Source organism: Halomonas sp. AOP5-B2-8, from assembly GCF_052376475.1.
Classification (GTDB): domain Bacteria; phylum Pseudomonadota; class Gammaproteobacteria; order Pseudomonadales; family Halomonadaceae; genus Vreelandella; species Vreelandella casei.
The window spans coordinates 1-55890 of record NZ_JBQSVS010000005.1 but is presented as its reverse complement, the minus strand read 5'-3'; the positions used below and the strand labels follow the sequence as shown (position 1 = coordinate 55890).

At 52.9% G+C, this 55890-nt stretch carries 58 protein-coding genes; 22 read left to right on the top strand and 36 right to left on the bottom strand.

The annotated features are described in order from the left end of the window. Positions 1-63: 63 nt before the first annotated feature. Both ACT3RP_RS12835 and ACT3RP_RS12830 read left to right on the top strand, forming a co-directional pair. Positions 64-1146, top strand: coding sequence for a PA0069 family radical SAM protein (locus ACT3RP_RS12835; protein WP_441683839.1), 1083 nt, complete (start codon positions 64-66; stop codon positions 1144-1146). Between the two features lie 42 nt (positions 1147-1188). Further along, a complete protein-coding gene (locus ACT3RP_RS12830) occupies positions 1189-1488 on the top strand; it encodes a winged helix-turn-helix domain-containing protein (RefSeq protein WP_096279340.1) in 300 nt (99 codons plus the stop codon). Positions 1489-1497: 9 nt separating this feature from the next. Here ACT3RP_RS12830 and ACT3RP_RS12825 read toward each other — a convergent pair whose 3' ends face one another. The 7 genes from ACT3RP_RS12825 to ACT3RP_RS12795 all read right to left on the bottom strand — a co-directional run bounded on the left by ACT3RP_RS12825 (position 1498) and on the right by ACT3RP_RS12795 (position 7231). Next, positions 1498-2343, bottom strand: coding sequence for a DUF2797 domain-containing protein (locus ACT3RP_RS12825; protein ID WP_483393904.1), 846 nt, complete (start codon positions 2341-2343; stop codon positions 1498-1500). Continuing rightward, positions 2327-2611 carry a YeaC family protein gene (locus ACT3RP_RS12820; RefSeq protein WP_096279336.1) on the bottom strand — a complete coding sequence of 95 codons (285 nt, stop codon included), beginning with the start codon at positions 2609-2611 and terminating at the stop codon, positions 2327-2329. Before ACT3RP_RS12820 ends, ACT3RP_RS12825 begins: the two co-directional genes overlap by 17 nt. 10 nt (positions 2612-2621) lie before the next feature. Beyond that, positions 2622-3473 carry a rhomboid family intramembrane serine protease gene (locus ACT3RP_RS12815; protein ID WP_096279334.1) on the bottom strand — a complete coding sequence of 284 codons (852 nt, stop codon included), beginning with the start codon at positions 3471-3473 and terminating at the stop codon, positions 2622-2624. 242 nt (positions 3474-3715) lie between these two features. Continuing rightward, positions 3716-4732, bottom strand: a complete 1017-nt coding sequence (locus tag ACT3RP_RS12810) for a metallophosphoesterase (protein WP_096279331.1) — start codon at positions 4730-4732, stop codon at positions 3716-3718. A gap of 2 nt (positions 4733-4734) precedes the next feature. Continuing rightward, the gene (locus ACT3RP_RS12805) at positions 4735-5667 is read right to left on the bottom strand and encodes an NAD(+) kinase (RefSeq protein ID WP_225734493.1); all 933 of its coding nucleotides are present in this window, start codon (positions 5665-5667) and stop codon (positions 4735-4737) included. A gap of 81 nt (positions 5668-5748) precedes the next feature. After that, positions 5749-6621: a carboxylate/amino acid/amine transporter gene (locus ACT3RP_RS12800; RefSeq protein WP_483393903.1), complete on the bottom strand. Its 873-nt coding sequence runs from the start codon at positions 6619-6621 to the stop codon at positions 5749-5751. An 88-nt stretch (positions 6622-6709) separates the two neighbouring features. Next, positions 6710-7231 carry a YqaE/Pmp3 family membrane protein gene (locus ACT3RP_RS12795; protein WP_444625697.1) on the bottom strand — a complete coding sequence of 174 codons (522 nt, stop codon included), beginning with the start codon at positions 7229-7231 and terminating at the stop codon, positions 6710-6712. 294 nt (positions 7232-7525) lie between these two features. Between ACT3RP_RS12795 and ACT3RP_RS12790 the strand changes: the two genes are divergently transcribed. From ACT3RP_RS12790 to putP, 5 genes are all read left to right on the top strand, one after another. Then, a complete protein-coding gene (locus ACT3RP_RS12790) occupies positions 7526-7933 on the top strand; it encodes a CBS domain-containing protein (RefSeq protein WP_096282334.1) in 408 nt (135 codons plus the stop codon). Positions 7934-8209: 276 nt separating this feature from the next. Beyond that, the gene (locus ACT3RP_RS12785) at positions 8210-8569 is read left to right on the top strand and encodes a hypothetical protein (protein ID WP_096279325.1); all 360 of its coding nucleotides are present in this window, start codon (positions 8210-8212) and stop codon (positions 8567-8569) included. Positions 8570-8623: 54 nt separating this feature from the next. After that, complete coding sequence (locus ACT3RP_RS12780; protein ID WP_441683845.1) at positions 8624-9445, top strand: helix-turn-helix domain-containing protein; 822 nt, start codon at positions 8624-8626, stop codon at positions 9443-9445. Between the two features lie 162 nt (positions 9446-9607). After that, entirely contained in the window at positions 9608-12799 is a 3192-nt protein-coding gene (gene putA / locus ACT3RP_RS12775; protein ID WP_096279321.1) for a bifunctional proline dehydrogenase/L-glutamate gamma-semialdehyde dehydrogenase PutA, read from the top strand. Positions 12800-12870: 71 nt separating this feature from the next. Further along, positions 12871-14361 (top strand): sodium/proline symporter PutP, encoded by a 1491-nt coding sequence (gene putP, locus ACT3RP_RS12770; protein WP_096279319.1) that lies wholly within the window; start codon positions 12871-12873, stop codon positions 14359-14361. A gap of 95 nt (positions 14362-14456) precedes the next feature. Here putP and ACT3RP_RS12765 read toward each other — a convergent pair whose 3' ends face one another. Continuing rightward, the gene (locus tag ACT3RP_RS12765; RefSeq protein WP_096279317.1) at positions 14457-14789 is read right to left on the bottom strand and encodes a YqcC family protein; all 333 of its coding nucleotides are present in this window, start codon (positions 14787-14789) and stop codon (positions 14457-14459) included. A gap of 305 nt (positions 14790-15094) precedes the next feature. Between ACT3RP_RS12765 and ACT3RP_RS12760 the strand changes: the two genes are divergently transcribed. From ACT3RP_RS12760 to ACT3RP_RS12745, 4 genes are all read left to right on the top strand, one after another. After that, a complete protein-coding gene (locus ACT3RP_RS12760; RefSeq protein ID WP_441683850.1) occupies positions 15095-16132 on the top strand; it encodes a DUF3549 family protein in 1038 nt (345 codons plus the stop codon). A gap of 36 nt (positions 16133-16168) precedes the next feature. Then, a complete protein-coding gene (locus ACT3RP_RS12755; RefSeq protein ID WP_096279313.1) occupies positions 16169-16609 on the top strand; it encodes an ATP-dependent zinc protease family protein in 441 nt (146 codons plus the stop codon). A gap of 34 nt (positions 16610-16643) precedes the next feature. Next, positions 16644-17552, top strand: coding sequence for a 30S ribosomal protein S6--L-glutamate ligase (gene rimK, locus ACT3RP_RS12750; RefSeq protein WP_096279311.1), 909 nt, complete (start codon positions 16644-16646; stop codon positions 17550-17552). Between the two features lie 87 nt (positions 17553-17639). After that, positions 17640-18086 (top strand): hypothetical protein, encoded by a 447-nt coding sequence (locus ACT3RP_RS12745; RefSeq protein WP_096279309.1) that lies wholly within the window; start codon positions 17640-17642, stop codon positions 18084-18086. Here the strand turns inward: ACT3RP_RS12745 and ACT3RP_RS12740 are convergent. From ACT3RP_RS12740 to ACT3RP_RS12665, 16 genes are all read right to left on the bottom strand, one after another. Next, entirely contained in the window at positions 18083-18817 is a 735-nt protein-coding gene (locus tag ACT3RP_RS12740) for a SanA/YdcF family protein (RefSeq protein ID WP_096279307.1), read from the bottom strand. The two genes, ACT3RP_RS12745 and ACT3RP_RS12740, sit on opposite strands and share 4 nt — an antisense overlap. Before the next feature lie 18 nt (positions 18818-18835). Beyond that, on the bottom strand, positions 18836-19405 hold the full coding sequence (sufT, locus tag ACT3RP_RS12735) for a putative Fe-S cluster assembly protein SufT (protein WP_096279305.1): 570 nt from the start codon (positions 19403-19405) through the stop codon (positions 18836-18838). 22 nt (positions 19406-19427) lie between these two features. After that, on the bottom strand, positions 19428-20687 hold the full coding sequence (locus ACT3RP_RS12730; RefSeq protein ID WP_444672502.1) for a SufS family cysteine desulfurase: 1260 nt from the start codon (positions 20685-20687) through the stop codon (positions 19428-19430). A gap of 52 nt (positions 20688-20739) precedes the next feature. Next, on the bottom strand, positions 20740-22080 hold the full coding sequence (sufD, locus tag ACT3RP_RS12725) for a Fe-S cluster assembly protein SufD (protein WP_444625703.1): 1341 nt from the start codon (positions 22078-22080) through the stop codon (positions 20740-20742). Continuing rightward, complete coding sequence (sufC, locus tag ACT3RP_RS12720) at positions 22077-22826, bottom strand: Fe-S cluster assembly ATPase SufC (RefSeq protein ID WP_096279299.1); 750 nt, start codon at positions 22824-22826, stop codon at positions 22077-22079. The genes sufD and sufC overlap by 4 nt, the downstream gene beginning before the upstream one ends. Before the next feature lie 73 nt (positions 22827-22899). Beyond that, on the bottom strand, positions 22900-24342 hold the full coding sequence (gene sufB, locus ACT3RP_RS12715; protein WP_096279297.1) for a Fe-S cluster assembly protein SufB: 1443 nt from the start codon (positions 24340-24342) through the stop codon (positions 22900-22902). 72 nt (positions 24343-24414) lie between these two features. Continuing rightward, complete coding sequence (locus ACT3RP_RS12710) at positions 24415-24882, bottom strand: SUF system Fe-S cluster assembly regulator (RefSeq protein ID WP_096279295.1); 468 nt, start codon at positions 24880-24882, stop codon at positions 24415-24417. A gap of 333 nt (positions 24883-25215) precedes the next feature. After that, the gene (locus ACT3RP_RS12705) at positions 25216-25557 is read right to left on the bottom strand and encodes a zinc ribbon domain-containing protein YjdM (protein ID WP_096279293.1); all 342 of its coding nucleotides are present in this window, start codon (positions 25555-25557) and stop codon (positions 25216-25218) included. A gap of 113 nt (positions 25558-25670) precedes the next feature. Then, positions 25671-26147 carry a YbhB/YbcL family Raf kinase inhibitor-like protein gene (locus tag ACT3RP_RS12700; protein ID WP_096279291.1) on the bottom strand — a complete coding sequence of 159 codons (477 nt, stop codon included), beginning with the start codon at positions 26145-26147 and terminating at the stop codon, positions 25671-25673. Positions 26148-26183: 36 nt separating this feature from the next. Further along, entirely contained in the window at positions 26184-26747 is a 564-nt protein-coding gene (locus tag ACT3RP_RS12695; RefSeq protein ID WP_096279289.1) for a hypothetical protein, read from the bottom strand. Between the two features lie 23 nt (positions 26748-26770). Beyond that, a complete protein-coding gene (locus ACT3RP_RS12690; RefSeq protein WP_096279287.1) occupies positions 26771-27145 on the bottom strand; it encodes a thiol-disulfide oxidoreductase DCC family protein in 375 nt (124 codons plus the stop codon). A gap of 91 nt (positions 27146-27236) precedes the next feature. Then, on the bottom strand, positions 27237-28604 hold the full coding sequence (locus tag ACT3RP_RS12685; protein ID WP_483393902.1) for an arsenic transporter: 1368 nt from the start codon (positions 28602-28604) through the stop codon (positions 27237-27239). Next, the gene (gene arsH / locus ACT3RP_RS12680) at positions 28561-29289 is read right to left on the bottom strand and encodes an arsenical resistance protein ArsH (RefSeq protein ID WP_483393901.1); all 729 of its coding nucleotides are present in this window, start codon (positions 29287-29289) and stop codon (positions 28561-28563) included. The genes ACT3RP_RS12685 and arsH overlap by 44 nt, the downstream gene beginning before the upstream one ends. Then, the gene (gene arsC, locus ACT3RP_RS12675) at positions 29286-29699 is read right to left on the bottom strand and encodes an arsenate reductase (glutaredoxin) (protein WP_444625706.1); all 414 of its coding nucleotides are present in this window, start codon (positions 29697-29699) and stop codon (positions 29286-29288) included. The genes arsH and arsC overlap by 4 nt, the downstream gene beginning before the upstream one ends. A 6-nt stretch (positions 29700-29705) precedes the next feature. Beyond that, a complete protein-coding gene (locus tag ACT3RP_RS12670) occupies positions 29706-30056 on the bottom strand; it encodes an ArsR/SmtB family transcription factor (RefSeq protein WP_444625707.1) in 351 nt (116 codons plus the stop codon). 177 nt (positions 30057-30233) lie between these two features. After that, positions 30234-30425, bottom strand: coding sequence for a hypothetical protein (locus tag ACT3RP_RS12665; protein ID WP_444625708.1), 192 nt, complete (start codon positions 30423-30425; stop codon positions 30234-30236). Between the two features lie 264 nt (positions 30426-30689). On the opposite strand from ACT3RP_RS12665, the gene ACT3RP_RS12660 reads away from it, so the two are divergent. After that, entirely contained in the window at positions 30690-31778 is a 1089-nt protein-coding gene (locus tag ACT3RP_RS12660) for a histone deacetylase family protein (RefSeq protein ID WP_444625709.1), read from the top strand. Between the two features lie 100 nt (positions 31779-31878). Here ACT3RP_RS12660 and fadA read toward each other — a convergent pair whose 3' ends face one another. Both fadA and fadB read right to left on the bottom strand, forming a co-directional pair. Beyond that, positions 31879-33057, bottom strand: coding sequence for an acetyl-CoA C-acyltransferase FadA (gene fadA / locus ACT3RP_RS12655; protein ID WP_483393900.1), 1179 nt, complete (start codon positions 33055-33057; stop codon positions 31879-31881). A gap of 23 nt (positions 33058-33080) precedes the next feature. Next, positions 33081-35267 (bottom strand): fatty acid oxidation complex subunit alpha FadB, encoded by a 2187-nt coding sequence (gene fadB, locus ACT3RP_RS12650; protein WP_483393899.1) that lies wholly within the window; start codon positions 35265-35267, stop codon positions 33081-33083. A gap of 230 nt (positions 35268-35497) precedes the next feature. Here fadB and ACT3RP_RS12645 point away from each other — a divergent pair, with 230 nt between their 5' ends. Together ACT3RP_RS12645 and slyA are read left to right on the top strand one after the other, a co-directional pair. Then, complete coding sequence (locus ACT3RP_RS12645; protein ID WP_483393898.1) at positions 35498-36643, top strand: DUF5924 family protein; 1146 nt, start codon at positions 35498-35500, stop codon at positions 36641-36643. Positions 36644-36728: 85 nt separating this feature from the next. After that, the gene (gene slyA, locus ACT3RP_RS12640; protein ID WP_096279277.1) at positions 36729-37223 is read left to right on the top strand and encodes a transcriptional regulator SlyA; all 495 of its coding nucleotides are present in this window, start codon (positions 36729-36731) and stop codon (positions 37221-37223) included. 26 nt (positions 37224-37249) lie between these two features. Here the strand turns inward: slyA and ACT3RP_RS12635 are convergent, their stop codons facing one another. After that, on the bottom strand, positions 37250-37801 hold the full coding sequence (locus ACT3RP_RS12635; RefSeq protein ID WP_441683872.1) for a preprotein translocase subunit YajC: 552 nt from the start codon (positions 37799-37801) through the stop codon (positions 37250-37252). Positions 37802-37954: 153 nt separating this feature from the next. Between ACT3RP_RS12635 and ACT3RP_RS12630 the strand changes: the two genes are divergently transcribed. Next, entirely contained in the window at positions 37955-38407 is a 453-nt protein-coding gene (locus ACT3RP_RS12630) for a universal stress protein (protein WP_096279273.1), read from the top strand. 61 nt (positions 38408-38468) lie between these two features. Here the strand turns inward: ACT3RP_RS12630 and ACT3RP_RS12625 are convergent, their stop codons facing one another. Further along, the gene (locus ACT3RP_RS12625) at positions 38469-40385 is read right to left on the bottom strand and encodes an ATP-binding cassette domain-containing protein (RefSeq protein WP_096279271.1); all 1917 of its coding nucleotides are present in this window, start codon (positions 40383-40385) and stop codon (positions 38469-38471) included. A gap of 170 nt (positions 40386-40555) precedes the next feature. Here ACT3RP_RS12625 and ACT3RP_RS12620 point away from each other — a divergent pair, with 170 nt between their 5' ends. After that, a complete protein-coding gene (locus tag ACT3RP_RS12620) occupies positions 40556-41551 on the top strand; it encodes an AraC family transcriptional regulator (protein WP_483393897.1) in 996 nt (331 codons plus the stop codon). 25 nt (positions 41552-41576) lie between these two features. Here ACT3RP_RS12620 and ACT3RP_RS12615 read toward each other — a convergent pair whose 3' ends face one another. From ACT3RP_RS12615 to ACT3RP_RS12595, 5 genes are read right to left on the bottom strand one after another with little or no spacing between them, the layout of a single operon-like run. After that, on the bottom strand, positions 41577-43229 hold the full coding sequence (locus tag ACT3RP_RS12615) for a fatty acid--CoA ligase (protein ID WP_096279267.1): 1653 nt from the start codon (positions 43227-43229) through the stop codon (positions 41577-41579). Positions 43230-43269: 40 nt separating this feature from the next. After that, entirely contained in the window at positions 43270-44457 is a 1188-nt protein-coding gene (gene bktB, locus ACT3RP_RS12610; RefSeq protein WP_444672496.1) for a beta-ketothiolase BktB, read from the bottom strand. Positions 44458-44503: 46 nt separating this feature from the next. Then, positions 44504-45664 carry an acyl-CoA dehydrogenase family protein gene (locus ACT3RP_RS12605; protein ID WP_483393896.1) on the bottom strand — a complete coding sequence of 387 codons (1161 nt, stop codon included), beginning with the start codon at positions 45662-45664 and terminating at the stop codon, positions 44504-44506. Then, positions 45661-47214, bottom strand: coding sequence for a fatty acyl-CoA synthetase (locus tag ACT3RP_RS12600; protein ID WP_441683879.1), 1554 nt, complete (start codon positions 47212-47214; stop codon positions 45661-45663). Before ACT3RP_RS12600 ends, ACT3RP_RS12605 begins: the two co-directional genes overlap by 4 nt. 39 nt (positions 47215-47253) lie before the next feature. Then, positions 47254-48483 (bottom strand): ABC transporter substrate-binding protein, encoded by a 1230-nt coding sequence (locus ACT3RP_RS12595; RefSeq protein ID WP_441683881.1) that lies wholly within the window; start codon positions 48481-48483, stop codon positions 47254-47256. A 224-nt stretch (positions 48484-48707) separates the two neighbouring features. Between ACT3RP_RS12595 and ACT3RP_RS12590 the strand changes: the two genes are divergently transcribed. Together ACT3RP_RS12590 and ACT3RP_RS12585 are read left to right on the top strand one after the other, a co-directional pair. Continuing rightward, entirely contained in the window at positions 48708-49568 is an 861-nt protein-coding gene (locus ACT3RP_RS12590; protein ID WP_096282331.1) for a TatD family hydrolase, read from the top strand. Between the two features lie 4 nt (positions 49569-49572). Further along, positions 49573-50052 (top strand): hypothetical protein, encoded by a 480-nt coding sequence (locus ACT3RP_RS12585; protein WP_444672493.1) that lies wholly within the window; start codon positions 49573-49575, stop codon positions 50050-50052. Here ACT3RP_RS12585 and ACT3RP_RS12580 read toward each other — a convergent pair. Beyond that, positions 50049-50633 carry an elongation factor P hydroxylase gene (locus tag ACT3RP_RS12580; RefSeq protein WP_441683884.1) on the bottom strand — a complete coding sequence of 195 codons (585 nt, stop codon included), beginning with the start codon at positions 50631-50633 and terminating at the stop codon, positions 50049-50051. The two genes, ACT3RP_RS12585 and ACT3RP_RS12580, sit on opposite strands and share 4 nt — an antisense overlap. Positions 50634-50771: 138 nt before the next feature. Here ACT3RP_RS12580 and ACT3RP_RS12575 point away from each other — a divergent pair, with 138 nt between their 5' ends. The 3 genes from ACT3RP_RS12575 (at position 50772) to ACT3RP_RS12565 (ending at position 54016) form a co-directional block, all read left to right on the top strand. Next, the gene (locus tag ACT3RP_RS12575; RefSeq protein WP_444625713.1) at positions 50772-52190 is read left to right on the top strand and encodes an MATE family efflux transporter; all 1419 of its coding nucleotides are present in this window, start codon (positions 50772-50774) and stop codon (positions 52188-52190) included. A gap of 2 nt (positions 52191-52192) precedes the next feature. Continuing rightward, entirely contained in the window at positions 52193-53200 is a 1008-nt protein-coding gene (locus tag ACT3RP_RS12570; protein ID WP_441683888.1) for a DUF3080 family protein, read from the top strand. Positions 53201-53320: 120 nt separating this feature from the next. Next, the gene (locus tag ACT3RP_RS12565; protein WP_441683890.1) at positions 53321-54016 is read left to right on the top strand and encodes a hypothetical protein; all 696 of its coding nucleotides are present in this window, start codon (positions 53321-53323) and stop codon (positions 54014-54016) included. A 77-nt stretch (positions 54017-54093) separates the two neighbouring features. On the opposite strand, the gene tusA is transcribed toward ACT3RP_RS12565, so the two are convergent. After that, positions 54094-54348: a sulfurtransferase TusA gene (gene tusA, locus ACT3RP_RS12560; RefSeq protein ID WP_441683892.1), complete on the bottom strand. Its 255-nt coding sequence runs from the start codon at positions 54346-54348 to the stop codon at positions 54094-54096. A 29-nt stretch (positions 54349-54377) separates the two neighbouring features. Here tusA and ACT3RP_RS12555 point away from each other — a divergent pair, with 29 nt between their 5' ends. Then, positions 54378-54665 (top strand): antibiotic biosynthesis monooxygenase family protein, encoded by a 288-nt coding sequence (locus tag ACT3RP_RS12555; protein WP_096279229.1) that lies wholly within the window; start codon positions 54378-54380, stop codon positions 54663-54665. 19 nt (positions 54666-54684) lie between these two features. Here ACT3RP_RS12555 and rlmM read toward each other — a convergent pair whose 3' ends face one another. Continuing rightward, positions 54685-55752, bottom strand: coding sequence for a 23S rRNA (cytidine(2498)-2'-O)-methyltransferase RlmM (gene rlmM / locus ACT3RP_RS12550; RefSeq protein WP_444672479.1), 1068 nt, complete (start codon positions 55750-55752; stop codon positions 54685-54687). Positions 55753-55890 lie beyond the last annotated feature (138 nt).

Here is a 55890-nt window from a genome sequence, read left to right as displayed (position 1 = left end):
ATGGCTATTGATTTCTTTTCACTCCGCAACTACTGTATATAAAATCACTAAAGGGGTGAAAGCATGGCATCTCTTGGCCAGCCTTTCCAGCCAACTACCTACAAGGGCCGCGGCGCAACGTATGATCCGCACAATCGCTTCGCGCCAACCCAAAGCATTGCAGACGACGACGGCTGGTGGCGCGAGGAAACCTCCACGACCATTGCCACGGAAGTGCGGGAAGAAGTGAGCAAGAGTGCGCTGTCGTGGAATAAATCGCCGGACTTACCCTTTGATCGCTCGTTAAACCCTTATCGTGGCTGCGAGCATGGCTGTGTTTACTGCTATGCACGACCTTCCCATGCCTACTGGGACCTATCGCCTGGGTTAGATTTTGAAACCAAGCTGATTGCCCGCAGCGGTTTGGTTGAGCAATTATCGGAGGAGCTTTGCCACCCCAACTATGTGTGCAGGCCAATTAATCTTTCTGGCAATACAGACTGTTATCAACCCTTAGAAGCTACCCAACAAACCACCCGCCGGTTGTTGGAACTACTATTAGCATGCCGCCACCCCGTCACAATTGTGACTAAAAGCACCTTAGTGCTGCGTGATTTAGAGCTATTGGCCGAGATGGCCGAGCACCGTTTAGTACGTGTTTTTGTCAGTTTAACTAGCCTAGATGCCAACTTAAAACGCACCTTAGAGCCACGTGCGGCGTCGCCCCAGGCACGTTTGAGAGCGATACGTGAACTGAATACGGCGGGCATTCCAGTGGGAACGTTGATTTCGCCGGTGATACCAGGGCTTACTGATCACGAAATCGAAAAACTATTGGAAGCGGCCAGCCGCGCCGGTGCACGCACCGCGGCCTGGATGTTGCTGCGCCTGCCCTATGAAGTCGCACCGCTGTTTGAAGCATGGTTGGAAACACACTACCCAGAGCGGGCCGCTAAAGTCATGAGCCTAATGCGCCAATGCCGGGGCGGGAAGATATACGACGCTCAGTTCGGTAAACGCTTTCGCGGTGAAGGCGTCTTTGCAGATTTGATCGCGCAACGCTTCGCTCGCGCCAGCCGCCAATGGAAGCTGCAGGATCGCACGGAGCAGGGCTTAAACACGCGCGATTTTCGTCCACCACGGGCGCAAGGGGATTTATTCATTTAAGCTAGCTAGCAACGCCAATACGTTTGCTACCAAGGAAGCCCCATGCCCGACCTTAGTAAAACTAAATCAAGCTTTTATAGACGTTTATACGTGGCCCATTTGATCAAACAGGGCATTGCCAGTGTACCTGCCATAATAGAGGCCACCGGCATGCCGCGACGCACTGCTCAGGACACGATAGCATCACTTGCCGAACTGGATATTGAGTGTGTCTTTACTAAAGATGACGGCCAACGCCATAACATTGGCCGTTACCAGATTCGAGATTGGGGCGCGATTGACCCCTGCTGGGTAGCCACGCATGCTGAGCGGCTAAAACAAGTGCTTGGCTATACAGGTTAGCGTAGCAACCTAACTCACTTGAACCTCATAACCCGTGAATTTACGCAGGTTAATCACGCCGCTATCGAGTATCAAATACTGTCCTTTAACCCCCTGTAGCACGCCTTCCACCAGCGGTTGCTTATCAAAGTTATGCGACGCAACTTTTTGTGGGAAAACACTAACCGGGTAGTGAAAATGATGCGCTGGCTGGTTTAACGTGCGAATAGCGTCCACGCCATGAGTATCACGTAGCTGGCTCAAGCCATCAGACAACAGGCTAAGCAAACGGTCACGCTCGGCGCTTAAATCCATTACGTCGATATCACCTTTAAGCATAGCGCGCCAGTTAGTGCGGTCTGAAACCTGCTCTTTGAACAGCATTTCGACGAACCCTGACTGCTGGCGAGTATCCACTTCAAGAATAGGCAGCGCCTGAATCGCGCCTTGGTCTAACCAACGGGTAGGCATCTGTGTTTTGCGCGTGATGCCTACCTTGAGGCCGGAAGAGTTGGCCAAATACACCGTATGAGGCTGAAAACAATGGCGCTCGCCCCATTCGGGCTCGCGACATGTGCCTTGAAAAAAGTGGCAGGTTTCCGGCTTCATAATACAAGTATCGCACTGCGCTAATCGTTTGAAGCACGGATAACAGTGGCCCTGAGCAAAACTTTTTTTCGTGGCTCGACCGCAGTGAGTACATGCAATGGCGCCTGTCCAACGTAGGCTGATCAGCTCACCAATGCGCTCATTAAGCGCAACGCGGTGCTCACCGGCACGTAAATGGTAGACCACTTGGTCATCTTGGTGGCCTGGTACCGCGACCGCCATTTTACTTAAACAGCCTTGCACTGCCGCTTCAATCACGCGTTGCATCCCGAGCCAAGCCAGCCATTTCTGGCGTTACGCCTGCGCCCGTCGCCGCCGCACCGCAGGTGCGCTGCTCTAAATACCCCACCCGATTCTCTTCCGGCACGTTATTTTCAGCCTCAAAACGCATCACGGCTTCCAAGCACAGATCGGTCTGTTCTGGCGTTAGACGGCGGCCATCGGGCCACTTGCGCAGCGACACCGCCTGTTTCAGGCTCTCATAGATCGCCGGGGTCATTTGATTAATCATTTTATCGAAGGTCATTTCGCTCATTGCAGGCCTCTTAACTATTTTTCAAACGGCGGGATGAATAATACCAGCCTGTGACAAGGCCCACGAGTAGCCCGCCCAAATGCGCTTCATTAGCGACATTGCCAAAGCCAACGCTGCCTGCTACCCCTGTCATGGTAAATACCATCCAACCCAGCATAAATACCACTAACATTTGGGGCACAAAAAAGCCGCTTTGGGGTACTCGCCGCGACATTAGCCAAACATGCGCTAACAAGGCATACACCACGCCTGACATACCGCCAAACAGCACGGTACCGGTCATATATTGAGCGATGTTCGCACCGATACCGGCAACAATAAGCAGCAACAGCATGGTACGGCTGCCTTGCAAGGCTTCAACCTGACGACCGAAGTACCATACCCACATCAAGTTAAAGATGAGATGCATCAAGCCAAAATGTAGAAAGGCCGGCGATAGCAATCGCCAAACTTGTCCTGAGGCAAGCATTTGCGACAGGTTACCAAACGACAGCTCACCACCAGAAATGCCAACGGGCACAATAGTTAAGGCAACGATTAGCTGATTGCCCAACACTTCGATCAGGGCAAACACCACCAGGCTAAAAACAATCATCAGCGAGGTAACCGGCACTTGGCGCAGCGATGCAAAAGAATGGGCCATAGAACGCGGGTGCTTAGTCGTTTGTTGAAGCGCTAGAGGTTCACCCTGTTTCCACTGTTCGACAAGCGCGGTGAGTTCACCCTGCTGGCGAGGGTCGGCGATCCATAATAGCTGGCCGTCGGCCTCGTCGGTAATCCGGTGACCAATACGATGGCGCCATAATGCTTGGCGCAGTTCGCTGGTATCCGCGTGATCGGGTAAAAGCATCACTGGATGCATAACATCCCTCTAATCAAAGCGCTCGCGGCATATTGACCGCAGCGGGTAGGTGTTCATTGCAACGATGGTAACTAACGCGCTGGAAAGCCAACAGACAGGCAAAAAAAACCGGCGGTAAGGACCGCCGGAGAATAAAAGCAAGGGATCATTCAAGGGAACACTTACTCTGATAGCCGACAGCAGGGTTAGTTCATCTGATTTGCAAAAATTATGTAAAGATATGTAAATTTTAAAAAAAGGCACTAATCGAAATCTATTTCCCATGGTTTGGGAAGCATCCGCTCCTCTCTAGGCACCTTGACCCAAGCAAAGTGATCGGCACTTAACGTCGCCTCTCCACTCCAGCGGTAAGCTACCAAACGCCCATATTTAACCGCGCTATAGTCTAAACAGGCGATATTGTGGGCAGGCAATGCTGGTATACCCTCGCACCAATAATGCCCAATAAATAACGGAGGCTGCTCAGGACCATAATAACTAAGTTGCCGGCGCTCCTGGGCTGATAGTTCGCGAGTTTCGAGATCGCCGGGTAAGTTATCCGGCTGAAAGACGACATCCCCCCACTGCTGCGGCGCCTGAGCCCAAAAATGGGCGCGAAAACTTTGCCGAGTAAATCCGTCACCTGAGTGTATTGCAATGCCGTCAGGTAACGAGACATGCGGGCCTCGGGTCAAGCGATCTAAAATACGAAACGCCTGGGTAGAGGGATCCGTTGATTCCACTAAAAATTGCGTATCCATACAGCAGTCAGGACGGCGTTGTTTAAGCTCGGCAATCAGTTGCTGGTCCCAGCAAGCATGCACCACGCGAATGCCTTCTAACTCTAGGCATAGCGGAATGGTTTTAAACCACGCCAGCGTATCATCCCACTCATTGGTGTAATCACTGTACTGCGCCAGGGTATCTTGAATAATACGGTTATGCCTGGGCGTATGCTCGCGCAGCCACCGTTTATGACTGCCCGCAGGCCCTGGGTGAGTATATGCTAAGGCATTATATTCGTGATTACCCATCACAATATATGCCTCGCCCTGCTCCACCATCCGGCGGGCGATAGTCACCGCTAGGCGAATACGCGGCCCGCGATCAATCAAATCACCCAAGAAAACAACTTTTCGGCGCGGGTGGCGATACACGCCGCGGCTTTGATGATAGCCCAGTTTTTCTAGTAACGAGGCAAGCGTAACGCCGCACCCATGCACATCACCAATCAGGTCGTAGCCTTCTAACCGGGGCTTGCCCTGCGTTTGACGCTGCATGCTTAATCCCCCAACCGATGGCTCCAGCCTAATTTGCTGCGCAGTACTTCGTAGAAATTATGGCCGATAGGATGTACCAGCTGCACTCGCTCAGGCTTGCGTGTAATGACCAGCACATCGTTGGGCTTGGCCACCGCCCGAGTCTGGCCGTCGCAGCTAATATGCGGATAGGTCTGGTTCGTTTCGCCAATGTGAATGCGAATTTCGCTAGCAGCATCAATAACAATGGGCCGACTCGACAGCGTATGAGGAAACATCGGCACCAGCGTCACCACATCAAGCTTTGGATGCATGATCGGCCCGCCGCCCGATAGCGCATAGGCCGTTGAGCCGGTTGGCGTGGCAACAATTAAGCCGTCGCTGCGCTGGCTATAAACAAACTGGCCATCAATAAACAGCTCAAACTCAATCATGCGTACCGCTTTACCCGGATGAAGTACGACTTCATTCAAAGCATCGCCATTACCGACAGCGATCCCGTTACGATAAAGCACCGCATCGAGTAGAAAGCGCTGCTCAATCTCAAACTCGCCTGCCAGCACTTCACCAACGCGGGTTTCCAATTCGTCCGGAGAAATATCGGTTAGAAACCCCAACCGCCCACGGTTAACGCCCAAAATAAGCGTGCCGCTTCGGCACAGTGTGCGCGCCGCACCCAGTAAGCTGCCATCGCCACCGACAACAATGACCAGATCACATAGCTCTCCCAATACGCGACGGCTAGCTTCTGGTTGGCCATGCTTGGGCAAGGCAGTGGCTGTGCGGTCTTCTACCAGCACGCTGTAACCATGCGCGACAAGGTACGTCACCAGCCGCTGAAGGGAGTCGACCACTTTATCGCTACCTAAGCGACCAATCAGCCCAATCGTCTTAAAGGGTTTGTCTGATGGGCCGCCTGCAGTAGGCATAGTGTCTGGTAGTAACGCGTTGCTCATGGGCCGACTCTCGCTAGCATAAGTCGCCATTATGGAGACACCTTACTTGCCGGGCAAATAGGCTGAAGCGTTGTTTGACAATTAGCTGGCCGGCGCTGTCTGCCGACGCTGGCACCACCAGTGGTTTAACCAAAGTGATGCGGCCATAATCAGCGCACCTATCACCAAGCGCGGAATATCCGCATCGCGGTTCCAAATCACCAGGTTAACAATGAGTCCCGCGGGCACTAGCGCATTGTTCATAATAGCTAGGGTGCCCGCATCTACCTTGGTGGCGCCTTGATTCCAAGCAAAGTAACCCATGCCAGAGGCGACGAGACCCAGCCAAGCCAACACGCCCCACTGCACCGGTGTGCTTGGCAATGCCGCGCTGTTGCCAAAGAGTAAATACGCCGGTAGTGCCACAATCATCGCACCAATAAAAAACCAGCCAAACACGTTGTGCCATGCAAGCGTAGGCGGTAAATCAGCCGCTAAACGCCGGTAGCCCACCTGGCCCAAGGCAAAGCAAAGATTGGCCCCTTGCACAACTAAAAAGCCCGTCCAAAAACCGCTATCGATACCGTCATAGCGGATAACCCCCGCTCCAATAACCGCGAGCAGCGCGGTCACAATATAAATCGGCGTAAAGCGGCCAAACAGTAAGTCATCAAGCAGCGCGATATAAATAGGTGTAAAGATGGTGAATAGCAGCACTTCCGGCACTGATAGCAGTAAAAAAGACTGGTAGAAGAAGGTATACATCACTCCCAGCTGCACGGCACCTAACGCCATTAGCGCCAAACGCTGTTTACCTCGCAACAAGCTTGGACGTAAAAAGGGCAGAAATATCAGCATTGCCAGCGATACCCTTAGCAGCACCGCAAAGTAGCTATCGACCTGCCCTGCCAGATAAACACCTATTAGCGAAAAGGAAAAAGCCCAAAGCGCTGTAACGCCAACCAAATACCCCATCGTAAACCCCATTATTTAAATAAGTTTACGCGGATTATACCCAACTACGTCGGCCTGCCAAGCAGTAAACATGCCTCATACAAAAAGGTTAACGTCGCTGCAGCCACCAAAATGCATAGGCAACGCCGGGCAGCCAGCCCGCCACTGTTAACAGCACCGCAATAGCGACACGTTTAGCGCCACCTTGTGTTAAGCCTACCGCTAAGGGCGGCAGCAAAATCGCCAGCGCTTGATAGGCCAGCGCTAAACCCGCGGTTGGCGGGGCTACCTGTTCAGATATTGGGTTCTGCGGCTGCTCCCTGGCGGCGACTGGCGGCGGCGTGAAGTGTTCAACGTCAGCAGAGGCTGGGCGAGCGCGAACCTGTGCCGCCGGCTCTTGAGAAAATCGATGCGCATCTTTGTCAATTTTCTGCTCTAACGTCTCGGCACCTTCCGCAAGATCATCATGGTGGCGCTCCCAATCTTCCCAATCATGGGGCGTCCCGGATTTAGGCCGCTGATCACCGGCACCGCGCGCGCGTTCCCAGGCTTTTTCTTCCAAAGTGTTGGGGCGATCAGGGTCCCGCTCAACGCCTACCCCTTTCCGGTTTAAATACTCACGTGCATCCATCAGAGGGTCCTTTCAGAGTTAAATAATAATTCTTTCATGATGAGAGCCGTGACAGTTTATAAAATTCACTGCTCAAAACGTTGAATAGCACCAGCCTTCCACCGGCGCATAAAAAGCTAATTCAGCTACAGTTTCAACTACAGTCAATAGAGCCGATGATACATTAAGGCCAAGCACGAAGGATTGCCCTTTAACAGCAGTGGCGCTGCACGCGATGAAAAAGGAGTGGCTACGATGAGTACAACCACCATGCATACCTTATCTATGAACAAAACAACTATAAAAAAAGCAACGATGAAAGCAGCACATCCCAGTACCGTTCGCGACATTATGTCTCGGGATTGCTACCGAGTAACACCAGACGCTTCAATTACTACGTTAGCCAAAGGGTTAGCACTGCACCGTTTACCCGGTGCACCGGTGGTTGACGCAGCCGATCGGCTAATAGGCTTTATCTCAGAACAGGACGTTCTAGGGCGAGTGCTCGACAGTATTTATCATGACCACGAAGCACCGCTGGTCAAAGAGCTAATGCGCCATGAAGTACTCAGCGTCTCGCCTAATAAAAGCATTACCGACCTGGCGCAAGAAATGCTTGGTGCCAAGCCAAAAGTGTATCCGGTGGTCGAGCAGCAGCGGTTGGTGGGAATCGTCACCCGGCGTGATATCCTGGTGGCATTGCTGAGCATTCGATGCCACTAACCCGCTATAAAATGTCGGGAGGCACAGAACATAGACAAAAAAAACCGTTACTCGAAGAGTAACGGAAGCAAGGGATCAAAACATATAGAGCCAGAACAACTTTAGCGACTGCTATCGCGATGTTGCCTGTACTAACTCAGACACGCTGTGAAGGAAAAGTTCGCAAAAAAGTAAATTTTCCGTGTAAAGACCACCAAGCGTATAGTTAAGTGACGATTTATTGACCGGCTACGCCTAGTCGCATAAAGCCTACTCGCATAGATAGGAGCTCAGAAAATGGCGCTGTATTTATTAGTGTTCGCGGTGTGCCTACTGGTGATTGGCGCGGTCATTCTCGTGTTAATGTCGTCAAGCACGCCGCGCTACCGCACTGAGCCAAAAGATTTGATCGCTTTGTTCGATAAGGCGCTTAACAGCCAAGTAAGCGAAACAGAGTGGAATGCTACGATCGGCTATCCAATCCGCCATAATGAATATTTGGAAAGCATCCGGCGACGCGGCGAACACTTAATGGAGCGGCATGGAAGGCGCTGGATGATTGCCCAGGGCAAGCCACTGCTTAACCAAGAGGGCCAAGAAGAGCTCAAGGCTCTGCGCGATCATTTGTCCGCTCATACAGCCCTCCGTCAGCAGTAGAGACTGTTCAAAAAAGACTGTTTAAAAGAGCTACGGCGGCTCAGGAGCCCGATTATGCCCAGCACGATTCGTCAGATTCCGCTAGCCAGCGCTACGCATCACCACACGCACGACTTTCATCAGATCGTGATTACGCTGTGTGGCTCATCGGAGTTTGAAATCGAAGGGCTCGGCGGCCGCGTCAATGCATTTTCAGGCTGTATTGTTCCGGCGCACCACGAGCACTACTATTCAGGTTACGGCCATAATCGACAGCTAATCTTTGACCTCCCAGAAGATGCCCCCGCATTGACCGGAGAAAACCGTGAGCTGGTGGCGCTATTTGATGCACCGCGCTTTTTTGGCTTAGATAACGCGCTACGTCACTACCTCGCCTTTATGCAAAGCGAGCTTGCTCAAGAGTTTGATACTTCGACTAATTCTTTTCAGCAAGATCGCTTAGCGGCGACAATGCTGGGCGCACTTAAGGCGCGACTGGGCAAAGACACTCATACCAGCCCGAAGCGCTTAAACCTGACACGCATTGATCGCTTCATCCGCCAGCATCTCGCCGATGACATGCGCGTTGCCGATTTAGCGCAGATTGCATGTTTAAGCGAAGCGCATTTCTCCGATTGTTTTCGTGCGCAAACGGGACTCTCTCCCTGGCAATACGTTAAACGGCAGCGGTTGCATGCGGCGCGTGAGCTGATTTTACAAAGTAGGCTTCCTCTTACCGATATCGCGATGCAAACAGGTTTTGCCAATCAAAGTGCGCTTTCACATGCGTTTCGCAGCAGTTATGGATTGTCGCCACGCAAGTTGCGCCAGAGCGATATGGCGCCAGTGAATGTTAGCTCGTCAAATCCCCCATCAGGGCCACTAGCAGGACATTAAAAACTCTACTAAAGTCTTAAAGACTCAGCGCTTGCCGGGGAATTGACACGTTTTACCTTGAAACCAGCATGCACCCAACGTGGTCGCGCTCTACATTCGCTTATTCGCTTGGGCCTAATGCCCTGTTACCCATTCGTTCTGTTCAGACTTCCGGGGGCTTCAATGCTCAATGCTAAGAAAATGCGTGACCCAGCCATCTGGCAAACTGATCTCGACACACTCATGGCTCGCGTTAGCGATCACTATTTAGTGGATGAAAGCGCCTACGTCAGCGAACTGATCAAGGTGCTGGATACGGGCCACGATGACTTTGCCCGCATTGAAGCCAACACGGCGGCGCTGGTTCAAGATGTCCGGAAGATGGATACAGCCGTCGACACCATTGATGAGCTACTGCAGCAATACAGCCTGGACACTCACGAAGGGCTAATGCTGATGTGTCTAGCGGAAGCCATGCTGCGGATCCCCGACAAGGCGACGGCGGATGCATTGATTGAAGACAAGCTGGGCCCTGCCGACTGGCAAGCCCACGTGGGCAAAAGCGATTCTTGGATGGTCAATGCCTCTACCTGGGGCTTATTGATGACCGGCCGTGTTCTCAAAATGGATCATCCTAAAGAGGGCCAGCCCGCCAGCTTCATCAATCGCATGGTTAATCGCATGGGCGAGCCGGTTATTCGCCGCGCAATGTACGAAGCGATGAAAATTATGGGTAAACAGTTCGTGCTGGGCCGGGATATCAATGAAGCCCTTAAGCGCTCAAAACCGCTGTTCAATAAAGGCTATACCTATTCTTACGACATGCTGGGCGAAGCTGCGCGCACACGCGATGATGCCAAACGCTATTTGGATGATTACGCTCGTGCAATCGAACAAGTCGGCAAAACCTGTAAATCCTTAGGTGATAAAACGCCGGCACCCTCGGTGTCTATTAAACTTTCGGCGCTACATCCGCGCTATGAATTTGGCCGCCGTGAGCAGGTGCTCATCGAGCTCGTCGACACCGTTATCCAACTGGTTAGCAGAGCCCGTGAGCTAGAAGTGGCAGTCACTATCGACGCCGAAGAAGTGGATCGCCTAGAGCTTTCAATGGAAGTTTTCCGCGCGGTTTATGAAAGTGAAGCGGTCAAAGGCTGGGGCCACTTCGGCCTGGTGGTTCAGGCGTACTCCAAACGTGCGCTGCCGGTATTGCACTATATCAACCGGCTAGCCGAGCAACAGGGTGATGAAATTCCGCTGCGCCTAGTCAAAGGCGCTTACTGGGATACCGAAATTAAAGAGTCCCAGCAGCTGGGGGTCGACGGCTACCCGGTATTCACCCGTAAAGCAGGCACCGATGTAGCGTACCTCGCCTGCGCTCAGTTCCTGCTTTCTAACGATACCCGCGGGCGTATTTTCCCGCAGTTCGCGACTCACAACGCTCACACTGTGACGACTATTTTAGAGTTCGCCAACGACGACAGCCGCCCGTTTGAGTTTCAACGCCTGCACGGAATGGGCGAAGCCCTCTACGATGCCGCTCTGGAACGGGCGCCTGAAGGCACCTACTGCCGTATTTACGCCCCGGTAGGCGCACATAAAGATCTGCTGCCTTACTTGGTGCGCCGCCTACTTGAGAACGGCGCTAACTCGTCGTTTGTCCATCAACTAGTGGACCCTGATGTTCCGGTTGAGTGGCTGTGCCAGCATCCTATCGAAACGCTGCGTCAGCAAAAAAGTTTGATCAACATGAATATTCCGCTGCCTAAAGATATTTACGGCCCCAAGCGGCTCAACTCTCGTGGTGTGAATCTCAACATCCGCAGTCACTACTACCCGCTGATGGAACAGATGGCTACGTTTATGGACAAGCAGTATCCGGCTAAGCCGCTGCTCGCCTTTGATGTTGCCGATGATGCAACCCTTACCCATAGCGTTACCAGCCCTTTTGATCGCCGACAAACGGTGGGCAGTATACAGTGGACTAGCAAAGAGCAGGCCACCCAGGCCCTTGACGCTGCCTGGGCAGCATTCCCCCGCTGGGATGCAACGCCCGTGGCTGAGCGCGCGGCCATTGTGCGGCGCCTCGGCGATTTGATGGAAGAGCATATGCCGGAGTTAATGACTCTGTGCTCTCGGGAAGGCGGTAAGCTGCTTACCGACGGCGTCGATGAGATCAAAGAAGCCGTCGATTTCTGTCGCTTTTATGCTATGCGCGCTGAAGAAGATTTCGGCGAAGCCACCGTACTACCTGGCCCCACCGGTGAATCCAATCGTCTAATCATCGGCGGCAAAGGCGTATTCGCAGCTATCAGTCCCTGGAACTTCCCCGTCGCGATCTTCTGCGGTCAGGTGGTGGCGGCCGCAGTATCGGGTAATACCGTCCTAGCCAAACCGGCGGAACAAACCTCGATTATCGCGCATCGTGTCATTGAACTGCTTTACGAAGCCGGCATGCCCCGCGACGTTGTGCAGCTTTTACCCGGCGATGGCCCCACCGTAGGCAGCGTGTTGACCTCCGACCCACGGATTACTGGCGTGGTATTTACCGGCGGCACCGACACTGCTCACATTATCAACCGCGCCCTTGCGGCACGTGAAAATGCCCCGTTGGCGACGCTGATTGCTGAAACTGGCGGCATGAATGCGATGATTGTCGACTCCACCGCCCTGCCTGAGCAGGTTGTGGTTGATGTGGTGCAATCCGCGTTTCAAAGTGCCGGGCAGCGCTGCTCCGCGTTGCGCGTGCTCTATCTTCAGGATGACGTCGCTGACCGAGTGATTGAAATCCTTAAAGGTGCAATGAACGAGCTGCGCATTGGCGATCCTCGTGACTTGGGTACCGATGTCGGCCCCGTTATCGATGAAGATGCGCGTAAAAGTTTGCTGGAACATATCGAAAAGCTAAAGGCTGAAAATCGCCTGGTGGCGGAAACGCCGATGGCTGCCGAGCATACTCAAGAAGGTACTTTCGTCGCGCCGGTAGCGTTCACTATCGATAGCATTGATGCACTTACTCGTGAGCAGTTCGGGCCGGTGCTACATATTGTGCGTTACAAAGCCAGCGAGATTGATAAAGTCATTAACGATATCAATGGCCGCAACTATGGCTTAACGTTTGGTGTACATAGTCGAAACGAGTCTTTTGCCGCTGAAATAGCGCAGAAAATGCGCGTCGGTAATGTTTATATTAATCGTAATATCATCGGTGCCGTCGTGGGTGTTCAGCCATTTGGTGGCCAAGGGCTATCGGGCACAGGCCCCAAAGCCGGTGGGCCCCACTACCTGCAGCGCTTTGTGACCGAGAAAACGATTACCAATAATACTGCAGCTTTAGGAGGGAACGCGTCGCTATTGGCGCTTGGTGATGAGTAAACAGCTCATACAATACTAATAACCTGTCGGAGCTATATCCGGCCTCAGAACTAAGAATAGGGAGACGTTTTATGGCTATTGGAGTTTGGATCAGCCTTTCCGCTTACTTTGCGCTTATGATCGGCATTGGGCTTTATGCTATGCGCACATCCACGTCCACGTCTGAAGATTATATTCTGGGCGGCCGAACACTTAGCCCCCAGGTGGCGGCGTTGTCGGCCGGCGCTTCCGACATGAGCGGCTGGCTGCTGCTGGGCTTGCCCGGCGCAATGTTCGTATCCGGACTGGGCTCGGCCTGGATCGGTATCGGCCTGTTCGTGGGTGCCTTCTTCAACTGGGTTTTGGTTGCACCTCGTCTGCGTGAACAGACTGTTCACTACGGTAATGCAATCACCATTCCAGCCTTCCTGGCAAATCGATTCCCAACGCGGGCGCTGTCGTTAAGAACGGTTTCCGCTGTCGTTATCGTCGTTTTCTTCGCGGTTTATACTGCGTCAGGCCTAGTCGCCGGCGGTAAACTGTTCGAAAGCGCGTTTTCCGGCATTGTCAGCATTGGCAGCCTAAGCGATTACACTGTTGGCATCATTATCACACTAGGCGTGGTACTGGCTTATACCGTCGTCGGCGGGTTCTTGGCCGTAAGCCTGACAGACTTCGTACAGGGCTGCATCATGATGCTGGCACTGGTAATCATGCCAGCCGTTGTCCTCTTTGGTGAAGGCGGCGGCGGCTTCAGCCAAGCGTCACAGACACTGAACGAGGTCGACCCAACCCTGCTGTCTTGGACCGAAGGACTGACCTTCATCGGCTGGCTGTCTGCGGTAACATGGGGCCTGGGATATTTCGGGCAGCCGCATATTATCGTGCGCTTCATGGCGATTCGAACGCTGAAAGATGTACCGACTGCTCGAAACATTGGCATGAGCTGGATGGCCATCTCGCTGATCGGCGCCGTTTCTCTAGGTATCTTCGGCCGCGCCTATGCAATTCGCAATGGCATGGACGTCCAGGATCCGGAGACGATCTTTATCATTCTGGCGAACCTGCTGTTCCATCCGCTGGTAACCGGCTTTCTCTATGCAGCGCTGCTTGCCGCTATCATGAGCACCATCTCTAGCCAGCTTCTGGTGGCGTCGTCATCACTCACCGAAGACTTCTACCGTCTGTTTTTGAATAAGCAGGCAACGGAGAAACAAACGGTTGGCGTAGGCCGTATTAGTGTCGTTCTAGTGGGTTTGGTAGCGGCCGTTATTGCGTCTGACCCGGACTCACAAGTGCTAGGATTAGTGAGCAATGCTTGGGCAGGATTTGGCGCAGCATTTGGCCCGCTGATTATTCTCTCGCTGATGTGGTCGCGCACCAATGGCGCCGGTGCTATTGCGGGGATGATAGTCGGTGCTCTTACCGTGATGATCTGGATTTCGCTGGGCTGGAGTGGGGAGTTCATGGGTGGCCCCGGCGTTTACGAGATTATCCCTGGTTTCATCGCCTCCTTCATTGCCATTTTGGTAGTTAGCAGCGTGACTGCCGATGCCGGTGAATACCAGCATATCGAACGTTAATTCATTATGAGTGCAGTCAATTGATGATGCTTGTGTAGTCCACAAAGCCTGCCTTTCGGCAGGCTTTGTGCGTTTCAAGGTCTAGCCAGCCAAAATCAGCTGTCAGTCACTATCTGGTCAACCGTTTCTACTGCCCGAACAACCAGCACTAAATGATGGGCAGGCACTTTCTCCTGCAGCAAATAGGCCGCCACCGCTGGTGCCACTTCGCATTTAGCCGGCATAGCAGCACCTGTTTCAATTAACGTATTCAAGCGCGCAACAAACACGAACCGTATCCATTGAGGAAGCGACATTGTATCGATGCAAAAAGGCTGCTGGCTGGCCAGCGCGTCAGCATCCGGTGTTGGCATACGCCATAAGTCAGCGGCTTTCATCGATGCTTCAAGTTCAAGAAGCGCTGTTTGTAGCGTCTGGTAAGTGCTCATAAATACCTTGGTTAGGTGGTAAAAGTGTGTATCTAGCAATTATCCCAACTCAAACGCTTGCTTACCACAGGTCATCGCTTTTGGGCATGGCTCATAGACCCACAGAAAACGTGCACGAGCCTGTGGATAAACTATGGAAAGGTGTCGCATCCTCAACGCTCATGCACCTTTCACCTTGTTGTTTAATTTTTAACCGCCCTGTCATTAACGCTATGCTTTATTACCCACTACCTTTTATTACCCGCTACGGCTGACAGTGTTACATCAGCAAGGTAGAGTGCGGTCTTGCAAAGCGGAAGGATGTCATGCAACCAATTAAAACGCTTGATGAGTTTTTTACCCGTAGCGGTGCGGAGGTCTCCCTCTATCATATGGGCCGCCGTGTTATTCCCTGCCCACGGGAATCACTCGCCGTATTTGAGCGGGGCGAAATAGCGTGGGCGGAACCTTGGCAAGGACAGGCGCGAGTGGCCATTGTATTTCGCCTGGGCGATATGCCTGAGCCTGCGATTTGGTTTTTAGCCCTGCCGCTGGATGAGCAAGGCCTGCTGGCACCCGCTCAGCGCGATGCATTTTTAAATCGACTGCTGGAGACATTAGGTCGTAATGTATCGCAAGTAGGTCGTGAAGAAACTGCAGACGTGGATCATTTAATGAAGGATAATCCCCTCGCCTTCACGCCTAACATCACCTTTCAAGCAATGCTTAATGCGCGCGCCACGAGCGATATGGGGCTATCTGCAAGCCAACATTTCGAACCCGTTGAGGCTTATTTTAGCGGTCAACAAATGATTGACTGGCAGTCATTGGGACTGCAGGGAATCGCTGATTATATTGTTCGTATGCAAGCAAATGAGAGCGCATCGCTAGCACAACTATTTGAGTCACTGCCTACCGCCGTTATTCACACCCTGTGCTACTGTTTAGAGCATAGGGCATTTCCAGACACGTTAGTTTCTGCGTTACACAGACGCGGTGAAACAGCCGCCCAAATGGGTGATATAGAAACACTGTGTGCCTGTTTGCGTGCCGTGGGCACGGCTAGTGCGCCTGAAGCTGGTAATTGGTACTCGAGCATATTGAGCGATATCGCCGCCTGTGGACCGGATGTGCTGGCAGCAATCGCTGGCCGTGGCTGGCAGCATCTTGAAGACGCCCAGCGCCTGCCACTTTTTCTGCAGCGCCTAGCGGAAGACGAACGTACTGACTTTGCGGCGGTAGTGCGAGACATTGCACTAATACCGCGGCTGCGTTTGCCCGTCATGATGGCGTTGCGAGATGCGCCAGCGAGCTCTGCTATTCAACGTCGCTTAGCCATCATGACGCCACACAGGAACGCTTGATTTGATGCAGTCTGTTATATTTTCAAGGAGTGAGCCGTGAAGGAATTACCCTATCAGGCTAAGGCGGTCATTGGTCGCCGTGAAATGGTGACGCTGCCGGAACTAGGCCTTCATCTATGCTGCAAAGCAGATACAGGGGCACGCACGTCCGCCCTGCATGCAGAAGAAATTGAGACTCATGAAGATGAGCATGGCCAGCTGTGGGTCAGCTTTATAACCCATAGTGGCGGGCCAACAACGCCTGCTCACCGCTATCAGTTACATCTGCACGATAGACGCCGGATCACCAGTTCCAACGGTCATAGCGAATGGCGCTATGTTATTCGCACGCCTATGCAAATGGGCGATTTGAATTTCCCCGTTGAACTAACCCTGACTGACCGCAGCAATATGCGCCACCCCATGCTGCTAGGACGCCGCGCCATGCGCCGCCTGTTAGTTGCACCTGGCGCCGCGTTTTTGCACGGTGAGCCCTAAATTTTTTTAGTCGCCTTTAGCCCGGAGTTTTTACATGCATATCGCCCTGCTTTCGCGCAATCGCAATCTGTATTCGACCCGCCGTCTCATTGAAGCCGCAGAGCAGCGTGGGCATACCGCACGCGTAGTGGACACGCTACGCTGCTATATGAGCATTACCTCGCATCACCCTTCTATTCACTATAAAGGCGAAGAGATCGAACCGTTTGATGCGGTGATACCTCGCATCGGTTCATCGGTGACCTTTTACGGCTGCGCGGTGCTACGCCAGTTTGAAATGATGGGCACTTACGTTATTAACGATAACGTCTCGATTACTCGCTCGCGCGATAAGCTGCGCTCACTTCAGCTGTTGTCGCGTAAAGGGCTGGGCTTGCCAATTACTGGCTTTGCGCACTCACCTGATGACATTCCTGACTTAATCACCATGGTGAAAGGCGCGCCGCTGGTGATTAAATTGCTCGAAGGCACCCAGGGCATTGGCGTGGTACTCGCTGAAACCAACCAAGCCGCTGAATCGGTCATTCAAGCTTTCATGGGCATGAAAGCTAATATCATGGTGCAGGAGTACATCAAGGAAGCACGCGGCGCAGACATTCGCTGCTTCGTGATCGGCGATAAAGTCGTAGCGACCATGAAACGCCAAGCGGCGGAAGGCGAGTTTCGTTCTAACCTGCACCGCGGCGGCACCGCCAGCGTCATTCGGATTACCCCGGAAGAACGCTCGACCGCTATCCGCGCCGCAAAAGCCATGGGGCTGCGAGTGGCGGGCGTTGACTTACTGCGTTCAAACCACGGCCCGGTGATTATGGAAGTTAACTCTTCGCCCGGATTGCAGGGTATTGAGAACGCTACCGGCAAAGATATTGCGGGAATGATCATTGAGCATATTGAAAAAAATGCAGTTCCAGCACGTAAAGCCCCCCCAAAGCCTAAAGGCTAAGGTGGAAATTCAAAAATAATCCGTTTTGGGGTGGCAAATCATCGCTGCCACCCCCACAATCGGCGTCACCGAAGGAGGTAGACGCTCATGTTTCTCGATAATCGCCAAGTGGCGATGGACAGCGTATTGGAAGCGCTGGCCGATAGCATTGATTATTTCCAAGATAATATCGAACGCCTGCGCCCATCACTGCGCGATGCTTTAAAGCCGCACTATACTGCGCGGCTAAAGCAAATGCGCAAACTGCAGGATCTTGCCCGTGCGCATTTAAAAATGCTGCCGCGTGATGCGGACGTTGAACGCGATGATTTTCTGTGGCTCTGGAGCCGCCTGAAGAGCTTTGTTGGCAACGATAGTCAGGTATTGATCAATGAGCTATTAGAGCAAGAGCGAGTATTGATGCAGGCGCTCTCCTCACTCTTTACCCATCCGCTACCTGACCCAATCGAACCCGTGGTTGATGAGGCCATGCAAGGATGTCGTAAACTGATTCGCGAGTTGTATGCGCTGCAAAAGCGGAAAACGCACCGCTAAGGTTTGGGACTAGGGCTAATTAAGCGCTTGTCTAGCGAGGGCGCGATGAGGTCTATTAGCGTCCTCTTTGGCAATCTAATGGGCTCCGGCGATCCCAGAAAATACGGCTGCCTGTTCCAAATATAAAGATCTCCTAGGGTGGCCACACGCGCCGCCCACTCACGCACCTTCAAACCCCATTCAACCCCTGCCGTTGGATCATCGGCCACACACCCAGCCACATCCATCCCAAGTGCACGACCAATAAACACGGCCCTCGGTAGATGCCAGCTTTGGGTAATCAATAACGCTTCATCTAACTGAAACACATCTCGCGCACGCGCCAGCGTGTCATAGGTACTAAAGCCTGCAAAATCCATGGTAAGCCGTTCGGCCGCGACGCCGCGCCGATGAAGATCGCGCCACATTGCTCGCGGCTCATTATAGGCCTTGGTGCGATTATCACCTGACAACAGCAGGTGCTCAACCTGAGACTGTTCAATTAACGCGGCAGCGGTGCGCATGCGCGCATGAAAATGAGGGTTACGCACGCCGCTGCGCGTCCAGTGAGACGTACCAAACACAATGCCCACTTTGTCGGCACGGCACTGCAAGGGCTGCTGCTCAATATAAGCGGCGGTGGTGGCGACTACCCATAAATTACCGGCTATAAACAGCAACGCCGCCAGCAGCAAAAGCGCTCCTAGCGACATCAATAAGCGCTTAATCCCTTTCAAAACCGCGTTATACATCCAGCGCCCCAGCCGAAATTAAAACATGCCGAGTTCAAGCTTGGCCTCGTCACTCATCATGTCACGGCTCCAAGGAGGGCTGAAGACAATCTCAGTGTGCACTTTGCTAATCTGCGGTGCGCCAAGAATTTTATTTCTCGCGTCTGCCGCAATCACATCCCCCATACCACAGCCGGGAGCAGTCAACGTCATGCGGATAGTGGCAATGCGTTCGCCACTGATTAGCCGATCAATACGGCATCCATAAACCAGCCCTAAATCAACGATATTAACGGGAATTTCGGGGTCGAAACAGGTGCGCAGCTGATCCCACACAAATTGCTCGATCTCTTCCTCAGACGCTGTTTCTGGCAGCGTCGGGCGCGGCAATGCCTCAAGACCTAAGGCGTCTAAATTGCGCCCTTCGACCAGATAGAGACGCCCCTCAAAACCGACGCTCACCGAGCTGCCTTTCGCTTGCATTACGCTCACAATGCTATCTTCGGCCAGCGTTTCCGTTTTACCAAACGGTATGGCAATAGCATCCACATCACGCTGTAGCGGTAGCTGTTGGCCTCGTTCGAGACTCGCGACTTGCTCAAGATCCATAACTATCCTTAAAGAACTGGCCTTAACGCACCATACCAATGACACGGTTGAGTGCTTCAATAAAGTGATCCACTTCTTCGAGCGTATTATACGCAGCAAATGATGCACGACAGGTAGCGTCAACGCCAAAATGGGCGAGCAACGGCTGCGCACAGTGATGCCCCGTACGAATAGCGACACCCAGCTGGTCAATCAGCAGGCCAATATCTTGGGAGTGTGCGCCGTCGACTACAAACGAAAGCACGCCGGCTTTTTGAGGCGCAGTGCCTAAAATACGCAGCCCATCGATACAGCTAACTGCTTGCGTAGCGTGATCGAGAAGTTGCCCTTCCCACGCGCCAATGGCCGTGATGCCAACGCTCTCAACCCACTCCAGCGCCTTGCCAAGGGCGATGACTTCAGCAATAGCCGGCGTACCCGCTTCAAATTTATGCGGAATAGCGGCAAAGGTGGTACCCGCATCAAACGAGACGGATTGAATCATCTCACCACCGCCCTGCCAAGGAGGCATGGCTTCCAGGAGCGCCTGCTTACCGTACAATACGCCTACGCCAGTTGGCCCATAGACTTTGTGGCCCGAAAACGCATAGAAATCGGCATCGATCGCCTGCACATCGACGACTTGATGAGGCGCTGCCTGGGCACCGTCAATTAAAATGAGCGCGCCATACTGATGCGCTAATGCGGCCATTTCCTGCACGGGATTAATGGTCCCAAACGCATTAGACACGTGATTGACCGCAACAAGCTGGGTGCGCTCACTGAGCAGTGCGCGGTAGGCTGCCATATCCAGCGCGCCATTGGCTTCAACGGGAATGACCTTAATGGTAAAACCAATCTCAGCGGCCAACAGCTGCCAGGGCACAATATTAGAATGATGCTCCAACATTGAGATCAGCACTTCATCGCCAGAGGCAAGGTGCTGACGCCCCCAGCTTTGAACGACTAAATTGATCGCCTCGGTCGTGCCGCGAGTAAAGATAACCTGACGCGCATCTTCCGCGTTAAGAAACTCCTTTACCCGGTGACGAGTGCCTTCAAACGCCGCCGTCGCCTCATCGGCCAGGGTATGCAGTCCGCGGTGAATATTGGCGTTATAGCGTGAGTAGTAATCGCTAAATACGTCAATCACCGACTGAGGCGTCTGACTCGTCGCCGCGTTATCCAGGTAGATCAGCGGCTTGCCATGCACCTCACGCGCCAGGATCGGGAAATCCTGACGCAGTCGCATAACATCAAACGGCGCTTTCACACGCGTAGGCTCAGTAACGGTATGTGGCATCAATCACTCCTGGTATAGCCCTTGAGAGCGGGTGGTTAAGCGAGTGGTTGAGCTAGTCGTTAAGTGCGACGGCTGCTTCAACAAGCCCAGCAAGGTTGAAGCGCTCTGGTAGCTTACCGGCAACGGCTAGCTCAACGCGCTCTGCAATCGCATCCAAGGTAACTTTGTCCAGCACTTCACCAGCAAACGCGAGTGTTAGCAGCCCACGGGCCGTTGCTTCATCAATACCACGCGTGCGCAGTGCGTAAATAGCATCTTCATCCAACTGGCCCGTGGTGGTGCCGTGAGAGCACTTAACGTCGTCGGCGTAGATCTCCAGCTCAGGCTTGGCATCAACATGAGCACGATCAGATAACAGCAGGTTTTTATTGCTCTGAAAGCCTTCAATTTTTTGGCTATCGCGCTTCACATACACTTTGCCGTTAAATACGCCATGGGCGCGGTCGTCCAAAATACCCTTGTAGTTCTCATTAGAGAACGTGAGCGGCGCATTATGGTTAACCTTGGTATGGTTATCGACGTGCTGACGGCCCTGACCAAAGAACAAACCATAGAAATTGGTTTCTGCCCCTTCACCATTCAGATCACTGATGAGGTCGTTACGCACCAGCGCACCGCCTAGGCTCAGGTTGTAAGAGGTATAGCGCGTATCGCGCGCCTGCTCGACGTGAATACTCGCCACATGCAGGTCGCCCAACGGCGCTTCTTGCAGCTTGTAATGCGCCAGTATCGCGCCCCGATCAAGCATGAGCTCGGCCACCACGTTCGTGAAGTTAGCCGCGTCATTTTCGCCTGCATAGTGCTCAATCAACGTCGCTTCGCTACGGCCACCGGCTGTAACCAGCACACGAGGATGGCTCATCACAGGCTTACCTGCACGGGACAGGAACTGCAGAAGAATCGGCTTCTCAACGATCGTTCCGGGCGCAATACGTACCACGGCGCCCTCTTCCATAAACGCTGTGTTCAGCGCAGCAAAGGGTGAAAAATCTACGCCGGTGAGACGGCCAAGCGGGCCACCTACCGCTTCGTGATTTTCCTCTAGCGCCCTAGAAAGCGGCAGCACTTGGACGCTTGAGGGCAGTGATTCAACATCCGACAGCGCTGATGAAAAAACACCATCGACGAAGGTCAAGCGGTAAGCATCAATCGGCAGTGTCAGCGCAGCGGCAGCAGCCTGGGAGAACTCGGCATTATCGGCAAGCGCAAAGCTGCCCTGTGCAATTGAGCGTACATCCGTATACTTCCACTCCTCGTCACGGCGAGTAGGAAAGCCGAGCGCTTCAAAGCGCGCAGCACCGGCCTGGCGACGAGCAGCAATCCACGTCGGCTCCGCCTTATAGCGAGAGCTACGCGCCTTCAGCGTATCTAAAAAGTTTTGCGTATCGCTCATGCCACAGACTCCTCGATACCTTCATAGCCGTTGCTCTCAAGCTGCTTGGCCAGCTCAGCGTCGCCGGTTTTCACGATACGACCATCGACCAAAACGTGAACTTTGTCTGGCACGATGTAATCCAGCAGGCGCTGATAATGCGTGACCAGCAAAATGGCGCGATCAGCAGCACGCAGGCTATTGACGCCGTCGGCGACAACCTTCATCGCATCGATATCCAGTCCTGAATCTATTTCATCCAGCATGGCAAGTTTGGGCTGAAGCACCAGCATTTGCAGGATCTCGTTGCGCTTTTTCTCGCCGCCCGAAAAGCCTTCGTTAACGGCGCGCTGCAGGAAACTTGCATCCATTTTCATAAAGCCTAGCTTCTCTTTCACCAGCTTCATGAATTCAGGTGCCGGCATTTCACCTTCACCGCGCGCGACGCGCTGGGCATTCAGGGCAGACTTCAGCAGGTAGATATTTTTAACCCCTGGAATCTCAACCGGATATTGGAAACCCAGCAGCAAGCCGGCTTGGGCACGCTCCTCAATTTCCATTTCCAGCACATCTTTGCCTTCAAAGGTAATCGTACCCTGGGTAACTTCGTAGCCGTCTTTACCGGCGATGACTGCCGACAGTGTCGATTTACCCGCGCCGTTCGGCCCCATGATAGCGTGCACTTCACCCGCATTGATGGTCAGGGTAAGGCCTTTAAGAATTTCTTTGTCTTCGACGGTGACGTGTAAATCTTTCACTTGCAACATGTTGATTACCTTTTGATTCTGGCGAGCCGCCGCGGCGACACTGATAAATTAAATAGGATGAACAGCGAACTGCTTAGCCAACCGCGCCTTCCAGGGTCACGTTGAGCAGCGCTTCGGCTTCTACAGCGAACTCCATGGGCAGCTCTTGGAAAACGTCTTTACAGAAACCATTGACGATCATGCTCACCGCATCTTCTTCTGAAATACCGCGGCTCTTGCAGTAGAACAGCTGATCTTCGCCAATTTTCGATGTGGTCGCTTCGTGCTCAATGGTCGCCGTGCTGTTGCCAATTTCCTGGTAAGGAAAAGTGTGTGCTCCGCACTTATCACCGATCAGCAAGGAATCACACTGGGTAAAGTTGCGCGCGCCTTTGGCACGCGGCCCAATTTTAACCAGTCCACGATAGGATTGATTGCTCTTACCCGCCGAAATGCCTTTAGAGACGATATAAGAACGACTGCCTTCGCCAATGTGAACCATCTTGGTGCCGGTATCCGCCTGCTGGCGACCGTTAGTCACCGCCACGGAGTAAAACTCGCCGATACTGTCTTTGCCGCGAAGCATGCAGGAAGGATATTTCCAGGTAATCGCTGAGCCGGTCTCGACTTGCGTCCAGCTAATCCGTGAACGATCGCCACGGCAATCGCCGCGCTTAGTGACAAAGTTATAAATACCGCCTACGCCATTTTCATCGCCGGGATACCAGTTCTGCACGGTGGAATATTTGATATAAGCATCATCCAGCGCAACAAGCTCTACGACTGCCGCGTGAAGCTGGTTTTCATCGCGCATCGGCGCGGTGCAACCTTCTAAATACGATACTTGAGCGCGGCTTTCACAAATAATCAGGGTGCGCTCAAACTGGCCGGTGTTGGCCGCGTTAATACGGAAGTAGGTAGACAGCTCCATCGGGCAGGTGACGCCTTCAGGAACAAACACAAAGGAGCCATCGGTAAACACCGCGGAGTTCAGCGCCGCAAAATAGTTGTCCGCCACGGGAACGACCGTACCCAAGTATTGCTTGATCAGCTCTGGATAGTCGCGGATAGCCTCTGAAATCGAGCAGAAAATAACGCCTGCTTCGCCAAGCTCTTTCTTAAACGTTGTGGTGACAGAAACGGAGTCAAACACCGCGTCTACCGCAACGCCAGCAAGGGCCGCGCGCTCATGCAGCGGAATACCCAGCTTTTCATAGGTTTCGAGCAGTTTAGGATCTACTTCATCCAAACTTTGCGGGCCATCTTCAGGCCGTTTTGGCGCACTGAAATAGGAGATCGACTGGTAATCAATCGGCGGATAATCAAGATGTGCCCAGGAAGGAGCTTTCATCTTCAACCACTGGCGATAGGCATCAAGACGCCACTCCAGCATCCATTCCGGCTCACCCTTTTTATTCGAAATAAAGGCGATGGTATTTTCATCAAGGCCAGGTGGCAGGGTGTCGCTCTCAATATCCGTTACAAAACCATCTTTGTATTCGCGACGAACCAACTGTTCCATTTCTTCGCTTGCCATGGTGATACCCTCCGGGCAGTTGGGTGGCGAGTTCGGCTCGCCGTCAAAATGAGTAAGGCCTGTTTTACGTCGCTAGGAAGCCGACGCTGTCGACAGGCTGATCGTTTGAATAGGCAGTTGCACCGGCAGTTTTATCGGCGCTGTATCCGCCAGGTGCGCGAGCGTTACGCTTTCTAGCAACGTTCGCATTGCCAGTGAAACTCGCTGCCAGTTGTCTGCCACACCGCAGGTAGCCACAAGTTCGCAATCGCCTTCTGCCTGACTGCATTCGGTCATGGCGACAGGGCCTTCAATGGCCGCAATAATGTCAGCAGCGCTAATCTGCGACGCCGGTCGCGCTAGGCGATAGCCGCCTTGCGATCCTCGCTGGGAAACAAGCAAGCCAGCGCGCACCAGCATTTTGAGCGTTTTGCTCACAGTCGGGTGTGGCAACTGCACAGCGTCCGCTAACTCTGCCGCTGCATGCGATGCCTGAGAGTGACGGGCAATTTGCGCCATCACCACAGCGGCATAGTCTGTCAGCCGAGAAAGCTTGAGCATGTCACTCCCCTTCATATACATAAAACGCAGTCGATCAAATGAACGCCACGTCAATTGAGGACCATTTTAGTCCTGTATAAATTTGATGTGAAGCCCTTGAGCAAAATGGTTAGCAATTTGCGCGAAATATAAGCACGTTCGGCGCTGATAGCATCAAAAACAACAATCATTATCATTTAAAAAAGCTATTGGTTTATTTTACTCTCCCCCTAGAATTTGCATATAACCACCGGACAGCAATGCTGCGCATGGCTACCAGAGAGCTTGGGAATAAAAAAATAGCCCATTGAAATCAATGGACTATTTTATTAGCAATACTTGGCAGCAGTGAGCTCAGGCTTTTTTGACAAACTCAGATTTCAACTTCATCGGGCCGATGCCATCAATTTTACAATCGATGTCATGATCCCCCTCTACCAGGCGGATGCTTTTGACTTTGGTGCCTACTTTAACGACCAGTGAGCTACCTTTTACCTTTAAATCCTTAATGACCGTTACGCTATCGCCATCGACCAACGGATTGCCATTCGCATCACGCACGCCGGATGCGTCATCAGCGCCCTCTTCTTCTGCTACCTTTGACCACTCGTGACCGCACTCTGGGCACACGTATTGAAGCCCGTCATCGTAGCTAAATTCAGAGGCACAGGCAGGACAGTTAGGAAGATCACTCATCAGACGACTCCATCACTCAACAAACACGAGAACGCGTACAAGCACTCGTATATAGGGGTTCAGAAAGCGATGGAGCCTACACGGGTTGCGTAAAATGTCCAGCCGCTAGCGAATCAACCGCGCTGGTAAGTACCTACCAAGCGATTCATACCCAGCAGGTGCGGCTCTATCTCATTGAGCAACTCAGCTTGGGTCAGCCCTGCTGGAAGCGACGTTTGATGGTCTAACGCTAGCACCCAGAAATAGTAGAGATGTTTGCCATGCCCTTCTGGCGGCATCGGACCACAGTAGCTGCTATTACCACGATCATTCACGCCCGAGGTGCCCACGGCCGTGTTCTCAGTTAATTCTTGAATATCGCCAGGCAAGTTATAGAGCACCCAGTGAATAAAGCCGTAGCTGCCTTCTTTAACCAAAGGAGCGTCCGGATCATGGCATATCACTGCAAACCCTTTGGTTCCTTCAGGTGCACCTTGCCAGGCTAGCGCAGGAGAAATATCTTCACCTTCACCGGAGTATCTGGAAGGAACCGCTTGGTGATTAGCAAAAGCTACGCTAGTAACCTGCATGGTTGAAAGTGCAAAGGCCATCGTTCTCTCCTGAATTATCTTAATAATGGTGGCGCGTTAACGATCAAGCTGCATCGCGTGACGTTGCCACCACTGCTGGGCGATAGCAATGTTGTCAGCGTTATACGCCGGGTCTAACACCACTCCCAGCTGAATATATTCACCACTGGTTCGGACCATAAGCTGCGGATCCTGCGTAGCGAGTTGCAGAGCATAGAGTGCCAGCGCCAGCTCATATTGGTCGGCAGTATTCAAACGAGTAAACAGCAAAGGAATCGCTGGAAGGCCTATTTCGCCCAAACGCTCGGCGGCAATATAAAAAGGCCGCCGATTATCATAGCCACCGTAGCTGGTCACAAAGCGCCTATCCGCTAAACGGCTAACGTAATAGGATGCTTCCTCTTCTGGGCTAATAAACAGAGGCGGCACCCAGTCACTTGCCATCCCGGTAACGGGCATCGCATTCATGCCCGTTACCGGGATGGGCTGCGGGGCCGTTAGCGGCGCCTCACTGTCAGGCTGAATGGGCGAAGGTGCAGGACGTTGCCCGCCGGCACAGCCTGCTAACAACAGACTCCCCCCTATCCCTACCGCCCACATCCATAGCGAACTTCGCTGCATTGCCAGGCATCCTATGCTAGTGCTTAAGTGGGCCAGCGGCCCTGTTTTTGTAGGCGGCGTTTTACCCACCTATCGTAAAGTGCGCGAACGCCCGGTTTTATTCCTGGTAGGCCAAGAACCCAGGCGACAGGCACCAATAATGAAATACGCCTCATTAGTACTCGGTAGGCATCAATACCTTCTATCAGCTCGCCCTGCGTCGTTTCAATATGCAGCGAGCGCAGCGCCATGGCAGGCTCAACGCCCTTATCTCGCAGCGCCTGCTCATTTTCGCTGACATCAAGCCAGTCGATATCATCCGCCTCGTGCCCTAGCCAGCGCTCATAGCGGCGCCGCTCTTTACGGCAAAGCGGGCACTGCGCGTCGTAAAAAATGTTGATAGATGTCTTACTAGGCATGATCAGCTCTCAGCGTTAAGACTCTCACCATGTTAAAACATTTAAGTAGTGTCTTCACTCTAGCAGCCTCGCCATAGTAAGCACTATATGCTTACGCGGCGGGCAATATCGGCAACCACAAAGCCAGGGCGACCAAGGCCGCCAGTAGTACTGGCGGCGTAATCAATAAGCCAATTTTCATGTACTGGCCCCAACCAATTTTGTATCCCTTGCCCGCTAGCACATGTAGCCATAGCAGAGTCGCGAGACTACCAATGGGGGTGAATTTTGGCCCCAGATCATTACCGATTACGTTAGCGTAGATCATTAACTCCTGAGTTCCCGCTGGCAATTTCGCCTGCTCAATAGCCAGCGCGCCCACTAGTGTCGAAGGCATATTGTTCATTACCGAGGCCACAATGGCGGAAAGGAAGCCAGTACCTAACGTGGCGATAAAGTCGCCCTGCTGCGCCAGCCATTCAAGCGCCAAAGCGCCATAATTCGTCAGCCCTGCACTACCCAGCCCGTAGACAACGAGATACATCCCAATTGAGAACAGCACTATCTGCCAAGGGGCACCGCGTAGTGCTCCCGTTACAGAAACGACGGCACCTCGGCCTACTTGCCACCAACGCCCGGCAATAGCCATCAACAGAATGGCGCCTGTTCCCGTCACAAACGCGATTGGGATCCCTAACGGGGCAGTCACAAAATAGGCAATAAGCAGTACCGCTAGCAATGGGAATGCTGCGCGAAATACGAGGGGATCTTTGATGGCCGAAACCGGCGCGTCAAGATTTTCGACACTATAGCGTACAGGAATACGGCGACCAAATACGATCCAGAGAACGATCAGCGTTGCCGCCAGCGACACTAGGTTGACCGGTACCATGACCGCAGCATAACGATCAAAGCTGATATCAAAGTAGTTGGCACTGACAATATTCACAAGATTGGAGATCACCAGCGGCAGGCTTGTGGTATCGGCGACAAACCCCGTTGCGATAATGAAAGCGAATGCCGCAGGCGGCTCAAAGTTAAGGCGTAACAAGATAGCGATCACAATGGGAGTTAGCAGTAAGGCCGCGCCATCGTTAGCGAAAAATGCTGCAATGATGGCGCCTAATATAACGACCAGCGGGAAGAGAAGATGTCCTCGCCCATTGCCCCAGCGCGCAACATGTAACGCCGCCCAGGCAAAAAATCCTGCCTCGTCTAGAAGCAACGAAATGATGATTAACGCCACAAAGGTGAAGGTAGCATCCCAAACAATCCCCCACACTACCGCGACATCCCCCAGCTGCACGACGCCCATTAAAAGCGCCACTAAAGCACCGCCCAGCGCGCTCCAACCAATACCTAAACCTTTAGGTTGCCAGATCACTAAAACCAGAGTGACAACAAAAATGGCTAGTGCCAACATGAAATGACCTTCGTCAGTGAGTGTTTTGATTAACGCGGCGAGAGAGTTCTTCAGCACTCTCAACGCGCTCAGAATAGCGATCAGTAAGATAGGCGGACTTGCCTCGGGTCAGCCAGGTAAACTTTACAAGCTCTTCACACACATCAACGATACGCATATAAAGTGGTGACAATTTCATTCGCCCGGCGCCATCAAACTCGGTGAATGCCTTGGGTATAGACGATTGATTAGGGATGGTGATCATACGCATCCAACGCCCAAGAATTCGCATTTGATTGACCGCGTTGAAGCTTTGACTGCCGCCAGACACTTCCATCACCGCCAGTGTTTTTCCCTGAGTAGGTCGAACACTGCCGAGCGATAGAGGGATCCAGTCAATTTGCGTTTTCATAATGCCCGTCATCGCACCGTGCCGCTCGGGGCTAACCCACAACATACCCTCGGACCACTGGGCAAGATCGCGTAGCTCTTGCACTTTGGGATGGTCGGCCTCTGAGTCATCCGGTAGCGGTAAACCCGACGGATTAAACGTGCGCACTTCACAGCCGTACCAGCGCAACAACCGCATTGCCTCTTCGGACGCCAGACGTGAAAAAGAGCGCTCGCGCAGTGAGCCGTAAAGCACCAGGACTTTGGGGGGATGACGCTGGGCATCAGGCCCAGCCAGCGCATCGACATCAATCGGCTGCAGCTTTCGAGGGTCAATGTTGGGCAGGTTATCGAAACTGGCATGTTCGCTCATTTGCGATGGCCCTTGAGGTGCACGATATCTCCATCCTCTTTGGTAAACGTCGTGACTGGATTGGCCAATAATTCAAGCACAAGCTCTGAAGGACGGCACAGGCATGTACCCTTTTCGGTTATCACAATTGGGCGATTGACCAGGATTGGATGCGCGATCATGGCGTCTATCAGTTGATCATTACTTAACGCGGGATCATCAAGGTTGAGCTCATCATAGGAGGGCTCCTTACGACGCAGCAACTCTCGCGGGGCAATCGCCATCATTGAGATCAGCTCGACTAGCCGTTCACGGCTAAGCGGTGTCTTGAGATACTCGACCACCTTGGGCGTCTCGCCTGAAGCTTCGAGCATTGCTAGCGTATTACGGGAGGTTCCGCACGCGGGGTTGTGGTAAATCGTCGTTTTCAACGCCTTTCACTCCTGACTGTCATTGATGGAACATTCATTGAATGTCGCCCAAAACGGTTCACACACGTCTGGATGGCCTGCACAGCAATCATGGATCAGAAAGTTAAGCGTTTGCTGCATGTGCCACAGACTAGCGCGGTAAATAATTGATCGCCCCTGCCTACGCGATACAACCCAACCCGCCCGCGAGAGCACCGAAAGATGTGCCGACATAGTGTTATGTGGCACAGATAGCTGACGGGCAATGTCACCCGCGGGAAGTCCTTCGGGTTCATGACGTACAAGCAGCCTAAACACCTCAAGGCGCGTACCTTGAGACAGCGCCGCGAAGCTATCGGTAACATTTTTAATTTCCATATGTCCAGAATAATGGACATATTTTAATATGGCAATTATTCCTTTGCGTATTTTTCAGAGCTGGCCACTCCATGAAAAAGCCTGCGATGCTGAATGAACAGCTCGCAGGCTTTATTGACGCTATTTACTTCCTCAACTCAGCTTAGGTGCTAAAGAAAATGTCGTATTGAATGTACGTTACATCAATACACTCTGGTCATCTGCCTGCACCCCTATGATGCTGACATCCTCACTTAATGCGGCTACCTCTTCATCCATAAAAGAGCCCTCATTCATGTCAGAGGACATGGCCATCATCATCGCCATTTTTGAGGTATTGGCCGTTTCTGCACCGGCATCTCGACTGACCTGGAAAGACGCCAGATCCATAGAGCCGCCGTTGAACGCTTGTTTTATACAAGTACTAACTCCTGTAAAACATCTTCAATAACGTCTCTTCACGCAATCGTTTGCCTATCCAGTAGAAAAAACTGCATTAGCCCAGCGCTTAACGCTGAAAGTGGCATTGAATAACCCCGCCTAGCCTGCCTTACTGTCAGTAAGCATTTCGTGCCCATCGCGAGATAGAGCGACCGTCCAACCCTCTACTCGCACAGCCGCTATTATCCAATGCACGCATTCTAGGTAGCCATTATGCACAATGTCATTGCCTTATATGATGATCGCGTACTTGCTCACGAGCCTAATATCGACGCCGAGTTCTTGCCCCACCGAATCGATAAAAGAGTGAGGAACCTGCTAGCAGGCCTTCCGGGGCCATGGAAGTATCCTGAACACCCTGGGCGGCTAACCGCTATCCAAGAGCTACTTGAAAAAGCGCCGATCGACGGCCTTAAAATCGAAGGCGGAAAAGTGGCCACGCATGAGCAGTTAGCTAGGGTGCATACCACCTCTTATTTAACCGACATTTTCAGCTTACGCGGCAAAAATGCGTGGCTGGATGTCGATACCACGGCCGTTTCGCCAGGCAGCGTAGATGCGGCTGAAGTCGCGGCTGGCACAGCGATTGCGGCGGTAGAAGCCGTGATGGAAAAACGGGCTAAAAGTGCGTTTGCACTCGTACGCCCGCCGGGGCATCACGCTGAACCCGTTCGCGCGCGTGGATTTTGCTTGTTTAATAATGTCGCCGTTGCAGCTGCACACGCGCGAGCGGCACTTGGCTGTGAACGCGTACTGATCGTCGATTGGGATGCTCACCACGGCAATGGAACTCAAGATATCTTTTGGGCAGAACCCGATGTGATGTTTTTCGACATACATCGCGCCGCGCCTTTCTACCCTGGTTCAGGCCACCTTGAAGAAGTCGGTGCAGGTTTGGGCGAAGGCACCACTATTAACGTGCCCCTGCCCGCGGGTGCGGGCGATGAAGCATATCTCAAAGCATTTCGTGACATTCTGGCACCGGCTGCAGCGTGGTTTAAGCCTGATATTATTTTAGTATCCGCGGGCTTTGACCCTCACTGGCACGATTTAGCACTTAACGTTTCCTACGCAGGATTTGGCGCGCTAACCGGTTTCATGCAACAGCTGGCAGAGCAGCACTGCGAAGGCCGCTTAGTTTTTGTATTAGAGGGTGGCTACAACCTGGAATCATTAGCCAACGGCACCCGAGCCGTGCTGGCAGTACTAGCCGGCAATACCGTTCCTGTGCCCGACACCTGTGGTATTGCAGAAGTTGAAGCGGCGGCTAACTTTCATCGCACGGCCTTTCAATCGGAATGAAAAATCGGTTTAACTAACGCCGCTTTAAAACAAAAAAAACGGCACCTGATACGGTGCCGTTTGGTTTTAAGCTAACAACGCTTTGTTAAAATTTTAGCCTTTATTTAAGCCGTTCAAACACTGTGGCAACGCCCTGCCCCATGCCGATACACATGGTCGCCAAGCCTAACGTCGTATCGCGCTGCTGCATGACGTTAAGTAGCGTAGTGCAGATACGCGACCCCGAGCAGCCCAGCGGATGCCCTAGCGCAATAGCGCCGCCGTTAAGATTGACCTTATCGTCTAGCGCATCTAGGAAACCTAAATCTTTCAGTACCGGGATGCCTTGAGCAGCAAATGCCTCGTTAAGCTCAACGGTGTCAATATCCGCGGACGACAGACCCGCTGTTTTAAGCGCTTTCTTCGATGCGGGCACCGGGCCATAGCCCATGATCGATGCATCACAACCAGCCACACCGGTTGATAGCACCCGTGCGATGGGCGTTAAACCAAGTGCCTGTGCACGCTCATAGCTCATGACTGCCATCGCTGAAGCCCCGACCGACAACGCCGATGAGGTGCCCGCCGTGACGGTGCCGTTACGCGGATCGAATACAGGCTTCAGGTTCGCCATAGATTCGAGGGTCGAGTCGCCACGAATAACTTCATCGCGCGTCACCATCACTTTAAAGCCGCGCTGGTCGTGGCCTTCTACGCCGATAATCTCATTATCAAAAAAGCCCTTTTCCATCGCTGCCTGGGCGCGCTGATGAGAGCGCACGCCAAACTTATCCTGCTCTTCACGCGAAACGCCGTGCATTTTGCCCAGCAGTTCGGCGGTTAACCCCATCATCATGGCCGCTTTGGCCGCGTACTTACTGGCCGCCGGGTTCACGTCAACGCCATGCGCCATGGGCACATGTTCCATGTGTTCAACGCCGCCGATGATAAAGAAATCACCCATGCCCGCTTTAATATTCGCAGCGGCAATGTGTAGGGCCGTCATTGAAGAACCACACAAACGGTTCACCGTTTGCGCGGGGACCGAGCGGGGTATGCCGGTCATGATCGCTGCGTTGCGGGCAATGTTCATGGACTGCTCAAGCGTCTGGTTCACACAGCCCCAAATCACATCGTCCACTTCTGACGGATCTAGATTGGGGTTGCGGGTAAACAGCGCCTGCATCGCCGCTGCGGATAGATTCTCAGCGCGAACGTTGCGAAAAGCACCATGCTTGGCTTTTGCCATGGCGGTACGGACACCGTCAACCACCACAATATCTCTCGGACTCAAACTCATCTTTTATCTCCTATGCGTGGTGGTTAGGCTTGGTTGGCCTGCTTATCGCTGGAATAGAACAACTCGCCATTTTTCGCCATCTGACGCAGCTTGTCGGTGGGCGCGTACAGCGGCCCCAGCTCATCGGCTAAGCCTTCTGCCAATGTGACGAACGCTGCTACGCCCATCGCGTCAATATAGCGCAGCGCACCACCGCGGAAGGGAGGGAAGCCGATGCCATAGATCAACGCCATATCCGCTTCTGCTGGCGTCGCTACAATGCCATCTTCCAAACAGCGCACGGTTTCCAAGCACAGCGGCACCATCATGCGCGCAATGATGTCTTCGTCAGAAAATTCTTTATGCTCTTTCACCACCTCTTTAATCAGAGCGTAAGCGGCTTCATCGATTACTTTCTTAGGCTTACCTTTTTTGTCTTCCTCGTAAGCGTAAAAACCTTTGTCGTTCTTTTGACCAAGGCGGTCATTGTCATACATGACCTGAATAGCGGTTTTACCCTCACGCGCCATGCGATCAGGGAAACCTTCCGCCATTACCTCATTAGCGTGTACGGCAGTGTCTAAGCCCACCACGTCGAGCAAATAAGCGGGGCCCATAGGCCAGCCGAACTTCTCCATCACTTTATCAATATGCTGGAAGTCAGCGCCCTGCTCGACCAGGAAACTAAAGCCGCCGAAATACGGAAACAGTACGCGGTTAACTAAGAAACCGGGGCAGTCGTTAACCACGATCGGCGTTTTCCCCATCGCACGCGCATAGGCCACGGTTGCTGCAACGGCGGCATCAGACGTCTTTTCACCACGAATTACTTCCACCAACGGCATGCGGTGAACGGGGTTAAAAAAGTGCATACCGCAGAAGTTTTCTGGACGCTTAAGATTCTCCGCCAATCGATTAATGGAAATCGTTGATGTATTAGAAGTAAGAATGGTGTTTTCGCTCACCGCATCTTCAACTTCAGCTAGCACCGCGCCTTTTACCTTGGGGTTTTCAACCACCGCTTCGACAACGAGATCAACGTTACCAAAATCACCATAGGAGAGCGTTGGGCGAATATTGCTCAGCTTTTCAGCCATCTGCTCGGTGGAAAGCTTTTTACGCTCGACCTGCTTGGTAAATAGCTTGCGCGCTTCTTTCAAGCCAAGCTCAATCGCTTCATCCTTGATGTCTTTCATCAGGATTGGCGTGCCCTTAGACGCACTCTGGTAAGCGATACCGCCGCCCATAATACCGGCACCCAGCACAGCCGTTTGTTTCACTGGCTGTGCCTGTTTCTCATAACGGCTGGCTTTCTTTTTAACCACTTGGTCATTCAGGAATAGGCCCACCAAATTGAACGCCACGCTGCTCAGCGCAAGCTTAGCGAATGCCTTGGCTTCAATTGCCTGGGCACGGCCACGCTCTTCACCCGCGCCTTTCTGAATGACTTTGATGGCTTCAACCGGCGCGGGATAATGCGGCCCAGCTTTTCCGGCAACAAACCCCTTGGCGGTTTCAAACGCCATCATCTGCTCAATGGGATTAAGCTTCAGCGAGCTGGTTTTTTCCAGACGGCGCGCTTGGTAATCCAGCTCGCCGCTATTAGCGCGGTCTAGAATGTCGAGCGCCGCCTCTTCTAACTGCTCTGCGGCGACGACCGCGTCGACAGCACCTACTTTAAGTGCCGCATCGGCGCGGTTTTCGGTGCCACCTGCAATCCACTCAATGGCATTGTCTGCGCCGATCAAGCGAGGCAAACGAACGCAGCCTCCCCAGCCGGGGAGTATGCCTAGCTTGGTTTCTGGAAGGCCGATCTTGGCAGTTTCACTCATCACACGAAAATCGGTGGTCAGCAGAACCTCACAACCGCCGCCAAGCGCCAGCCCATTGACCGCCGTGACTGTCGGGAAAGGCAGGTCTTCAATCGCGTTAAAAATGTCGTGAACCTTAAGGTTCATCTCGACGAGGTATTCTTCGCCTTTATCGAAAAGCGTATGAAACTCGGTGATATCGGCGCCTACGATAAACGCGTCTTTACCACTGGCGATGACCAAGCCTTTCAAGCTGTTTTCAACCTGAATAGCCTTCACCGCGTCAGCGAGTTCTGCAACAACAGCGCTAGAAAGCTTATTGACGGACTCATCTTTCAAATCGAAAGTGAGCATTGCGATATCATTACCGCTAGGGGTGTCACGACGTGTCACCGTGATGGCATTGCCTTGGTAGATCATCCGCGTTCTCTCCGCTTTTCGGGCTGGCTCTGAAAAGAGAACCCGCCACACTTTTAGACGACTTTCATACGGCCGTTTGATTGCCTTAGCTTGGTTGAGATGCCTAAGCACGTCAAGCCCTGACTTTCGGCTAATAAATCAATTAATCCAGGCCGAGATTCGCAGTAGATCAGCGCCAAGCCCGGCAGACTGTTAGAATCACACATCTTTCATCATCCAGGTTACCTTGTATGGGCACACTGCTCACACCTTCTCGCATTGCTTCGGCTCAGCGGCGTATTGAAAGTATAGTCGTACGCATAAAGCCTTGGAGCTGGTTATGGCCCCCAATGGCATTCGCCGCAGGCCTGGGAAGCTTTTTTCTAGTCGATCGTCAACAGTGGCTAGGCGCGGCCTTAGCGCTTGGGCTGCTGTTCGCCTGGACACTGCTACTATCAGAAGGATTGATCAGCCGCTGGCTATCTCACCGGGGTCACCCGACGCCACCGCGGGGCGTGGCGACGTTTATTGCGCAAATGATTCACCAAGAAACGCTTTTCTTTACGCTGCCGTTTATTTTAGTCACAACGGTTTGGAATAGCGGGCAAACACTGTTTGCAGTATTAGTTGGCGGCATGGCCTTGTTGTCTATTATTGATCCGCTATATTTCAAAGTAGCTGAACGCTGGCGCAGCCTTTACTTTATGTTTCATGCTATGTGCGTGTTTCTAGTGCTGCTGGTTACACTGCCTATCATGGTGCACCTGACCACCGGTCAGAGCTTGCTGCTAGCACTCAGCATTACCATCGTGGTGGCGCTACCTAGTTTTTGGCATTTATTGAAGCGACGTTCGCTTCAACGCTGGTGCCTATTTTTTGCACTAACATTAGTGCTGGCCTATGGCGCTTGGGTAGGCCGCATATGGGTACCGCCTGCCAGTTTATGGATGACCAGCAGTGCACTGTCGCCCTCGTTCAATATTGAACAGCGACTGCCCGAAGGTTCAATAGCATTAACGCCTCAAACAATTAGTGAAAACGGGCTTTATGTTTATACGGCCATACGCGCACCAAGGGGATTAAGTGAAACCATTACCCATGCTTGGCATCACAACGGTCAGCCCATGGATGTGGTGAAGCTGAATATTAACGGCGGGCGCGAAGAGGGTTATCGTGCTTGGAGTCATAAGCAAAACTTCCCCGATGACCCTACCGGTGATTGGCGCGTTGATATTATGACAGGCAGCGGGCAGCGCCTTGGTCTGATACGTTTTGAAGTCTCAGAGGATAGTCAAACCGCCTCTAAAGCCGATGCACAAATACGCCCCAGCGGTCTAAGTGGCTTGAATCTAAGACGTTTCGTGCCCAGAAGTTCTAACAATACTAAGGACGAATAAACAGATTGATTGATTCAGCACCTTGCATTCAGCGGCGTAGCTTATGACAATTCGCCTATACACACTTATTGGTAGCTAGTTGCTTATGGCTTCATCTATTGGTTTTCGCCTTGCCCGTTTGCCACATCTGTGGCGCTCAATCCTAGATCGGCGACTTGCCCCGCTGGGCTTAACGCAAACCCGCTGGGTAACGCTCTATCACCTATGGCGCTTGGGAGAGGGACACCCCCAGTGTGATCTTGCTCGGGTTATTGGCGTGGAGGCGCCTTCACTGGTGCGCACGCTGGGCCAGCTTGAAGAACAAGGATTAGTTGAGCGGCGTGCCTGCGACAATGACCGTCGCAGCAAGCGTATCTATTTAACGCCTGCCGCTATGCCACTACTGGAAAAAATTGACAGCGTTGCTAAAGAAGCCCGCAAAGAGATATTACAAGGCCTAACGGATGAAAATCTTCAGCAGTTGGATGAGTGGCTGACCCTGATTGAGTCAAACGGACTGGCGATACAAGCGCGCGATCAGGATGGCTCTGAAGAAAACTGCCCTGAAGAAAATGATACTGAAGGCGACAGCTCTCAATAAGAGACTCTTCAAGACAAGCCCGCGTCCTAAGGCTTCGCCTCCCTACTGCCAGGCTGCTCTTTAAAACCGAGCGGCCTGGTAATGGGTCGATCCGCATAGCCACGCAGCGCATCTCTTAAGTGCTCAAACACCGGCACATAAGTCGTAAATCGTTCCGCCGTTTGTGACTCCCACCACCATAGCGTCAACGTATATTGGGTCGACTGCACCACCAGCGCATCCTGTGGCAAGCGCTCCAGCAACGTTTTCAAATGCACCGTAGCGCTATCAGGTAACGGGCGTAGCGGCGCTATTCGCCAGCGCCAACCGGCATGGAAAGGCGCTAATGCTTCGCTTGCATTGCTGTCTCTTACCAGCAGAAAATCCGGCCCAGGATCGTCTTGCGGATAGTGCCAGCGATAAGCTGGCATCGTGCCTTTAAAATGGTGAAGCGGAGGCTTTTCCATCTTGATAGTGACGCCTTGACGCGTGATCTGCGAGCGAAGCAATGAGTGACGCTTTTGCTGCGGGCTGGGCTTCAACCACATCACGGGCGCGATGACAAACATCACAATACCGACAATAATTAACCATTCCATCTCTACATTTCCTTCAACATAAGCCACACTGACTAAGCTAACCTAAAAAACCATGACATAGGTCGTTGTTAAGTAACGCTACGCCATCTAAAGTAAAGGCCATCATCATCGTACAAAGAGTACCTTTGTAACCCACTGCCAAGGAGATACGCCATGAGCTATCACCACATTTTAGTTGCCGTTGACCTAACCAAAGACTCGCACAAAATTCTTGAGCGCGCCGTCGTCATTGCAGAGCGTAATGACCGGGCTAAAATATCCATCATGCACACGCTTGAACCGCTTGGCTTTGCCTATGGTGGCGATATCCCGATGGACCTTACCAGCATTCAAGACCAGCTGGATGAGCATGCCAAAAAGCGCCTGGCTGAAATTGCCGCTCCTCACGTGCCTGAAACCCATCAGCATGTGGTAGTGGGTATGCCCGATACCGAGATCCATCGCTTTGCCGAAGATCATAACGTGGATTTGATTGTCGTAGGCTCCCACGGCCGCCATGGCTTTGCTCTGCTGCTGGGTTCAACCTCCACCGGCGTACTTCATGGCGCCCAGTGCGATGTCTTAGCCGTTCGCGTCGGCAAGAAAGGTGAGAAAACCGACGAGTAATCGAGCCCGCTTTATCAAGAACAAAAAAGGCGCCCATAAGGCGCCTTTTAATTTATCGGGCTTACTCTCCTGCGGCCATTGCCTCCAGCTCCATCCAGCGCTCCATCGCTGTTTCTAACTGCTTTTGCACGGCTTCGAGCTGCTGCAACTTAGCTGCGACGGTGTCGGCGTCCTGCTGATAAAACGCTGGGTCACCTATCGCATTTTCTAACGTTTCTACCTCGCCCTCAAAACGTTCAATGTCAGCGGGCAACGTATCTAACTCACGCTGCAAATTGTAAGAGAGCTTGACGCTTTTTTTGGCAGGTGCCGCCGAGATTTCAGGCGCTTTTTTGGGCGCCTCTGAGGTCGGTTCAGTACGCTGCCGCGCTGCCCCTTCCCAAGGCGCCGGCGGCAGCTTACCGCCCTGACGAATCCAGTCGGTGTAGCCGCCCACATATTCTCGCACCACGCCCTCGCCTTCAAAGGCCAGCATGCTGGTGACAACGTTATCCATAAAGGTTCGGTCGTGGGATACCAGCAGCAGCGTGCCATCGAAATCAAGTAGCAGCTCTTCAAGCAGCTCAAGGGTTTCCATGTCGAGGTCGTTGGTAGGCTCATCGAGCACTAATACGTTGGCCGGCTGGGTAAATAGCTTGGCGAGCAGAAGTCGATTAGATTCACCACCGGAAAGTGCTTTCACCGGCTGGCGTACCCGCTCAGGCGTGAACAAGAAATCCTGCAGGTAGCTCATCACATGGCGATCTTTACCACCAACGCTCACCCGGTCACTGCCCTGAGCAACGTTGTCGTAAACCGTTTTGTCCAGTTCAAGCCCGGCGCGCAGCTGGTCAAAATAGGCCACCTTCAGATTGGTGCCCATCTGAACGCTGCCCTCGGTTGGCTCAAGCTCGCCCAACAATATTTTCAGCAGCGTGGTTTTACCCGCCCCGTTGCGCCCTAAGAAACCGATTCGGTCACCACGCAGTATTTCGAGATTCATGCCACGCAGCACAACGTCATCGCCAAACCGCTGAGTGACGCCTTTCAGCTCCACGATGCGCTTGCCGGTGCGCTCTCCACGGTCTACCGTCAGGTTAGCATTGCCTTGGCGCTCACGACGCTGACTGCGCTCATTGCGCATGGCCTCTAAAGCCCGCACACGACCTTCATTGCGCGTACGCCGTGCTTTGACGCCCTGGCGAATCCAGACTTCCTCTTGCGCTAATTTTTTGTCAAACTCGGCATTCTCACGCGCTTCAACTTCAAGCTCGTGCTGTTTACGGGCTTGATACTCGACGTACTTACCGGGATAGCGCCCCAGTTGACCACGGTCTAGCTCCAGAATACTGGTCGCCAACTTAGATAAAAATGCCCGGTCATGGGTAATCAGCAGCACGGCACCATTAAACGACAGCAGTTGCTCTTCTAGCCAAGCAATAGTGTCTAAGTCCAGATGGTTGGTCGGCTCATCGAGCAGCAGCAAATCAGGCTCAGCGACTAACGCCCGTGCAAGCGCCACGCGCCGACGCCAGCCACCGGAAAGCGCGCTCATTTGCGCCTCAGGCGGTAAGCCCAAACGTGTTAATACGGTATCAATACGCTGGTGATACGACCAGCCGTCAATAGCTTCCAGGCGCGTTTGCAGCGTCGCCATGCGATCCATATCAGGGTCAGGATCATTGATAAGATGATCATACTCAGAGAGCAGTTCACCGGCTTCGGGCAACCCTTGGGCGACCATATCGAAAATAGTGAGGCCGGATGACTCCGGCAACTCCTGTGCAAGCACACCGATCTTGAGACCGGGGGCACGCCAGATGGAACCATCGTCGGGTAAAATATCGCCCGCTACCAGTTTTAGTAGGGTGGACTTGCCGGTGCCATTGCGACCGACCAGCGCGAGGCGTTCGCCTTTTTCAACCGTCAGATCGGCGCGATTGAGCAGTACATGGGTGCCATAGGCGAGTTGCAGCTGTTCGAGTCGTAACAGGGCCACGCGGAGTCCTCCTTAATCATAAGGCGCACAGTGTAACGCATGCGCGCGCCGAGGGGGTGGAACCTATGGAGCGAAAACTGGCAGCGTGGTAACGTTTTGCCAATGTACAACAACAATTCGTCGATAAGACTTTTTCTATAGGCAGCCCGCCAGTGACGGTTACCGTCTCGATGCATTTTGTAAATGAGCTATTTAAAGGCTTACCGATCACCGTAACCCCGCCTACTCGCTATCTTGAACGGGCAGGGATCTCGCCCTTTTTACTCGCAGCACCACATGGCCGAGTAACGGTTGAGCAGTTTGCCGAGCTTTACCGCTTATTGGTGCATGAACTAGACGACGAAACGCCCGGCTTTTTTGCCCGCCCGCTGCGCGGCGGCACATTAAAGCTGCTGTGCTTAACGATGCTGGATGCGCCCAATCTACAGGTGGCGCTGCATCGCTACACGCAGTTCTTCCGCATTTTGCTTGATGACTTTGGCTACGTGTTTACGCTGGAAGGAGATCTAGCCCGCATGGCCCTGGTCGAGCACGCGCCCTTGGCGGGGAGCAGAACCTTAATTCATGAGCTGATGCTCAAGCTCTTTCACGGTATAGCATCATGGATGATTGCACGTAAAATACCGCCGATTTTAATGGAGTGTGCCTACATCCTGCCGCCACACAGTGCTGATTATCTGTACTTCCACCCAGGTACGGTTCGCTTTGAGCAGCCTCAAACCGCGATTTATATTGATCGAGGATGGCTTGAACATCCTATACGCCAAACCAAAAAACACCTGGGCGCCTTTTTAAAGCGCGCCCCGGCAGATTGGTTTTACGTCTCATTTGCGGACCGCCTACTGGCGCACCGTGTACGTGAGCACCTAGCGCGCGATCTTATCAATGCCGGCACGGTGCACAGCGTCGCCAACGCCCTACACATGTCGGCGCGCACATTAGCTCGGCATTTGAAGCAGGAAGGCACTCACTTTCAGGCCGTTAAGGATGAGTACCGGCGCGACTACGCCGTTCAGGCGCTTACCTGCAGTCAAAAGCCACTCATCAGTATTGCCGAAGCATTAAGCTTTGAAGACTTGGCCTGCTTTAGCCGCGCGTTTAAAACCTGGACAGGCAATTCGCCCGCCGCTTACCGCAAAGCTCGCACGGCGGGCAACCTTCACTGACCGCGCGACAGGTACTTTAGACACTCTAGACTTCGCTACGAATACGTTTTTTATCCAGCTTACCCACGCTGGTCTTGGGGATTTCATCGACGAAACGGATCATGCTCGGAATGGCCCAGCGTCTGAGTTTTCCCTGGGTGACAAACTGCTCTAGAAATGCCTGTACATCTGCCACCGTCGGCGGGTTGTTAGCGTCGACGGCTACAGCCAATGCAGCCGGACGTTCTCCCCACTTGTCATCGGCGACGCCGATCACGGCCACCTCGGCAATCCCAGGACACTGGCTGATATAACTTTCAAGCTCTAACGATGAGAGCCACTCGCCCCCCGTTTTAATAACATCCTTGATACGATCGCTAATGGTTAGAAAGCCACGTTCATCGAGAGAGCCTACATCCCCGGTGTGAAGCCAACCATCGCGCCATAGCTCGGTGCTGCGCGCCTCTTCTTTAAAATAGGCTTGAGTCAACCAAGGCGCCTGGACGCGCACTTCGCCGATGCTTTTACCATCCTGCTGTAGTGGCTCATCGTTGGAATCAACAACCTGCAGCCTAACCAAAGGAATGGGCAGCCCCGCTTTACAGCGCCAGGGCAGTTGGGTCGCAAAATCGGCGGTGGCGATATCCTGGGGCAAAATTCCGGCGGTCAGCAGTGGACAGGTTTCCGACATGCCATAGGCGCTGCGCGTATCAATCCCAAGTTCCCAGGCCTTGCTTGCCAACGATTGCGTTAGCGCACTGCCACCCACCAGCACCTTCCAACCAGTGAGATCAATCTGTTTTGAGGCAACCGCCTCAGCGCTAACCACCATGTTTAATAGCGTCGGTACACAGTGTGAAAAATCGACCTTTTCGCTGACCAGCAGTTTCACCAGCATTTCTGGCTCATATCGCCCTGGGTAGACCTGGGTAGCCCCCATCAGCGTAGCCGTATAAGGCACGCCCCAGGCATGCACGTGAAACATGGGTGTAATAGGCATATATACCTTGTCTCGATTCAACAGCTCAAAACCTGGCGCTTGGAACGCACTCGCCTCGCTTAAGGTATGTAATACCAATTGGCGATGGGTAAAGAAAACCCCTTTAGGGTTGCCCGTGGTGCCCGTCGTGTAAAACAAGGTCGCCACGGCGTTTTCATCAAAGCGAGGGAATGCATAGTCAGTGGGCTGCTCACTTAACAGCGATTCGAACTCACCAACAACAGGAAGAGTGGTATTAAGAGCCTGTGACGCGTCTTGGCACAGCAGGTAGCCACGTACTAAGGGAAGTTTATCGGCCAGCGGCTCAATCAGCGATATGAACTCTTCATGCAGGATAACAAAAGCGTCTTCGGCGTGCTCCATGGTGTAAAGAACTTGCTCCGGCGCCAAGCGTACATTGACCGTATGCAGCACTGCGCCAATCATTGGAATCGCAAAAAAACACTCCAGATAACGATGGCTATCCCAATCTAACACGGCCACCACATCACCCGCTTTAACACCCTGAGCAGTCAGCACGTGGGCCAGTTGATGGACTCGCTCGCGAAAACGCCCGTAATCGTGGCGGCTTTGGTCTCGATATACGATTTGATTATCGCCGGCCATGCGAACACCCGCGTCCAGCAAGTCGCCAATCATTAGAGATGGATTGGTGGCCGACGCCGTTGCCGGTAACATTTTTGGTGTGATCGTGGACATTAAAACTCCTTTTCGCTTGTTCTTGTTGCGGCGAGCTTCTTTAGCAGCGCTCAATAAGCAGCGCAATACCTTGACCGCCGCCAATACACAGCGTGATCAAGCCGTAGCGACCGTTAATACGCTCTAATTCATGCAGCGCTTTGAGAATCAAAATAGCCCCCGTCGCGCCCACTGGATGGCCTAGCGCAACCGCCCCACCGTTAGGGTTGAGCTTTTCCAGTGGAAAGCCTAGCGTCTGCGCTACCGCCATTGCTTGAGCAGCAAAGGCCTCGTTTGATTCAATCACATCAATATCATGAATACTAAGGCTTGCCTGCTGCAGGCAGCGCTTAACCGCGGGAATCGGCCCTAAGCCCATAAGCGATGGCTCAACACCCGCCATCGTAGCTACCCGCAGGCGTGCCCGGGGCACCAGTCCGCGCCGTTTCGCTTCATCTCTGTGAGCAAGGACAAGCGTTGCCGCGCCGTCATTAATGCCTGACGCGTTGCCTGCGGTCACCACACCGTCCTTTTGAAAGGCCGACTTCAGCCGCGTTAAATCGCCTAGCTGGAGACCTTCGCGCACGTGTTCATCCTGACAGAAACGCACCGTCTGCTTACCTTGGCTTATTTCTATCGGTACAATTTGAGCATCAAAGCGACCTTCCGCTATTGCCCAAGCCGCCTTTTGGTGGCTTTCAAGAGCAAATTGATCCAACTGTTCACGGGTAAATCCATACTTTTTAGCGATGTTTTCTGCGGTGCATCCCATATGGCCGCTACCAAAAGGATCGCTAAGTATGCCCAAGGTTAAGTCCTGGATGCCCATATCGCCCATACGCACACCGTTGCGCGCCGGAGGCGGTAACAAATAGGCCCCGCGAGACATGGATTCAGCACCTCCCGCTAACGCCAAACGACTATCGCCTAAAACGATCTGCTGTGCGGCAGACACCACGGCCTGAACACCCGATCCACACAGTCGGTTAACGTTGAAGGCACCGGCTTCCTTGGGCACGCCAGCGTTCAGCGCAATATGCCGCGCCAAATAGGCATCTTGAGGGCCTGTGGTAATAATGTGGCCGAAAACAGAATGGTCAATATCACCAGCCTCAACACCAGAGCCCCGTAATGCCTCTTTCGCGGTTATCGCCCCCAATTCAAACGGCGCCATGCTTGAGAGCGACCCGCCAAAACTGCCAATAGCGGTGCGCGCACCCGCTAAGATCACGACATCATCCAACCGCATAGATATTTCCTCATGTCTTAACTAACTGATTCTTAGCAACGCTTTATTAGCGACTCGATGAATCCACTTTGCCAAGCAGCGAGCGTGCAATGACCTCTTTCATGATCTCTGAGCTACCGGCATAAATAGTCTGCACTCGTGCGTCTCGATAAAAGCGTGATATAGGATATTCCTCCGTATAACCGTAGCCGCCAAACAGCTGCAGGCAACGGTCCACCGCTCGGCACTGCAGCTCACTTAGCTGCAGTTTTAAAATCGCGGCATCGGTGCTGCTCATCGTCCTTTGGCGGTATTTTTCGAGGCAGTGCTCGAAGTAGGCCCGTGCGACGTCTAGCTGGGCCTTTATATCAGCCAGGACAAAACGAGTATTTTGAAAATCAGCCACGCGTTGCCCGAATGCTTGGCGCTGCTCCACATACGCTAAGGTAAGCGCTAACGCGCCTTCTACTGCGCCCAAGGCCTGAGCGCCAACGCCGAGACGTTCGCGCGGCAGCTCCTGCATTAAGTAGCGAAAACCGGCGCCCTCTTCGCCCAGCAAAGCATCATGAGGCAACTGAATATGATCAAAGCTAAGCTCGGCGGTGTCGCTGGCGTGCTGGCCGATTTTTTTGATTGGCTTGCCCCGTGCAAAGCCCGACAAATGAGTATCGACTAAAAACAGAGAAACGCCTTTTGCGCCAGCGCTAGGATCCGTCTTGGCACACACAATCACCACGTCGGCAAACTGCCCGTTGGTGATAAAAATTTTGCTGCCGCTTAACTCCCAGCCTTCATTAGTGCGTTTCGCGCGAGTGTTCATTGATGCCAGATCGCTACCGGCATGGGGCTCGGTCATGGCAATGGCGCCGAGAATTTCGCCACGGGCCATGGTTGGCAGCCACTGCTCGCGCTGTGAGGCCGTCCCTAGCGTTTGCACATAAGGCATGACGATATTGGCGTGAATATTATAAGCGCTGGCTAAGCCACCAAATCCTTGGCGAGAAAGCTCTTCCAGCACGAGCTGGGTAATCCCAATATCGGCCTCTGACCCACCGTTTTGTTCATCTAGATCAATACCCAACAAGCCTGCAGCGCCTAACGCATGCCACAACGAACGGGGGATTTCGCCTGAGGCCTCCCACTGATCGTAAAACGGTGCCACTTCTTTCGTGAGACAGCGCTTAATCATGCTGTAGAACAGCGCGCTTGCTTCCTGGTCCACGCTCATGGCTTAAGCTCTTGACGTAGATGGCGCTTGAGGATTTTTCCAGCGGTGCTCTTGGGTAACGCATCGGTAAAGACAATGTGCTTAGGCACTTTATAAGGCGCCATTAACGTTTTGGCGTGATGAATCAGCGCTTCCTCGCTGACCAACTGGCCCTCTTTCAACACCACCACTGCAGTGATGGCTTCGATCCACTTCTCGTCGGGCTGACCGATCACCGCCACTTCAGAGACCGCCGGGTGCTTAAACAGCCCTTCCTCTACCTCACGGCTAGCGACCAGTATGCCCCCAGTATTAATCACATCTTTAATGCGATCGACAACGTATAAGTACCCCGCTTCGTCGAAGTAACCCACGTCCCCCGAGTGGAACCAGCCGCCTTGAAATGCTTCTTCGGTCATCGCCGCTTTATCCCAGTATCCCTTCATAAGCTGCGGTGAGCGATGGACAATCTCTCCATGCTCGCCGGAAGGTACGTCATTCATGTCTAGGTCGACGATGCGCGTCTCCACCGTCAATATGGGCCGCCCGGCGGAAGCAGGCCTCGCGGCATGCTCTTCAGGACGCAGAACGGTGGCTAACGGGGCAATTTCGCTCTGCCCATAGCAGTTGTATAGCCCTACGCCCGGTATGCGCTGCTGCAGCTCCTCCAGTACCGGCACCGGCATAATCGAGGCACCGTAATACGCTTTGTTGAGGGCACTTAAGTCAAAGCGGTCAAATTCAGCATGGCGTAGCAAGCTGATCCAGACCGTTGGCGGGGCAAAAAAAGATGCGACCTTGTGGTTAGACATGGCGCTTAAACATAGCTCAGGAAGCGGCGCTTCAAGCAAATAGACGGTAGCGCCCAATAACAGCGCGGGCATTAGAAAAACGTGCATTTGCGCTGAATGGTAAAGCGGCAACGCGGCGAGCATGGCGTCATTGCTCTTAATATCCAGCTCGACCATGCAGGCCATGTATTCGGCCATTAATGCTTGATGCGTCATCATGGCGGCTTTGGGCGCCGCAGTGGTGCCCGAGGTATAAAGTAGTTGAGCGAGACTGGCGCCATCGACTGCAGCGTCTGGCTCTTGGCTAAGTGCTGCTGATCTCGCATGCCTTAGCACATCAAAACTGCCGGCAGTACTCTCCTGCTCAGCGTGTAGCGTTCCCATCAGGGCCAAATTCAACCCCTCTGTCGCGGCATTCACTTTGCTAGCAAGACTTATATCACTCAGCAAGCCCATGGCACCCGACTGTTCAAGAATGTAGCGCAACTCCTCGCTGCTTAGCGCAAAGTTAATAGGCACATGCACTAAACCTGCCTTGGTAGCTGCCAACCAAGCAATCACATATGCGTCAGAGTTTTTGCCATAAACGGCCAATCTATCACCTGGTACGAGGCCTGCTGCCAGCAAGCCATTAGCCACCCGATTGGCGGCTTGACTGAGCTCAAGATAGCGCCACTCACGTTCACCAAATACCAGTGCCAACTGATGCGGATACTTTCGAGCGCTGCGACTTAAAGCGGCCCCAATACTATTTTGCTGAATAATAGACGGTTCAGACATGCTAAATCCTCAAGTGGGTGGCCGTTAATGGGCAACGCTTTAGCTCGTGACCAGTGGGCAAACACTTTCTGAAAGCGGCCGGAAGGCTTCTTCTGCAGGAATGGTACGAATGATATGGAAAAGATCATCCTCATCCTGCGACTCTTCAGGCGTCTTAACTTCGACTAGATACATGTCATGCACCATGCGGCCATCCTCACGGATGTAGCCATTGGTAGCAAAGATGTCGTTGATGGGCGTATCAGCCATTTGCTGACGCACGGTTTGTGTATCGTCCGTGCCCGTTGCTGCAATGGCCTCAAGATAATGGCGAGTGCTGGAGTAAAGCCCTGCATGAACCATCGTTGGCATACTGCCCGTGCGTTCGCGAAAGCGTTCAGCCCAGGCGCGTGTCTCGTCGTTTAAATCGTAATACCACGCTTTGGTAAACTGTAAGCCCTGTGCATTCTCTAGCCCAATACTGCGCACATCGGTACTAAACAGCACCATTCCGGCTAAAATCTGGCCTGCCTGGGTAATGCCGAACTCCCCCGCTGTCTGCACGGCGTTAATCGTGTCGCCGCCAGCGTTGTTTAACGCAATAACATCCGCACCCGAGGCCTGAGCCTGGAGCATAAAAGAAGAGAAATCACTATTGGGGAACGGGTGCCGAGCGCTGCCCACAATGGTGCCGCCATTTTCTGTGACGACTCTTGTGACATCAGCCTCTAGCGCATGGCCAAACGAGTAATCGGCACTCAGCAGGTACCAGTTTTTATGGCCCTCGTCGGTAATGGCTTTTGCAGTGCCATTGGACATCGCCCATGTGTCGTATACCCAATGAATATGATTAGGCGAGCAGTGTTCGTTAGTAATAGCTGACGACACGGCACCATTGACCAGCCCAAGCTTGTCGGCTTCTTCTAATAAACCTACCGCAGCGAGCGTGACAGATGATGCCACCAGCCCGGTGACCATATCGACATTACGTTCGTCGATCCATTCACGCACTACGCTTGAGCCAACGTCTGGGCTATTGCGATCATCGGCACTAAATACCACGATATTGGCGCCGTTAACGCTTCCGCCGATATCTTCAATCGCCATCATGATGGCATCTTCGCCTAGCGGGCCAATAGGGTCGCGGTAAACGCCTGACATATCGGCTAAATAGCCGATCCGTATTTCATTATCAGAAACACCTTCAGCAGCAACAGCCAGGGAGGCACTGCTAGCCAGTAGAATACCAATGGCGAGCGTGGAGACAGCAAAGCGGTGAGATATTGGCATGGTTATTAGACTCTCTATTGTTGTTATTAAATCAATGGCCGCAGAATCGCCGGTAATACCCTCACTTCATCCTAGCCGCAAATACCCCGTTGCTGTTTACCTAACAAGCCAAGTTTTTTGCAATTCGTGCCATTCGTGCGCACTGACCACTATCAACAGAGCATTAGTCGATGTACGCGCATACCGTTACAATGGAGGTTTTCTATCTGGCTAAGGAGCAACGTTTGGCTACTGCTGACACTGATGCGTTTTTACCCGAAGCACTACAGTTTCGCCCTAGCGCTCCTTTAATAGATATTGGTGCAAACCTGACTCATGAAAGCTTTGGTCGCGATCTTGAGGCAGTGATCGAGCGTGCCCAGGCGGCGCAGGTAACGACTATGATCGTGACCGGCACTGATCTCGCCCATGCTGAACAGGCCGTTGCACTCGCCAAACAATATTCTGGGTTATACGCGACGGCAGGCGTACATCCCCATGATGCCAGTCACTGGAATGACGACCTGTCGCGCTCGATGGCGGCGTTACATGCCATGCCAGAAGTGGTCGCAGTGGGTGAGTGCGGGCTGGATTTCAATCGTAATTTTTCGACGCCTCAGCAGCAGGAGCGTGCCTTTGAGGCTCAGTTGGCACTCGCCGTTGAAAGCGGTTTACCGCTCTTTTTACATGAGCGGGATGCGGGTCAACGGATGCGCGAAATATTGCATGCATGGCGAGACGACATCAGCCAAGCGGTGGTGCACTGCTTTACGGCCGACCGCGATACGCTTTTTGGCTATCTCGACCTAGACTTACATATAGGTTTAACCGGCTGGATCTGCGATGAGCGACGCGGACATCACCTGCGCTCGTTGGTTAGCGATATACCGCTGACACGGTTGATGGTGGAAACGGACTGCCCCTACTTGCTGCCCCGCAATCTGCCGGCGAAATTAAAAGGCCGTCGACATGAGCCCGCACTGCTGCCGTGGATAGCGCGCGAGATTGCCCAGTGGTACGGCATCAGCGATGCAGCATTAGGCGCAGCCACGACCCAAACCGCACAGCGATTTTTCCGCCTTCCTACGACGCCCCTAGAGGAGTAATAGCGTGTCTGATTATCCAGGATTTATAGCCATTGAAACAGGTGAAGACGATGGCCTACCGCTAGCCATTGCTTGGTCACTACCCGATGGTCGTGTAAAGCAAACGTTGATTCAGCCGGATGACAGCTGGATTAAAGAAGACACGAATGCCTTGGGCGCCTACAGCATGGAAGAACTGGAAAGCCTCGGCGTAAGCCCGCTTGAGGTGATTCGCGAGCTAGAGACCGATCACTTTTCCGCCACGCTATATACCAGTGACAACGGAGAAGACGAAGCGGCGCTTGCGCGTCTATTCGACACCTATGGGCTAGACCCTTTTGTTGAGCTTGCCCCCGCCTCGGCACTCTACCCATCGATCACTCCTAGCGAATGGCATCGCCAGCGCCGGGAAACCTTTAGCGAACTGGGTCTGGAACCGATGCGGCCAGAACATGAGCTCGAGGTCATGCTGTCGATGCATCAGCGCCTAACAGACGACGATTAAGCGCTGGCCGTCACGTCTAATTGATCTAACACAGCCTGCCCTTCGGCGATGGCGTCCGCTAGCGCTTTCTGGTGAGAGTAAAAGCAGTTAATGGCCACCAGGAAAGCGTTAGCGCGTACAGGCAGCCCTTCTTTCAAGTAGCCTTGCGCGCGAGATACAACGCGCGCCGTAAATGCACTTCTATCGACCTCAACATCGCCACCGAGATTATCGACACTGATATTAAACGGGCGGCCGCAGGCATGAGTAAATATTGATTCGAGCGCCTGTGGCGCAATTTCAGCCCGCTCGAACAATGCCTGCTGCTCGGCATTACGTCCATCAGGACAGTACCAGTAGCCGTAATCTTCTTGCAGGCGCCGCTGCGAGCCAGCAATACACCAATGGCTGATTTCATGCAGCGCACTGGCAAAATAGCCGCGCGCAAAAATCACCTGGTGATAAGGTGTTTCATTATTCGCGGGGCGATAAAGAGGCTCATCGTCTCCTCGAATCAGGCGTGTTTGATAGCGCTGGCCAAAAACACCATCAAATAGCGCGGTAATATCTTCAAGGGTCCAGCGCTCCTCGGCGTAACTCACATTGACCTCATTTGTCGTTTAATTTGCTGCATTATACCCGCCGGATGAACACCAGCTAAATACTAGGCGGCAAGGCTTAGTGATCCCTGCTAATCTATCGCCTTTTTATAGCTTAACTCGCCAACTAGGAGCCAACCATTGGGCGATTTCACTCGACACGTTAAATCAGTGTACTGGCCGGAAACGCGCGCCTTGATCTTTTTGGCACTGCCCATTTGTGGTGCTCAGTTGGCTCAGGCGGGGATGAGCGTTGTCGATGTCATGATGACTGGACGACATAATGCTACGTCACTCGCGGCGGTCTCGGTTGGCTCCAGTCTATGGATGCCGCTAATGCTATTTATGACCGGCACCTTGATGGGGTTGACGCCGATTGTGGCTCATTTACTCGGTGGCCAGCGTCAAACGGCCATTCGCCCAGCAGTACACCAGGGTCTTTGGGTCGCCCTACTGCTAGGCATCGTCGCGGCGTTGCTGCTTTGGTCAGTCGTGATGCCCATATTTGAATTAATGGACGTGCCACCCGCCGTCGCCCGCGAATCTGCAGCCTATCTCTCTGCCGTGGCATTTGGCATGCCTGGAATTGCGCTCTTTCAAGCGCTGAGGGCATTCTCAGATGGTATGAACCATTCTCGCCCGGCACTGTGGATTAGCCTGGTAGGCTTGAGCGTCAACATTCCCGCCAACTATGTCCTGATTTACGGTGGCGATGGGTTAGTTGAGCTATTTGGCTCCTGGACACCTGACATCTTGCAGCAAATACCCGCGCTAGGCGCCTTTGGCTGTGGTGTAGCGACGGCGTTCTCAATGTGGACGATGGCGTTAGCGATGGCTTATTACACGCGCCACGGGCGTACGTATAAAAGTGTGGCTATCTGGCAAGGGCTAACGCTCCCACAGTGGGCAGGCATTCGCGAACTCATCGTCGTGGGCGTCCCCATTGGCGTGGCTATTTTTGTTGAGGTAACGCTATTCACATTTATTGCGCTATTCATTGCAAGCTTTGGTGAAGTTACCGTGGGCGCCCATCAAATAGCGCTGAGTTTCACTACTATTCTGTTTATGCTGCCTATGTCGCTGAGCATGGCGTTAACCGTGCGCGTTGGTAACACGCTGGGGCAGCAGCGCTGGGCGCTTGCCAGAAAAGTCGCCTGGAACGGGGTTATCATTAGTGTGATCATCGCGATTATTAACAGCACGCTACTCTGGTTCACGGCGGTACCCGTTATCTCACTCTATACGTCGAATAACGAGATACAGGCCCTCGCGCTATCGATCATTGCATTGGCCGCTATTTTTCAGCTATCCGACTCTCTTCAGGTTACGTTGGCAGGCGCTCTAAGAGGCTACAAGGATACGCGTATCGTTATGGTCATTACGGTACTCTCTTATTGGATTGTCGGCCTAGGGGGCGGCCATTGGTTAGGCACTTATGGTGTAGGTAATATGGTTGCGCCGTTAGGGGTTCACGGTTACTGGATCGGCCTCATTGCTGGTTTAAGCACTGCCGCACTCCTGCTCGGCTGGCGCCTACAGCACATCAGCGTTCGGGAGTAATCATGGTTCGATGGGCGCATGCTTGTGTCACGCTCGCGCTAAGCGCCCTACTGGCTGGCTGTGGCGACAGCCCCGCTGAAAAGCAGTGGCGAGCCTATCATCAGCAGCTTGCAACTGATCTTGCACGGGCAGATATAGATAAGACCGATATAGATAGAGCAGCTCCGGCAAATATTGGCGCGTTTCCTGATCGCAAAGATCGCCTTATTGATATTCCTGAAACGCGGGACAGCATACTCAACGTTTACGCGCTGCGTGAATGCCAAATCACCTCGCTAATCGCGGCACGTAATAATCAGCTTGGCCGCGTAGCGCCTCCCAGCCAGCAGTGGCTATATGAACGAACGCTATGGCAGCGGCTAAGCGTCTGTTCGCATAGCGACGTTGCCGACCAGTTAAACCCTGAAGATCAAGAACGACTACAGCAGTTAACGGCAACAAAAACGGCACAGCTATCCGCCGTAAGCTGGAACGCTATCTTTGATTCCAGCGAGTGGATAAAAAGCTTTTCGCGCTCAAGCCAGCCTTTAGCCAATGTCGATAAAGCGGTTATCGCAGGCCATCTCGAGGCTATCGATTATTTACAGGAAATGACCGAGCACCAGTTTGACCTCGACTGGCAGCAAGACTCATCAGCCCTTGAAAACCATCTAAAAACGCTGCAAGAGCGGCCACTGACGGCTGAAATTTTGCGGGCGTTATTACTCGCCACTCAACGCTTAGCCGAAGAAAATACGCTATTAACGCAGCAAAGCGATACTCCCACACGCTGTTTAACCCCTTGGAACCCACAGCTGCTTGAGGATTTAGCAAACACGGCGCATGAGTGGCTTACTGCGATCAATCGGTTAATCGATGCGCAGCAGGTCGACAAGCCAGCAGCAGTCCAACGTTATCAAGTGCGCTGGCTTTCACTGCAATACCCAGGTGCTCCGTGGCAAAAGTTTCAACAGGTAAGTACTGAACATAACGCGTTAAGAGCACGTTTCTCTGCTTGCACTACGAATTAAATTGCCCAAACCCTTAACCTTATAAGCAACTTGTGCTATTGGTGAATATAAGAGGTGAAGAATGCAGCAAGCTAGCCTGCTTCGCCACTGTCATGACCACGCAGCACAAGGAGGGACACAATGGGCGCATCCCTGTCACCCCGCTCTGCCCAGGTCATCGACCTGGAAACCGTGCGCCAACGTCAGCAGGCGCAAAAGTGCTTAGTCCGTTTAGCACCTGAGCTAGATGGCATTGAGATGGTGTATAAGCTCGCTGCGAACCCTGACACTTATTACGGCATGCCCATTCTAGCCTGGGGGTTAAGAGAGGACGGCAACATTATCGGTCTAGTACCGTGGATGGAAACCTTAGCCGCCTGCCAAGATCTGAACAGTGAAGAAAATGGCTATTTCGTTGGCTATCGTGATCCTGAAACGGAAGAAATTTTCGATTCCCCACCCGATCACAAGTTTCATGAGCTAATGGCGGCAGCGGAATACTTCGATTATGAGGCTTCAGGCGACGTCAGTCTTATTCAGCAAATCCCAGATACACTTGGTACACATGCTTTGTGTATGAACCACCCAAACTCGCCTTGGCATATGAAACCCGTTTACGGCTGGCGGCTTTACAGTGACGGCAGTCTTGACGCGCTGCTAGCCGACGAACAAAAAGCGCTAATGACACCCATTCTTCTCGGCGACAAGTGCCTATACAGCGCACAGGATCGCCACCAGACCGTTTATTTTTTCCAACGACATATTGCTAACCGCATATTGGAAGAAGATCCGGCGACGCTGGATGCTCTCGCCATGATGGTCGTGGCAAGCGATTGATACAGACGCTGAACAGTTGCACTAATAGCGAGGCCAGTAGCTCTGTGCCTCGCAAGCTTCAAAGGCCTTAAGCGGGGCTATGCTAAGCGTATAAAATAAAGGTAGCTGCTCTCGGATGAGATATCTTGCCCAAGTAGCTCATGGCCCAGAAACTGACAGAATTTAGGCACGTCACGCGTTGTCGCTGGGTCTGTAGCCACCACTTTAAGAACCTGACCTGACGCCATATCGCGCACTTTATTATGCATCAACATAATCGGCTCTGGGCAATAGAGTCCAGAGGTGTCTAACAACTCATCATAGCTGGGTAAGTTACCCGTATTAGCAGCCATTGATATCCTCGATGCAGGAAGCAAAGCGTATGATTAAAATCATCATCGAACGGCGCATTATGCCCGGCCTAGAAGAAGAGTATGAACAAGCGGCACGGGAAGCCATGCGCGTCTCTTTAGGCGTAAGGGGCTTTGTCGGTGGCGAAACCCTCGTAGAGCGTGGCCATACCGATCGCCGTTTAATGATTACTAAGTGGCGCGACATCCGTGCTTGGAAAGAGTGGCACTCAAGCGATGCGCGCACAATGGCTATGCAGCGTATTTTACCGCTACTAACCGAAGATGAAACTATCCGTATTTACGAGCCCGGCTATTAAACTTGAAAGACCGTCGGTACTAGCTTCTGAGCCTTACATGCACAGTGACTTCTTCGCGATCATGGTAAAGATGACGACACGTTACCTTAGCACTGACACCCGCTTTTTCCAGCGCGTCTTCCAAAGTCGTTAAGCAGCGCGTTACTTCGTCCCAGCGCTTTTTCATAGGCAGTTTGAGGTTAAAGATTGCCTCTTTACACCACTTACGAATTAGCCAGCGCTCAACCATCGCCAGCACGCGTACAGGCTTATCGACAATATCACACACCAACCAGTCTAAACGCTGTGGTGGCTCCCAGGTAAAACCATCTTCTTTAAGATGATCAATCTGCCCTGTCCCCATCAGTTGAGGATCCATTGGGCCATTATCAATCGCATACACGTACATGCCGCGCTGTACGAGCTGCCAAGTCCACCCGCCGGGTGCAGCGCCTAAATCAGCGGCCTGCATATGCGGCGCAAGACGCGTCTCCCACTCTTCGCGAGGGATAAATTCGTGCCATGCCTCTTCTAGCTTCAACGTTGAGCGACTAGGCGCACGCGAAGGAAAACGCAGCCGACGAATACCGTTAACAAGCTCACTACGATTACCCGGAAAGCTCATTGCCAGCTGCGCTTTATCACCATCGGTCCAAAAAATGTGTAGCCGTCTAGCACCCGCACTTCGCCTTAACGCGCCACGCTTCTTTAGCAAGCTTTCCAATGGCTTTTTAAGCGCCTTGATTAGCCCTGCCAGTGCTTTACCGTCGTTAGTGTCCGGCGTTTCATGCCAAATTTCTTCGAAGTTCCAGCCACTGGCCTTGACCTGCTCCAATATAGCGGTAAGACGATCATCACGCGATAGGCTCAGCGCAGGCAGTGCCGCTAGGCTCTGGCGAGCGAAAATCAGTGATTTAAAGGCAGCTTGGCGGTGCAAATCATTCACCGGTTCGCCATCGATACGCGTTAGGCTTACCCACCCTTCTCCGTAAGATGCCTCACAGGGAACATCGAGCCGTTCTGCGTGATGTTGCAACTCGGCCAGCGCATCATGCTCAAACCCAGGACGACAGTAAACTAGCCACGAAGTGGGTACTATCTCACTCACCCTTTCACCTCAAACTTAGCATATAGACATGGCGGATTATTTCGAGTCGAAGCGATAACCCTTAACGGCTGCATCATAGCATTTCTGGCAGCGAGGCGGTCGGCAATACGCGCAGCTATATTGTTTACGTTTTCTCGC

What these genes read in the sequence shown, in the direction of transcription:
- ACT3RP_RS12835 (WP_441683839.1), top strand. Translation starts at nt 64, where the DNA reads ATGGCATCTCTTGGCCAGCCTTTCCAGCCAACTACCTACAAGGGCCGC.
- ACT3RP_RS12830 (WP_096279340.1), top strand. Translation starts at nt 1,189, where the DNA reads ATGCCCGACCTTAGTAAAACTAAATCAAGCTTTTATAGACGTTTATAC.
- ACT3RP_RS12825 (WP_483393904.1), bottom strand. Translation starts at nt 2,343, where the DNA reads ATGCAACGCGTGATTGAAGCGGCAGTGCAAGGCTGTTTAAGTAAAATG.
- ACT3RP_RS12820 (WP_096279336.1), bottom strand. Translation starts at nt 2,611, where the DNA reads ATGAGCGAAATGACCTTCGATAAAATGATTAATCAAATGACCCCGGCG.
- ACT3RP_RS12815 (WP_096279334.1), bottom strand. Translation starts at nt 3,473, where the DNA reads ATGCATCCAGTGATGCTTTTACCCGATCACGCGGATACCAGCGAACTG.
- ACT3RP_RS12810 (WP_096279331.1), bottom strand. Translation starts at nt 4,732, where the DNA reads ATGCAGCGTCAAACGCAGGGCAAGCCCCGGTTAGAAGGCTACGACCTG.
- ACT3RP_RS12805 (WP_225734493.1), bottom strand. Translation starts at nt 5,667, where the DNA reads ATGAGCAACGCGTTACTACCAGACACTATGCCTACTGCAGGCGGCCCA.
- ACT3RP_RS12800 (WP_483393903.1), bottom strand. Translation starts at nt 6,621, where the DNA reads ATGGGGTATTTGGTTGGCGTTACAGCGCTTTGGGCTTTTTCCTTTTCG.
- ACT3RP_RS12795 (WP_444625697.1), bottom strand. Translation starts at nt 7,231, where the DNA reads ATGGATGCACGTGAGTATTTAAACCGGAAAGGGGTAGGCGTTGAGCGG.
- ACT3RP_RS12790 (WP_096282334.1), top strand. Translation starts at nt 7,526, where the DNA reads ATGAAAGCAGCACATCCCAGTACCGTTCGCGACATTATGTCTCGGGAT.
- ACT3RP_RS12785 (WP_096279325.1), top strand. Translation starts at nt 8,210, where the DNA reads ATGGCGCTGTATTTATTAGTGTTCGCGGTGTGCCTACTGGTGATTGGC.
- ACT3RP_RS12780 (WP_441683845.1), top strand. Translation starts at nt 8,624, where the DNA reads ATGCCCAGCACGATTCGTCAGATTCCGCTAGCCAGCGCTACGCATCAC.
- putA (WP_096279321.1), top strand. Translation starts at nt 9,608, where the DNA reads ATGCTCAATGCTAAGAAAATGCGTGACCCAGCCATCTGGCAAACTGAT.
- putP (WP_096279319.1), top strand. Translation starts at nt 12,871, where the DNA reads ATGGCTATTGGAGTTTGGATCAGCCTTTCCGCTTACTTTGCGCTTATG.
- ACT3RP_RS12765 (WP_096279317.1), bottom strand. Translation starts at nt 14,789, where the DNA reads ATGAGCACTTACCAGACGCTACAAACAGCGCTTCTTGAACTTGAAGCA.
- ACT3RP_RS12760 (WP_441683850.1), top strand. Translation starts at nt 15,095, where the DNA reads ATGCAACCAATTAAAACGCTTGATGAGTTTTTTACCCGTAGCGGTGCG.
- rimK (WP_096279311.1), top strand. Translation starts at nt 16,644, where the DNA reads ATGCATATCGCCCTGCTTTCGCGCAATCGCAATCTGTATTCGACCCGC.
- ACT3RP_RS12745 (WP_096279309.1), top strand. Translation starts at nt 17,640, where the DNA reads ATGTTTCTCGATAATCGCCAAGTGGCGATGGACAGCGTATTGGAAGCG.
- ACT3RP_RS12740 (WP_096279307.1), bottom strand. Translation starts at nt 18,817, where the DNA reads ATGTATAACGCGGTTTTGAAAGGGATTAAGCGCTTATTGATGTCGCTA.
- sufT (WP_096279305.1), bottom strand. Translation starts at nt 19,405, where the DNA reads ATGGATCTTGAGCAAGTCGCGAGTCTCGAACGAGGCCAACAGCTACCG.
- ACT3RP_RS12730 (WP_444672502.1), bottom strand. Translation starts at nt 20,687, where the DNA reads ATGCCACATACCGTTACTGAGCCTACGCGTGTGAAAGCGCCGTTTGAT.
- sufD (WP_444625703.1), bottom strand. Translation starts at nt 22,080, where the DNA reads ATGAGCGATACGCAAAACTTTTTAGATACGCTGAAGGCGCGTAGCTCT.
- sufC (WP_096279299.1), bottom strand. Translation starts at nt 22,826, where the DNA reads ATGTTGCAAGTGAAAGATTTACACGTCACCGTCGAAGACAAAGAAATT.
- sufB (WP_096279297.1), bottom strand. Translation starts at nt 24,342, where the DNA reads ATGGCAAGCGAAGAAATGGAACAGTTGGTTCGTCGCGAATACAAAGAT.
- ACT3RP_RS12710 (WP_096279295.1), bottom strand. Translation starts at nt 24,882, where the DNA reads ATGCTCAAGCTTTCTCGGCTGACAGACTATGCCGCTGTGGTGATGGCG.
- ACT3RP_RS12705 (WP_096279293.1), bottom strand. Translation starts at nt 25,557, where the DNA reads ATGAGTGATCTTCCTAACTGTCCTGCCTGTGCCTCTGAATTTAGCTAC.
- ACT3RP_RS12700 (WP_096279291.1), bottom strand. Translation starts at nt 26,147, where the DNA reads ATGGCCTTTGCACTTTCAACCATGCAGGTTACTAGCGTAGCTTTTGCT.
- ACT3RP_RS12695 (WP_096279289.1), bottom strand. Translation starts at nt 26,747, where the DNA reads ATGCAGCGAAGTTCGCTATGGATGTGGGCGGTAGGGATAGGGGGGAGT.
- ACT3RP_RS12690 (WP_096279287.1), bottom strand. Translation starts at nt 27,145, where the DNA reads ATGCCTAGTAAGACATCTATCAACATTTTTTACGACGCGCAGTGCCCG.
- arsH (WP_483393901.1), bottom strand. Translation starts at nt 29,289, where the DNA reads ATGAGCGAACATGCCAGTTTCGATAACCTGCCCAACATTGACCCTCGA.
- ACT3RP_RS12670 (WP_444625707.1), bottom strand. Translation starts at nt 30,056, where the DNA reads ATGGAAATTAAAAATGTTACCGATAGCTTCGCGGCGCTGTCTCAAGGT.
- ACT3RP_RS12665 (WP_444625708.1), bottom strand. Translation starts at nt 30,425, where the DNA reads ATGGATCTGGCGTCTTTCCAGGTCAGTCGAGATGCCGGTGCAGAAACG.
- ACT3RP_RS12660 (WP_444625709.1), top strand. Translation starts at nt 30,690, where the DNA reads ATGCACAATGTCATTGCCTTATATGATGATCGCGTACTTGCTCACGAG.
- fadA (WP_483393900.1), bottom strand. Translation starts at nt 33,057, where the DNA reads ATGAGTTTGAGTCCGAGAGATATTGTGGTGGTTGACGGTGTCCGTACC.
- fadB (WP_483393899.1), bottom strand. Translation starts at nt 35,267, where the DNA reads ATGATCTACCAAGGCAATGCCATCACGGTGACACGTCGTGACACCCCT.
- ACT3RP_RS12645 (WP_483393898.1), top strand. Translation starts at nt 35,498, where the DNA reads ATGGGCACACTGCTCACACCTTCTCGCATTGCTTCGGCTCAGCGGCGT.
- slyA (WP_096279277.1), top strand. Translation starts at nt 36,729, where the DNA reads ATGGCTTCATCTATTGGTTTTCGCCTTGCCCGTTTGCCACATCTGTGG.
- ACT3RP_RS12635 (WP_441683872.1), bottom strand. Translation starts at nt 37,801, where the DNA reads ATGGAATGGTTAATTATTGTCGGTATTGTGATGTTTGTCATCGCGCCC.
- ACT3RP_RS12630 (WP_096279273.1), top strand. Translation starts at nt 37,955, where the DNA reads ATGAGCTATCACCACATTTTAGTTGCCGTTGACCTAACCAAAGACTCG.
- ACT3RP_RS12620 (WP_483393897.1), top strand. Translation starts at nt 40,556, where the DNA reads ATGCATTTTGTAAATGAGCTATTTAAAGGCTTACCGATCACCGTAACC.
- ACT3RP_RS12615 (WP_096279267.1), bottom strand. Translation starts at nt 43,229, where the DNA reads ATGTCCACGATCACACCAAAAATGTTACCGGCAACGGCGTCGGCCACC.
- bktB (WP_444672496.1), bottom strand. Translation starts at nt 44,457, where the DNA reads ATGCGGTTGGATGATGTCGTGATCTTAGCGGGTGCGCGCACCGCTATT.
- ACT3RP_RS12605 (WP_483393896.1), bottom strand. Translation starts at nt 45,664, where the DNA reads ATGAGCGTGGACCAGGAAGCAAGCGCGCTGTTCTACAGCATGATTAAG.
- ACT3RP_RS12600 (WP_441683879.1), bottom strand. Translation starts at nt 47,214, where the DNA reads ATGTCTGAACCGTCTATTATTCAGCAAAATAGTATTGGGGCCGCTTTA.
- ACT3RP_RS12595 (WP_441683881.1), bottom strand. Translation starts at nt 48,483, where the DNA reads ATGCCAATATCTCACCGCTTTGCTGTCTCCACGCTCGCCATTGGTATT.
- ACT3RP_RS12570 (WP_441683888.1), top strand. Translation starts at nt 52,193, where the DNA reads ATGGTTCGATGGGCGCATGCTTGTGTCACGCTCGCGCTAAGCGCCCTA.
- ACT3RP_RS12565 (WP_441683890.1), top strand. Translation starts at nt 53,321, where the DNA reads ATGGGCGCATCCCTGTCACCCCGCTCTGCCCAGGTCATCGACCTGGAA.
- tusA (WP_441683892.1), bottom strand. Translation starts at nt 54,348, where the DNA reads ATGGCTGCTAATACGGGTAACTTACCCAGCTATGATGAGTTGTTAGAC.
- ACT3RP_RS12555 (WP_096279229.1), top strand. Translation starts at nt 54,378, where the DNA reads ATGATTAAAATCATCATCGAACGGCGCATTATGCCCGGCCTAGAAGAA.